The 57,671-nt window shown below is 47.8% G+C and carries 49 protein-coding genes, 2 tRNA genes and 3 rRNA genes (2 of these 54 running past the window's edge); 33 read left to right on the top strand and 21 right to left on the bottom strand.

Going from position 1 to position 57,671, the window contains the following annotated elements; translation table 11 throughout:
• Window positions 1-22, bottom strand: the start of a protein-coding gene (locus AB8S08_RS12185) for a hydrogen peroxide-inducible genes activator (protein ID WP_110076806.1). 893 nt of this gene lie to the left of the window's left edge; 22 of the gene's 915 nt are visible here — the first part of the coding sequence; it begins with the start codon at window positions 20-22; its stop codon lies off the left edge, out of view.
• A gap of 267 nt (window positions 23-289) precedes the next feature.
• Window positions 290-1,377, bottom strand: a protein-coding gene (locus AB8S08_RS12180; protein ID WP_369742905.1) for an IS3 family transposase whose coding sequence is annotated in 2 segments (ribosomal slippage) — window positions 290-1,116 and window positions 1,116-1,377 — 1,089 coding nt in all. Because the reading frame shifts where the segments join, the coding sequence is not laid out codon by codon here.
• Between the two features lie 95 nt (window positions 1,378-1,472).
• Between AB8S08_RS12180 and AB8S08_RS12175 the strand changes: the two genes are divergently transcribed.
• The 5 genes from AB8S08_RS12175 to AB8S08_RS12155 all read left to right on the top strand — a co-directional run bounded on the left by AB8S08_RS12175 (window position 1,473) and on the right by AB8S08_RS12155 (window position 5,961).
• Window positions 1,473-1,961, top strand: a complete 489-nt coding sequence (locus AB8S08_RS12175; RefSeq protein ID WP_369742904.1) for a peroxiredoxin — start codon at window positions 1,473-1,475, stop codon at window positions 1,959-1,961.
• Between the two features lie 79 nt (window positions 1,962-2,040).
• Window positions 2,041-2,568, top strand: coding sequence for a carboxymuconolactone decarboxylase family protein (locus AB8S08_RS12170; RefSeq protein ID WP_110076804.1), 528 nt, complete (start codon window positions 2,041-2,043; stop codon window positions 2,566-2,568).
• A gap of 317 nt (window positions 2,569-2,885) precedes the next feature.
• On the top strand, window positions 2,886-4,319 hold the full coding sequence (ccoG, locus tag AB8S08_RS12165) for a cytochrome c oxidase accessory protein CcoG (protein WP_110076803.1): 1,434 nt from the start codon (window positions 2,886-2,888) through the stop codon (window positions 4,317-4,319).
• Window positions 4,279-5,319: a serine/threonine protein kinase gene (locus AB8S08_RS12160; RefSeq protein WP_369742903.1), complete on the top strand. Its 1,041-nt coding sequence runs from the start codon at window positions 4,279-4,281 to the stop codon at window positions 5,317-5,319. Before ccoG ends, AB8S08_RS12160 begins: the two co-directional genes overlap by 41 nt.
• Before the next feature lie 33 nt (window positions 5,320-5,352).
• On the top strand, window positions 5,353-5,961 hold the full coding sequence (locus AB8S08_RS12155; protein WP_110076801.1) for a thiol:disulfide interchange protein DsbA/DsbL: 609 nt from the start codon (window positions 5,353-5,355) through the stop codon (window positions 5,959-5,961).
• Between the two features lie 5 nt (window positions 5,962-5,966).
• Here the strand turns inward: AB8S08_RS12155 and AB8S08_RS12150 are convergent, their stop codons facing one another.
• Window positions 5,967-6,878 (bottom strand): acyltransferase, encoded by a 912-nt coding sequence (locus tag AB8S08_RS12150; protein WP_110076800.1) that lies wholly within the window; start codon window positions 6,876-6,878, stop codon window positions 5,967-5,969.
• A gap of 117 nt (window positions 6,879-6,995) precedes the next feature.
• On the opposite strand from AB8S08_RS12150, the gene AB8S08_RS12145 reads away from it, so the two are divergent.
• From AB8S08_RS12145 to AB8S08_RS12135, 3 genes are read left to right on the top strand one after another with little or no spacing between them, the layout of a single operon-like run.
• Window positions 6,996-7,724: a hypothetical protein gene (locus AB8S08_RS12145; protein WP_369742902.1), complete on the top strand. Its 729-nt coding sequence runs from the start codon at window positions 6,996-6,998 to the stop codon at window positions 7,722-7,724.
• Between the two features lie 7 nt (window positions 7,725-7,731).
• Window positions 7,732-9,168, top strand: coding sequence for a DNA polymerase Y family protein (locus AB8S08_RS12140; protein WP_369742901.1), 1,437 nt, complete (start codon window positions 7,732-7,734; stop codon window positions 9,166-9,168).
• Window positions 9,152-12,259 (top strand): error-prone DNA polymerase, encoded by a 3,108-nt coding sequence (locus tag AB8S08_RS12135; RefSeq protein WP_369742900.1) that lies wholly within the window; start codon window positions 9,152-9,154, stop codon window positions 12,257-12,259. Before AB8S08_RS12140 ends, AB8S08_RS12135 begins: the two co-directional genes overlap by 17 nt.
• Here the strand turns inward: AB8S08_RS12135 and AB8S08_RS12130 are convergent.
• Complete coding sequence (locus AB8S08_RS12130; RefSeq protein ID WP_110076796.1) at window positions 12,256-12,807, bottom strand: gamma carbonic anhydrase family protein; 552 nt, start codon at window positions 12,805-12,807, stop codon at window positions 12,256-12,258. The genes AB8S08_RS12135 and AB8S08_RS12130 overlap by 4 nt on opposite strands.
• A 74-nt stretch (window positions 12,808-12,881) precedes the next feature.
• Here AB8S08_RS12130 and AB8S08_RS12125 point away from each other — a divergent pair, with 74 nt between their 5' ends.
• From AB8S08_RS12125 to AB8S08_RS12090, 8 genes are all read left to right on the top strand, one after another.
• Window positions 12,882-13,259, top strand: a complete 378-nt coding sequence (locus AB8S08_RS12125; protein ID WP_369742899.1) for a hypothetical protein — start codon at window positions 12,882-12,884, stop codon at window positions 13,257-13,259.
• A gap of 89 nt (window positions 13,260-13,348) precedes the next feature.
• Window positions 13,349-14,892 (top strand): 16S ribosomal RNA (locus AB8S08_RS12120).
• A 70-nt stretch (window positions 14,893-14,962) separates the two neighbouring features.
• Window positions 14,963-15,039: transfer RNA gene (locus tag AB8S08_RS12115), tRNA-Ile, on the top strand.
• 172 nt (window positions 15,040-15,211) lie between these two features.
• Window positions 15,212-15,287, top strand: a tRNA-Ala gene (locus AB8S08_RS12110).
• Window positions 15,288-15,557: 270 nt separating this feature from the next.
• A 23S ribosomal RNA gene (locus tag AB8S08_RS12105) occupies window positions 15,558-18,439 on the top strand.
• A gap of 118 nt (window positions 18,440-18,557) precedes the next feature.
• Window positions 18,558-18,672 (top strand): 5S ribosomal RNA (gene rrf, locus AB8S08_RS12100).
• Together the 16S, 23S and 5S rRNA genes with 2 tRNA genes alongside form the textbook arrangement of a ribosomal RNA operon.
• Window positions 18,673-18,860: 188 nt before the next feature.
• Complete coding sequence (locus AB8S08_RS12095) at window positions 18,861-19,406, top strand: cytochrome b (RefSeq protein WP_369742898.1); 546 nt, start codon at window positions 18,861-18,863, stop codon at window positions 19,404-19,406.
• A gap of 19 nt (window positions 19,407-19,425) precedes the next feature.
• Window positions 19,426-20,001: a YceI family protein gene (locus AB8S08_RS12090; protein WP_369742897.1), complete on the top strand. Its 576-nt coding sequence runs from the start codon at window positions 19,426-19,428 to the stop codon at window positions 19,999-20,001.
• 55 nt (window positions 20,002-20,056) lie between these two features.
• Here the strand turns inward: AB8S08_RS12090 and AB8S08_RS12085 are convergent, their stop codons facing one another.
• From AB8S08_RS12085 to cyaY, 5 genes are read right to left on the bottom strand one after another with little or no spacing between them, the layout of a single operon-like run.
• Window positions 20,057-21,217 carry a heme biosynthesis HemY N-terminal domain-containing protein gene (locus tag AB8S08_RS12085; RefSeq protein ID WP_369742896.1) on the bottom strand — a complete coding sequence of 387 codons (1,161 nt, stop codon included), beginning with the start codon at window positions 21,215-21,217 and terminating at the stop codon, window positions 20,057-20,059.
• On the bottom strand, window positions 21,214-22,365 hold the full coding sequence (locus AB8S08_RS12080) for a uroporphyrinogen-III C-methyltransferase (protein WP_369742895.1): 1,152 nt from the start codon (window positions 22,363-22,365) through the stop codon (window positions 21,214-21,216). The genes AB8S08_RS12085 and AB8S08_RS12080 overlap by 4 nt, the downstream gene beginning before the upstream one ends.
• Window positions 22,362-23,153 (bottom strand): uroporphyrinogen-III synthase, encoded by a 792-nt coding sequence (locus tag AB8S08_RS12075; RefSeq protein WP_369742894.1) that lies wholly within the window; start codon window positions 23,151-23,153, stop codon window positions 22,362-22,364. Before AB8S08_RS12075 ends, AB8S08_RS12080 begins: the two co-directional genes overlap by 4 nt.
• On the bottom strand, window positions 23,150-24,091 hold the full coding sequence (gene hemC, locus AB8S08_RS12070) for a hydroxymethylbilane synthase (protein WP_369742893.1): 942 nt from the start codon (window positions 24,089-24,091) through the stop codon (window positions 23,150-23,152). The genes AB8S08_RS12075 and hemC overlap by 4 nt, the downstream gene beginning before the upstream one ends.
• A gap of 20 nt (window positions 24,092-24,111) precedes the next feature.
• Window positions 24,112-24,435 (bottom strand): iron donor protein CyaY, encoded by a 324-nt coding sequence (cyaY, locus tag AB8S08_RS12065; protein ID WP_110076479.1) that lies wholly within the window; start codon window positions 24,433-24,435, stop codon window positions 24,112-24,114.
• 90 nt (window positions 24,436-24,525) lie between these two features.
• Here cyaY and AB8S08_RS12060 point away from each other — a divergent pair, with 90 nt between their 5' ends.
• The 7 genes from AB8S08_RS12060 to uvrD all read left to right on the top strand — a co-directional run bounded on the left by AB8S08_RS12060 (window position 24,526) and on the right by uvrD (window position 31,385).
• Window positions 24,526-24,678, top strand: coding sequence for a lipoprotein (locus AB8S08_RS12060; protein WP_202912510.1), 153 nt, complete (start codon window positions 24,526-24,528; stop codon window positions 24,676-24,678).
• Entirely contained in the window at window positions 24,675-25,925 is a 1,251-nt protein-coding gene (lysA, locus tag AB8S08_RS12055; protein ID WP_369742892.1) for a diaminopimelate decarboxylase, read from the top strand. Before AB8S08_RS12060 ends, lysA begins: the two co-directional genes overlap by 4 nt.
• Window positions 25,922-26,743, top strand: a complete 822-nt coding sequence (dapF, locus tag AB8S08_RS12050) for a diaminopimelate epimerase (protein ID WP_110076477.1) — start codon at window positions 25,922-25,924, stop codon at window positions 26,741-26,743. The genes lysA and dapF overlap by 4 nt, the downstream gene beginning before the upstream one ends.
• Window positions 26,740-27,444, top strand: coding sequence for a DUF484 family protein (locus AB8S08_RS12045; protein ID WP_110076476.1), 705 nt, complete (start codon window positions 26,740-26,742; stop codon window positions 27,442-27,444). The genes dapF and AB8S08_RS12045 overlap by 4 nt, the downstream gene beginning before the upstream one ends.
• Entirely contained in the window at window positions 27,444-28,343 is a 900-nt protein-coding gene (locus AB8S08_RS12040) for a tyrosine recombinase XerC (protein ID WP_110076475.1), read from the top strand. The genes AB8S08_RS12045 and AB8S08_RS12040 overlap by 1 nt, the downstream gene beginning before the upstream one ends.
• Window positions 28,344-28,365: 22 nt before the next feature.
• Window positions 28,366-29,082, top strand: a complete 717-nt coding sequence (locus AB8S08_RS12035; RefSeq protein WP_313932913.1) for an HAD-IA family hydrolase — start codon at window positions 28,366-28,368, stop codon at window positions 29,080-29,082.
• Window positions 29,083-29,186: 104 nt separating this feature from the next.
• Complete coding sequence (uvrD, locus tag AB8S08_RS12030) at window positions 29,187-31,385, top strand: DNA helicase II (protein WP_369742891.1); 2,199 nt, start codon at window positions 29,187-29,189, stop codon at window positions 31,383-31,385.
• On the opposite strand, the gene rarD is transcribed toward uvrD, so the two are convergent.
• Complete coding sequence (gene rarD / locus AB8S08_RS12025) at window positions 31,361-32,260, bottom strand: EamA family transporter RarD (RefSeq protein WP_110076472.1); 900 nt, start codon at window positions 32,258-32,260, stop codon at window positions 31,361-31,363. The two genes, uvrD and rarD, sit on opposite strands and share 25 nt — an antisense overlap.
• Window positions 32,261-32,401: 141 nt before the next feature.
• Between rarD and recQ the strand changes: the two genes are divergently transcribed.
• Complete coding sequence (gene recQ / locus AB8S08_RS12020) at window positions 32,402-34,219, top strand: DNA helicase RecQ (protein ID WP_228759483.1); 1,818 nt, start codon at window positions 32,402-32,404, stop codon at window positions 34,217-34,219.
• Here recQ and AB8S08_RS12015 read toward each other — a convergent pair whose 3' ends face one another.
• Window positions 34,220-34,846 (bottom strand): LysE family translocator, encoded by a 627-nt coding sequence (locus AB8S08_RS12015; RefSeq protein WP_369742890.1) that lies wholly within the window; start codon window positions 34,844-34,846, stop codon window positions 34,220-34,222. It abuts the gene before it with no gap.
• 184 nt (window positions 34,847-35,030) lie between these two features.
• On the opposite strand from AB8S08_RS12015, the gene AB8S08_RS12010 reads away from it, so the two are divergent.
• On the top strand, window positions 35,031-36,014 hold the full coding sequence (locus AB8S08_RS12010) for a hypothetical protein (protein WP_369742889.1): 984 nt from the start codon (window positions 35,031-35,033) through the stop codon (window positions 36,012-36,014).
• Window positions 36,015-36,059: 45 nt separating this feature from the next.
• A complete protein-coding gene (locus tag AB8S08_RS12005; RefSeq protein WP_369742888.1) occupies window positions 36,060-36,875 on the top strand; it encodes a mechanosensitive ion channel family protein in 816 nt (271 codons plus the stop codon).
• Here AB8S08_RS12005 and AB8S08_RS12000 read toward each other — a convergent pair.
• Genes AB8S08_RS12000 through AB8S08_RS11990 form a run of 3 tightly spaced genes read right to left on the bottom strand, consistent with a single transcriptional unit; the run spans window position 36,835 to window position 41,306 of the window.
• The gene (locus AB8S08_RS12000) at window positions 36,835-37,872 is read right to left on the bottom strand and encodes a malonyl CoA-ACP transacylase (protein WP_369742887.1); all 1,038 of its coding nucleotides are present in this window, start codon (window positions 37,870-37,872) and stop codon (window positions 36,835-36,837) included. The two genes, AB8S08_RS12005 and AB8S08_RS12000, sit on opposite strands and share 41 nt — an antisense overlap.
• Window positions 37,865-40,087 (bottom strand): thiamine pyrophosphate-dependent enzyme, encoded by a 2,223-nt coding sequence (locus tag AB8S08_RS11995; RefSeq protein WP_369742886.1) that lies wholly within the window; start codon window positions 40,085-40,087, stop codon window positions 37,865-37,867. The genes AB8S08_RS12000 and AB8S08_RS11995 overlap by 8 nt, the downstream gene beginning before the upstream one ends.
• Window positions 40,088-40,130: 43 nt before the next feature.
• Window positions 40,131-41,306, bottom strand: a complete 1,176-nt coding sequence (locus tag AB8S08_RS11990) for an acyl-CoA dehydrogenase (protein WP_110076466.1) — start codon at window positions 41,304-41,306, stop codon at window positions 40,131-40,133.
• 183 nt (window positions 41,307-41,489) lie between these two features.
• On the opposite strand from AB8S08_RS11990, the gene AB8S08_RS11985 reads away from it, so the two are divergent.
• Window positions 41,490-42,338 (top strand): LysR family transcriptional regulator, encoded by an 849-nt coding sequence (locus tag AB8S08_RS11985; RefSeq protein ID WP_110076465.1) that lies wholly within the window; start codon window positions 41,490-41,492, stop codon window positions 42,336-42,338.
• Between the two features lie 61 nt (window positions 42,339-42,399).
• Here the strand turns inward: AB8S08_RS11985 and AB8S08_RS11980 are convergent, their stop codons facing one another.
• The 3 genes from AB8S08_RS11980 to narL form a co-directional block, all read right to left on the bottom strand.
• Window positions 42,400-42,594 (bottom strand): YfhL family 4Fe-4S dicluster ferredoxin, encoded by a 195-nt coding sequence (locus AB8S08_RS11980; protein ID WP_110076464.1) that lies wholly within the window; start codon window positions 42,592-42,594, stop codon window positions 42,400-42,402.
• On the bottom strand, window positions 42,578-43,921 hold the full coding sequence (gene yegQ / locus AB8S08_RS11975; protein ID WP_110076463.1) for a tRNA 5-hydroxyuridine modification protein YegQ: 1,344 nt from the start codon (window positions 43,919-43,921) through the stop codon (window positions 42,578-42,580). The genes AB8S08_RS11980 and yegQ overlap by 17 nt, the downstream gene beginning before the upstream one ends.
• A 161-nt stretch (window positions 43,922-44,082) precedes the next feature.
• The gene (narL, locus tag AB8S08_RS11970; RefSeq protein ID WP_110076462.1) at window positions 44,083-44,727 is read right to left on the bottom strand and encodes a two-component system response regulator NarL; all 645 of its coding nucleotides are present in this window, start codon (window positions 44,725-44,727) and stop codon (window positions 44,083-44,085) included.
• Window positions 44,728-44,940: 213 nt separating this feature from the next.
• Here narL and AB8S08_RS11965 point away from each other — a divergent pair, with 213 nt between their 5' ends.
• On the top strand, window positions 44,941-46,299 hold the full coding sequence (locus AB8S08_RS11965; RefSeq protein ID WP_110076461.1) for an MFS transporter: 1,359 nt from the start codon (window positions 44,941-44,943) through the stop codon (window positions 46,297-46,299).
• Here AB8S08_RS11965 and AB8S08_RS11960 read toward each other — a convergent pair.
• The gene (locus tag AB8S08_RS11960; RefSeq protein ID WP_369742885.1) at window positions 46,296-48,095 is read right to left on the bottom strand and encodes an ATP-binding protein; all 1,800 of its coding nucleotides are present in this window, start codon (window positions 48,093-48,095) and stop codon (window positions 46,296-46,298) included. The genes AB8S08_RS11965 and AB8S08_RS11960 overlap by 4 nt on opposite strands.
• 146 nt (window positions 48,096-48,241) lie before the next feature.
• Window positions 48,242-50,506, bottom strand: coding sequence for a nitric-oxide reductase large subunit (locus AB8S08_RS11955; RefSeq protein ID WP_110076459.1), 2,265 nt, complete (start codon window positions 50,504-50,506; stop codon window positions 48,242-48,244).
• Window positions 50,507-50,867: 361 nt separating this feature from the next.
• Here AB8S08_RS11955 and nrdG point away from each other — a divergent pair, with 361 nt between their 5' ends.
• Entirely contained in the window at window positions 50,868-51,320 is a 453-nt protein-coding gene (gene nrdG / locus AB8S08_RS11950; RefSeq protein ID WP_153826295.1) for an anaerobic ribonucleoside-triphosphate reductase activating protein, read from the top strand.
• A 16-nt stretch (window positions 51,321-51,336) separates the two neighbouring features.
• Entirely contained in the window at window positions 51,337-53,154 is a 1,818-nt protein-coding gene (gene nrdD, locus AB8S08_RS11945) for an anaerobic ribonucleoside-triphosphate reductase (protein WP_369742884.1), read from the top strand.
• Between the two features lie 77 nt (window positions 53,155-53,231).
• Here nrdD and hemN read toward each other — a convergent pair whose 3' ends face one another.
• Window positions 53,232-54,611 (bottom strand): oxygen-independent coproporphyrinogen III oxidase, encoded by a 1,380-nt coding sequence (gene hemN, locus AB8S08_RS11940; RefSeq protein ID WP_369742883.1) that lies wholly within the window; start codon window positions 54,609-54,611, stop codon window positions 53,232-53,234.
• Between the two features lie 58 nt (window positions 54,612-54,669).
• Window positions 54,670-55,200 (bottom strand): SCP2 domain-containing protein, encoded by a 531-nt coding sequence (locus AB8S08_RS11935; RefSeq protein WP_369742881.1) that lies wholly within the window; start codon window positions 55,198-55,200, stop codon window positions 54,670-54,672.
• Between the two features lie 87 nt (window positions 55,201-55,287).
• On the opposite strand from AB8S08_RS11935, the gene AB8S08_RS11930 reads away from it, so the two are divergent.
• The 3 genes in view from AB8S08_RS11930 to AB8S08_RS11920 are tightly spaced (at most 33 nt apart) and all read left to right on the top strand, a layout consistent with a single transcriptional unit that may run on beyond the window.
• Window positions 55,288-56,283, top strand: coding sequence for a peptidase U32 family protein (locus tag AB8S08_RS11930; protein ID WP_369742880.1), 996 nt, complete (start codon window positions 55,288-55,290; stop codon window positions 56,281-56,283).
• A 2-nt stretch (window positions 56,284-56,285) separates the two neighbouring features.
• Entirely contained in the window at window positions 56,286-57,161 is an 876-nt protein-coding gene (locus tag AB8S08_RS11925; RefSeq protein ID WP_369742879.1) for a U32 family peptidase, read from the top strand.
• A gap of 33 nt (window positions 57,162-57,194) precedes the next feature.
• Window positions 57,195-57,671: the 5' portion of an NnrS family protein gene (locus AB8S08_RS11920; protein WP_153826290.1), read on the top strand. It continues 729 nt past the right edge of the window; the window shows 477 of its 1,206 coding nt (coding positions 1-477); the start codon lies at window positions 57,195-57,197; the stop codon falls past the right edge of the window.

Raw genomic sequence — 57,671 nt, 5'->3', positions numbered from 1 at the left:
TTAAGCTGGGCAACTTACTCATATCACTCTTACCTTTTCTGACTAGAAAGTATTGCGGAATAGTTCAATTAGTATTTTCGATTATGATAATCCGTTTTATTCGTTTTAACAAATTTAGTTAACCGCCTATTATAGTCTCCGAGCTGAGGCAAGCAGCCTCGTAAATGGTTAATAACTTTATTTAACTTAGTCTGACAAGGAGACATGTATGTTAACAGTAGGCGATAAATTACCAGAATTTGAAGTGGTTGTGTAATCCCCCCATTTTAAGCAGCAGTTATTCGTAGAATTAATGAACCGCTTGCGTTAATTGTTTGGGCGGAATGCCTCCGATGGCCGTGTTAGGCCGTTCGTTGTTATAAAGCCAAAGCCACTGAGTGGCAAGTTCTTGTGCATGTTCGACGCTGTCAAACAGGTGTAAATCGAGCCATTCATGTCGTACTGTTCGATTAAATCGTTCAACATAGGCATTCTGAGTTGGTTTACCTGGTTGGATATAGAGCATCGTAATTTGATGCTTTTCAGCCCAACTGATGAGCTCACCCGAAAGGTATTCAGGGCCATTGTCGCAGCGAATAGCCGCAGGTTTTCCTCGCCATTCAATCACTTGCTCTAAGGCGCGAATGACTCGAGCACTTGGCAGCGACAGATCGACTTCAATGGTTAACCCTTCGCGGTTGTAATCGTCAATAACATTAAATGTTCGCAGTGAACGGCCGTCGGCTAAGCTGTCGGACATAAAGTCCATCGACCAGACTTGATTCATTGCGGTTGGCACGCTTAAAGCGTCCGGTTTATCGCGTCGCAGACGACGTTTGGGTTTAATTCGTAAGTTCAGCTCTAGCTCTCGATAAATGCGGTAAACGCGCTTGTGGTTCCATGGAAACCCTTTCACGTTACGCAAGTGCAAGAAACACAAACCAAAACCCCATCGCTTCTGCGTAGTGGTTAAGCGTAGCAACCAATCAGCAATCACAGCGTTTTCATCGCTGAGTTTGCTTTGATAGTGGTAACAGCTCATGCTAATGCCCATGCAAATACAGGCAAAACGAACACTAATACCATGACGTTGAATGGCAGCTTGCGCCATCTCTTTGCGCTGAGATGGCTTTACAGCTTTCCCTCAAGGGCTTCCTTGCGGATCTCAGCTTTGAGTCGCTCTTCGGCATACATTTTCTTGAGGCGCTTATTTTCGTCCTCAAGCTCTTTAAGACGCTTCATCATCGATGCGTCCATGCCGCCAAATTTGGCGCGCCATTTATAAAATTGAGCAGAGCTCATGCCGTGTTCACGGCAAAGCTCTGGAACAGGTACACCGTTCTCGTTTTGTTTCAGAATCGCTAAGATCTGACTGTCTGTGTATCGTGATTTGCGCATAGAAAACTCCTTCGTTTTAGTTTAACGGAATTTTCTACTTATAACTGCTCCGATTTTTCGGGGGGATTACAGTTGGTGTTAAACCTGGTTTCAACATGCCAGAAGAAAATGGTGTTAGCGCATTCGAAACCATTAATAACAGCAGCTTTGAAGGTAAATGGAAAATCATTTTCTTCTATCCAAAAGATTTCACTTTTGTGTGCCCAACTGAAATCGTTGAGTTCGCAAAATTAAATGAAGAGTTTGCTGACCGCGATGCAGTAGTTTTAGGTGGTAGCACTGACAACGAATTCGTGAAATTAGCATGGCGCCGTGAACACCCAGATCTTAAGAGCTTGAACCAATGGTCATTTGCAGACAACGGCGTTAAGTCTTTAGTAGATGGTTTAGGCGTTCGTGACCAAGTAGAAAACGTAGCTTTACGTGCAACTTTCGTAGTTGACCCACACGGTGTCATTCAGCACGTATCAGTGAACAACTTGAACGTTGGTCGTAACCCAGCAGAAGTATTACGTATTCTAGACGGTTTGCAAACCGACGAATTGTGTCCATGTAACCGTGCTGTTGGCGGTGACACCCTGTAAGACAACGTTACTTCCCCACATTGAGTGACGTTCTAGGTGCCGCTTTAAGCGGCACCGTTTTTAAGCGGAGGAATTTTTTATGAGCATTGCAGATTACAAACAAGGCTTGGGCGAGCACGGTAAAGATACCAAACTGAACTTGTCGAATATTTTCGGCAATGTGGATACTTCGGGTATGACCGCGACCCAGTTTTACGGAACTGCTTTATCTTTAGTTTATGCTATCGGTGATGAAGAGCTTATCGCTGCGGTTAAAACTGAAGCAGAAGGCAAAGTTGAAGATAACGTGGATGGCGCAGCGAAACTTGCGGCAACCCTGATGGCGATGAATAACATCTATTATCGCTTTGTACATTTATGCAGCGATAAGCAATTCGCCAAAATGCCGGCTGGCTTGCGCATGAATGGTATGGCTAACCCTGGCGTCGATAAAGCTGACTTTGAGTTGTACTCATTAGCTGTATCAGCCTTAAACGGTTGTGGAATGTGTATTGACTCGCACGTTGGCGTATTGTTAAAGCACAATATTTCAGCGCAAGCGATTCAGAACTCGATCAAAATGGCGGCGGTTCTGAACGCGGCAGCAACGGCTAAACGCATTGCCTAAGTTTGTTCGTCTGATGTCATATTCTCGTCACATGCACTCTTTATAGTGCCTGCAACTTCCCTGAGATCTGGTTGTTCTCTTTATACCCGGCCCCCAAGCCGGGTTTTTTTTGTCCGTAATTCAAGGATTATTGGTGGTTTATTGCGCTGGCCGCTAGACTGTATTTGGCATTATTGATCCAGATCAATGATTAATAGAACTAATCATTCGGGTTATTTTTTTATCTAGCTAAAGTATGGGCTGAAGCCGTGCAAAATGAGTCAATAGGCGTATAATCGCTGAGGAATTAGGCCACTAGCTGAGGGCGTCGTACGGTTATGGAACAAAAAGTTAAAGTGTTGGCTGCAAATCAAGTGAAAATTGAGCGGCCCGATCCAAATAAGCGCAGTAATGATTATTCTCCGCGTAATCGCATTTATGTGCGTGACGTGAAAGGCACCCTAGAGTGGTTTCGCCGTGGCTTTGGCTTTATCTTATTAGCTATGTTTGCCCTAATCCCTTGGCTGCAATGGAACGGTGAGCAAGCCGTGTTACTTGATATCGCTGAACAGCGCTTTCGTATTTTTGGCTTAACCTTGTGGCCGCAAGATCTAACCATTTTGGCTTGGATAGCGATTGTGTCAGCTTTCGCACTCTTCTTTGTAACAACGCTTTATGGTCGTGTGTGGTGTGGCTTTATGTGTCCACAAACCACCTGGACCTTTATCTTTATGTGGTTTGAAAAGAAATTTGAGGGCTCACGCAATCAGCGAATGAGTTTAGATAAGCGGCCTTGGGATTTTGACAAGCTATGGCGCAAAACAGCAAAGCACGTATCTTGGGTGATAGTCGCCTTGCTGACGGCGATGATTTTTGTCGGATACTTTACCGATATTCGCTCGTTATTTACTAGTTTTTGGACTTTTGACGCGGGTTTTTGGGCCACCTTCAGCGTGATCTTTTTCGCTTTTTGTACCTACGGTAACGCAGGCTGGATGCGCGAGATCATGTGCACACACATGTGTCCATACGCACGTTTTCAGTCAGCCATGTTTGATAAAGATACGGTTACTGTGTCTTACGATACCAATCGCGGCGAACCACGTGGTGGCCGGTCACGTAAAAAAGACCCTAAAGAGCTGGGGTTAGGTGACTGTATTGATTGCTATATGTGCGTTCAGGTTTGTCCAACCGGAATTGATATTCGTAATGGCTTACAGTACGAATGCATAAACTGCGGCGCCTGTGTCGACGCCTGTAACGATGTCATGGATAAAATGAATTATCCGCGCGGCTTAATTCGGTTTACCACCGAGCGCAATCTGCAAGGCGGTAGAACGCACAAACTACGTTTCAAAAGCGTCGGTTACTTTTTAGTGATGCTGGTGATGTCTGGCTTGTTGGTCTGGGATATTGCGACCCGAGTACCGCTAGAAGTTAACGTGATTCGCGATCGTAATCAGCTCTACACCTATAACATGGATGGTTGGGTACAAAACGTATTTACGCTGAAAGTTCTGAACAAATCCCAGTTAGCTGATGACTTTGTGATTACCGTAGAGGGTTACGATAATGCCAAACTCATGGGGCAAACGGAGCTATCTATTGGTGGCGGTGATGTAGCTACGGTGCCGTTAACCTTAGCCATAGATCCTGCTGACTTACCGCCTCGCGGTAATGCACCACAAGCTAGAGTTGAAATAAACTTTGTGGTGCAGAACAAACAAGGAGATGTGGTACAACGCCACGTTGCAACCTTCTTATATGATTGATGATGGTCAGCAAGACTTTAGCTTTACAGGGCTTAACCCAGATGTAATTGCAAACGGATTAGCGCAAGTTGGCGTTAATCCGCAATCTGGTTTATTGGCACTTAATAGTTATGAAAATCGAGTCTATCAATACCTTGCTGATGATAATCAGCGTTATGTAGCCAAGTTTTATCGTCCAGCCCGTTGGAGCGATGCACAAATTTTAGAAGAGCATGCATTTTGTGCTGAACTAGCCTCAGCTGAAGTGCCAGCAGTGGCGCCGCTGGTTCTCGCAGGGCAAACCTTGCATACCTATCAAGGTTATCGATTTGCAGTGTTTCCCAGTGTTGGCGGCCGAGCTGTAGAGCCAGGAGATCTGGGCCAGCTAGAGCGTATCGGCCGGCAAATAGGGCGCCTGCATGCGGTGGCGCAGCAAGGTCAATTTCAGCATCGCCCTACGCTTAGTTTTCAAGAGTTTGTCACCGACTCTATGACTACACTGCAAGCCACAGAATTACTCCCTAGTAATTTACAACCCGCATTTTGGGCTATTATCGAACCCCTCGTGGACTATTTACGTACAGTTAAATGGGACTCTTTTACCACGCAACGATTGCATGGTGATTGTCATTTAGGCAATATGTTGCTGCGTGACGAGCAGTTAACCTTTGTTGATTTTGATGATGCGCGCTCAGGTGTGGCCGTGCAAGATTTGTGGATGATGTTAGCGGGCGACGATCGCTACGAGCGAACTATGCAACTGCAAGCCTTAGTGGATGGTTACGAAGAGTTCTGTGAGTTTGACAAAAATCAAACGCAATTGATTGAACCCTTACGCAGTTTTCGCATCATACATTACATGGCGTGGTTAGCTCGACGCTGGAATGACGAAGCATTTCGACGAGCGTTTCCGTGGTTTGCTGAACAGCGATATTGGGAGCAGCAAATTCTGACCTTAAAAGAACAATTTGCTGCAGTGCAAGAAGAGCCGATTGATTTAGAACCAAACTTTAATCGATAATTTAATCTTTAGAACAAGTTAGGATGTTTACCCATGAAAAAGTTGATGTTTGCCGTATTGGCATTGTTCATGTTACCAGCTGCTGCACAGCAGTTTGAACAAGATGTACATTATGAAGTGATTGCTGAGCAGGCAACAGATACCCCACAGGTTCATGAGTTCTTCTCTTTCTACTGTGTGCATTGTTATCGTTTTGAAGGTGTGGCAGAGGCTTTAGCCGAAGCTTACCCAGAGCAATTTAAAAAATCTCATGTATCTTTTATTAACTATCAAGGCATGGGCTTAGATATGTCGCGTGCCTACATTGTTGCGCGTCAGTTCAATAAAGAGAAAGAAATTAGCAAAGCGATTTTCTCGCGTAACTTTGCCCAGCGTAAAATGATTGGTTCAAAAGAAGATTTGCATGCTATATTTGAAGCCAATGGCATTTCTGCAAGCGATTTAGATAAAGCGATGAACAGCTTTTCTGTACGTGGTATGGCGAATAAAATGGACCGCGATGCGCAAAACCTTCAGGTAAACGCTACTCCAACTTTTATCGTGAATGGTAAGTATCGTTTAAAAACTGAAGGTTTCAGAGACAGCAACGACTTTGTTGGTGATTTTGTTAAAGCCGTTGGTTACTTATTAGAGCAGCGTTAAATCAATCACTTTGACGGCTTCGCCAGGCGCTGGCGAATGCCGTCAATAATTTTATCTTTGTGTTGCCAGCGCTGATTTAACCATTCTTGAAAATGCGTTTTATACGCCTCGTCCTGAAAATAATCCCCAATTAAATCATCAGTTACCGGTAGTGTCTCAACGTGTACATAAACATCACGTAATTGCCCGGTAAGCAGCTCCCATACTGCCGGGCGCTTGTCGTTTGGATAAACGATGGTGATATCTAAAATCGCATCAAACTGCTGCCCCATAATTTGTAGTGTAAAGGCAGTACCACCAGCTTTGGGTGGTAATAAGTGCTGATAAGGGCTGTGCTTGTGTGCATGCTTATCAGCAGTGAAACGAGTGCCTTCACAAAAGTTAATCACGGTAGTAGGAATATGCCGAAATTTTTCACACTTACGCTGTGTGGTTTCAATGTCTTTGCCTTTTAATTTAGGATTTTTAGCAACTTGCTCTCGAGAGTAGCGTTTCATAAAAGGCATATCTAGCGTCCAGCAGCCTAATCCGACGACGGGTACCCAAAAGAGTTGCTGTTTTAGAAAAAACCGTGGCATGGGCATATTGCGACAGGCTAAATGCATCAACACCAGAATATCAACCCAGCTGCGATGATTGGCGATAATCATGTACCACCTATCACGGTGTAGTAGGCTATCGCCTTCGATATGCCAACGCATGGGTTGGGTGAGCCGAAACAGTGCGGACATGGCATAACCCCAGACCCTAAATAATGCATTAGCTGCTACTGAGATACTGCGCTGAACTACGGGAATAGGTAGCAATAACTTGGGTAAGCCAATAATGATAATAGCTAGACCAATTAAGGCTGTTGTAATAAGTGCGAAGGTGAAGTTAAGAATGAGCCGAAAAGGCAGCAGCAAAACAGTCAGCATAAGGTATCCCAATTATTATTTTTAATGCGTCTATGATACGCAAAAGTAAAGCGCTTGCCAGAAGAACAAATATAGCCTAAATTATACTGTATATATGTACAGTATTTGAGGTGGTTTATGGCAACATCTGCAGCCGTTGAAGAATTGCTTCGCAGAGGCTTGCTTTGGCAAGGCCAGGCAATGCCCGAGCAGCAACAGCAACAAGTCGTTGCGAGTGGCTGGCGCGAGCTAAATCAGTATTTAGCAGGAGGCTGGCCGGTCGGGAGTGTAAACGAATTGCAGCTCAGTCAGAGGTTTTCCGGCGAGTTAGCCTTGCTCTTACCCCTGATCAAACAACAAGAGCGTACGACGGTGTGGCTTAATCCGCCAGCATTACCTTATGCGGCAGGACTAGACTATCAGCAGTTAGATTTACGCAAACAGTTGGTTATTCAAGAGGCTGACGCAAAATTAGCGGTTTGGGCGTTAGAGCAAGCGGTTAAGCATCCAGCGGTGGGGCTTGTTTTGGCTTGGTGTGATGAATTAACGGCGGTACAAGTAAGGCGGCTACAAGCCGCAGCTGAAGCGGCGCAAAACCTAGTGTTTATTCTTACCACCAGCAGCACTACAGAAGCACGCTCTTATGTTACTAGGGTGCAGTTACATGGGGTTAAGGTTAAATCGGTGGCAGCGCCAACCCACCTTCACGCCAGTAACGAGCGTTCTACCTCAGTAAGTTATGTCCCCATATTGCAGTTTGCTTTACGCAAGCGCCGCTCCGGTTGGCCGCTAGCCGATTTAGAATGTGCTATCCCCGATTATCTACCTAGGTGGCGTCAACGCTCAGGCCGAAGACTAACAGCTTAGGTGATGTATGAATAAGTGGGTGTATGTGCACTTTCCGCACCTATTATTAGATTATCAATTAGCGCTGCAACCACCTGAGTTGACAGACGCACCACAGATTTTGGTGACTAGTCAGCAGGGGCAACGGCTTGTTCATCAAGCCACAGCGGCGGCTTTAGAGCAAGGCGTTCGGTTACAGATGACTGAAGTGCTAGCCAGCAGTTTAGTCACCCATTTACAGATACGGGATTATCACGAACAACAAGAACAACGCGTGTTACAACAATTAGCGCAATTAGTTTATCAAGACGTTGCTCAGTTGGTGTTAGTACCACCCCAAGGGTTGTTGTGTGAGGTAGCTAGTTTGGTACGCCTGCATGGGGGGTATCCAAACCTGATTAGCTATTTACAGCAGCGTCTACAACAATGGGCACTACGCTATCAGTTAAGTTGTGGTTATAGTCCGCTAAGTGCTCGTCTATTAGCGCAGGCGCAGCAAGGAGTGATAAATGAAAACCCTGCGGTTATTCAGCAGACTTTAGCGGAGTTACCTATTACTGCCTGTGGCTTCACACCAAGTCAGCAGCAGCGCTTGCAAGAAGTAGGAATGCAGAGGCTTGGCCAGCTCATGCAGGTACCTAGAGCTGAGTTAGGTCGCCGGTTCGGCAAGGCGCTCGTGTTATATATGGCGGAGTTACAAGGTGAATTGCCATCACCACAACACTACTATCAGCCACCGCTATCGTTTCAGCAGTACCTAGATTTACTAGCAGAAATTCCTAGTTGGCCGCAGTTGTTATTCCCATTAAAACGGCTGTTGCAACAAGCGGAAGCTTTTTTACAGGGGCATCAACAAAGTACTCGGATGCTGCTAGTCAAGGCTCATCATCGTCATGGCCAACCAACTCAGGTCCGAGTGTCGTTTGCGCATCCGGTCTGGCAACAACAAGATCTACTTCAGCTAAGCCAGCTTCATTTAGAACGCCAGCAATTGGTTCAGCCGGTATTGGGGCTAACAGTCGTGATCCAGCAAACCGAGCCCAGAGTTGCTAGCAACCAAGCACTCTTAACCGAAACTAAGCAATCCGAAACAAACATAGATAGCCTGGTGAGTTTATTGCAGGCTCGTTTAGGTACCGACAAAGTGCATCGGATAACCTTGCATCAGCACTGGCTACCAGAGCAACGAGGGCAATTACAAGCTTGGCAACGAGCGCAAGCAGTGCAAGCCGCTGGTCAGCACAGTTCGTTGCGAGTTAAGCGACCGTTGTGGTTACTGCCTGAGCCACAGCCGATTCAAGTACAAGATTGGGATCTGCATTGGGGACCTGAGCATTTAGCTACGGGCTGGTGGCTATCCGAGCCGGTACAGCGTGATTACTTTATTGGGGTGGATAAAAACCAGCGCCAAGCATGGTTGTTCAAAGATCAGCAAGGGTGGTATTTACATGGTTGGTTCAGTTAAGCCCGTCGCGCTGCATTGTTTAAGTAATTACAGCTTCTTACGTGGAGCCTCGCATCCACATGAATTAATTGAGCAAGCTTACCAACTCGGTTATCAAGCCATCGCCATCACGGACGAATGTTCATTAGCGGGTATTGTGCGCGCTTATGTGGCGGCTCGTGAGTACCCTATTCAGTTATTGGTAGGAAGTGAGTTTCGGCTTGATGACGTGGGTACTTTGGTTGTTTTGGTACGAAATAAGCAGGGTTACGCGCAGTTGTGTGAGCTCATCACGCTAGCCCGTAGCCGTTGTAAAAAAGGTTCTTATTTATTGCAGTTAGATGACTTTGATCAGCGTCTGAGTGACTGCGAGATACTGTGGCGGCCGCTTACATCATTAGGGCTGACCTCTGCACTTTTAGCGCTAGCCCAGCGTTTACGTGGTTTGTTTGGCCAGCGGTTGTGGTTAGCCTACGGGCGCCATTACCAAGCGGATGATGCAGAACAATATAGTCTGTATCAGTCGTTACAACAAAACACCGGGATCAAGGTCGCAGCCGCATGTCAGGTTACTTATCACCAGGCTAGCCGCCAACCCTTGGCCGATGTTTTAGTTGCGATACATGAACAGCAGCCGTTAGATTGTTGTTTAGCACAAATAAAATCGAATCAAGATTATGGACTACGAACCGCCGCAGAGTTGCAGCAATGCTATCCAGCCGAATGGTTAGCAACAGCAGCAGAGGTGGCAAAACAATGTCACTTTTGTTTAAGTGAATTGCAGTACCAATATCCGGCTGAACTGGTGCCCGCAGGAATGAACGCAACAGAATACTTGCGCCAGTTAACCTATGCCGGGGCAGCACAGCGTTTTCCTCAAGGATTAAAAGCAGACGTTAAGGCAAAATTAGAGAAAGAATTGCAGCTTATTGCTCAGCTTAAGTATGAGTATTTCTTTTTAACCATTCACGACATTGTGCAATTTGCTCAACAGCAAGATATTTTGTATCAAGGCCGTGGCTCTGCGGCAAACTCTGTTGTTTGTTATTGCCTGCAGATCACTGCGGTGAACCCGGATCAAATAGATGTGCTCTTTGAGCGCTTTATTTCGGCAGAACGAGACGAGCCACCAGATATTGATGTTGATTTTGAACACCAGCGCCGTGAAGAAGTGATTCAATACATTTATCGTAAGTACGGGCGGCATCGGGCTGCGTTAGCAGCTACCGTGATTCGCTATCGCTTGCGCAGTGCGCTGCGAGATGTCGGTAAAGCGTTAGGCTATCCGGAGCAAGAATTACGCCACTATCTACAACAAATAGATAAGCGTGATACCGAATGTGATTGGCAGCAACAATTATCGGCCAAGGTGCCTGGGCTCTTAGAAACCCAACGAGGCCGTTGGCTATTAACCCTTACGGAAACTATTAAAGGTTTTCCAAGGCATTTATCCCAGCATGTCGGTGGCTTTGTTATTGCTGCGACTAACCTCAATCAATTGGTCCCCGTTGAAAATGCGAGCATGCCAGAGCGTACGGTTATTCAATGGGACAAAGACGATATCGAAGCGCTACGGCTCATAAAAGTAGATATCTTGGCATTAGGTATGCTCAGTGCTCTGCAAAAAATGTTTAAGTTAGTACGCGAGCATTATCAACAAGATTACCATCTTGCGAATATTCCCCCTGCCGACCAGCAGGTCTTCAAGATGTTGCAACAGGCCGATTCTGTAGGAGTGTTTCAAATAGAGTCACGCGCACAAATGAATATGTTGCCGCGTTTAAAGCCCCATTGTTTTTATGATTTAGTGGTGCAGATTGCGATTGTGCGGCCCGGGCCTATTCAGGGGGATATGGTCCATCCTTATTTACGACGTCGAGCCGGGCAAGAGGCAGTAACTTATCCCAGCGCTGCAGTTAAGCAGGTTTTAGCTCGTACGCTAGGGGTGCCTATTTTTCAGGAGCAGGTGATTAAACTCGCCATGGTTGCCGCTGGCTTTAGTGGCGGTGAGGCCGATCAGCTACGTCGCGCTATGGCGAACTGGAAAAGTAACGGCGAATTGCAGCAGTTCGAACATAAGCTTATTCGTGGCATGCTGGCGCGCGGTTATAGTGAAGAGTTTGCTCAACGTATTTTTGCCCAGATTTGTGGGTTTGGTGAATATGGCTTTCCAGAATCTCACTCAGCCAGTTTTGCTAACCTAGCTTATGCGTCGGCTTGGTTAAAGTATCATTATCCCCTAGCCTTTTATTGTGCGCTTTTAAATAGTCTGCCTATGGGATTCTATTCGGCCGATCAACTAATTCAAGATGCTCGTCGCCATCAGTTGGTAGTACTGCCTGCTAATATTCAACAGAGCCACTGGCATCACCATCTAGTTCCTTTACAGCAAGGTTATGGCTTACAACTGGGATTACGATTAGTGAAAGGGTTAGCTGCTGACGAAATCAAGCAACTGATTGAGCAGCGTCCGCGCAGTGGTTTTCGTGATTTACAACAGTTGCGAGACCTAGGCTTATCTGCGGCCGCTTTACAACGTCTCGCTGCTGCAGATGTGCTGGGCAGCCTAGCCGGTAATCGTTACCAAAGCCAATGGCAGAGTTTGGCCCACCAAGCCGAGCAACTGCCCTTGTTTGCGCACCAGCAGACTGCCGAAGCAACCCCTGATTATTTACCCAAACCAAGCGAATTTGCGGATATTGCGGGTGATTACCAAACAACAGGGGTGTCTTTACGGCGTCATCCACTAGCTCTACTTCGTGAGCAGGGGTGGCTGCGCCATAGTAAGTCGGCGCAATCGTTGCAGCTTTGTCGCCATAAGCAACTGGTTACTGTCACGGGGTTAGTGACTTGTCGACAGCGTCCAGGTAGTGCCGGCGGGGTTACTTTTATTACGTTGGAAGATGAAACCGGTATGGCGAACGTGGTTATCTGGGCGCGAGTTGCGAAAGCCTATCGCAAAGCATTTCTTACCAGTCAGCTATTAACAGTAAAAGGCATCTTAGAGCGAGAAGGAGAAGTCATACATATCATAGCGGGTGAACTTATTGATAGTTCTGAGCAATTAGCCCGTCTTGGAATGCAGGCTAATCGCTCACGAGACTTCCATTAACTTATTTGTTGCACATGAAGCAGATAATCTTCTTTTAATTGCACATAGTTATTTGCAGACTGCGGTAAAAAGTTTCGTTCTGCCTGAGATAGAGGACGGGCCTCTTTTACCGGGCTGCCTACATATAAGTATCCACTCTTGAGCGTTTTACCTGGTGGAACCAAACTGCCGGCCCCAATAATCACGTCATCTTCTACTACCGCACCATCCATGATCACCGCCGACATCCCAATTAAGACGCGATTACCTATGCTACAGCCATGCAACATCACATGATGTCCTACTGTAACGTCATCTCCGATTAATAACGGATGCCCATCCGGGTTGCCTTCACTAATTCTACTAACATGAAGCACCGAGTTGTCCTGAACATTGGTACGCGCACCAATTCGGACGAAGTTCACATCACCACGAATAGCAACTAAGGGCCATACACTACTATGTTCACCTAGCTGTACGTCGCCCACAATAACGGCGCTTTGATCGACATAAACATGTTCACCTAATTGTGGCTCAATACCACGATAACTACGAATATCTCCGCTCATGAGTCTCTACTCCCTAATTTGTTATATTTTTGATCTTGCTAAAGTCGTACCTAAAAAGATAGCAGAAAGCGCTAATGCTGGCGAATCGAACAGTTTTTGCTGATTTAAAACGCGCTTCGCTTACAAAACCAGCAGTCAGTAAAAAAACACTTAAAAAGTTGAAAAAGGCGCTTGACGTTGCCAGTAAAATCTCTAAAATGCGCCCCACGCTTGAGGCAGACAACGAAGTCGCCAAAAGCACAAGTTTTGAGTCAGAAAAAAGTTTGCCGAAAGGCTTGACACAAAACTCCAAGGCTGTAGAATACGCCGCCTTGCTTGCTGAAACGCAAGCCGCTTCGAAAGCGAAGCGAACGCTCTTTAACAATATACCAAGCCAAGCAAACTGTGTGGGCACTTACCGGATTCAGGCAGAGAAGCATCTTCGGATGCAACAAAGGTCATGCTCTCTTTAACAAGAGACGGACCACCTGACTGATTGGAAAAGTGCTTAACAAATTAGATTTTATTAAGTCATTGATTCAATGGGTCGATTAAACACTTTAAATTGAAGAGTTTGATCATGGCTCAGATTGAACGCTGGCGGCAGGCCTAACACATGCAAGTCGAGCGGCAGCGGGGAGTAGCTTGCTACTCTGCCGGCGAGCGGCGGACGGGTGAGTAATGCTTGGGAACTTGCCTTTAGGAGGGGGATAACCACGGGAAACTGTGGCTAATACCGCATAATGTCTACGGACCAAAGCAGGGGATCTTCGGACCTTGCACCTAGAGATAGGCCCAAGTGAGATTAGCTAGTTGGTGGGGTAAAGGCCCACCAAGGCGACGATCTCTAGCTGTTCTGAGAGGATGATCAGCCACACTGGGACTGAGACACGGCCCAGACTCCTACGGGAGGCAGCAGTGGGGAATATTGCACAATGGGGGAAACCCTGATGCAGCCATGCCGCGTGTGTGAAGAAGGCCTTCGGGTTGTAAAGCACTTTCAGTGGTGAGGAAGGCTTGTAGATTAATACTCTACAAGATTGACGTTAGCCACAGAAGAAGCACCGGCTAACTCCGTGCCAGCAGCCGCGGTAATACGGAGGGTGCAAGCGTTAATCGGAATTACTGGGCGTAAAGCGTACGTAGGCGGCTTGTTAAGCAAGATGTGAAATCCCCGGGCTCAACCTGGGAATGGCATTTTGAACTGGCAGGCTCGAGTTCTGAAGAGGGTGGTAGAATTTCCAGTGTAGCGGTGAAATGCGTAGATATTGGAAGGAATACCGGTGGCGAAGGCGGCCACCTGGTCAGAAACTGACGCTGAGGTACGAAAGCGTGGGGAGCAAACAGGATTAGATACCCTGGTAGTCCACGCCGTAAACGATGTCAACTAGTTGTTCGTGTCATAAACGATGTGAGTAACGCAGCTAACGCACTAAGTTGACCGCCTGGGGAGTACGGCCGCAAGGTTAAAACTCAAATGAATTGACGGGGGCCCGCACAAGCGGTGGAGCATGTGGTTTAATTCGATGCAACGCGAAGAACCTTACCATCCCTTGACATCCAGTGAATCATCTAGAGATAGAAGAGTGCCTTCGGGAACACTGAGACAGGTGCTGCATGGCTGTCGTCAGCTCGTGTTGTGAGATGTTGGGTTAAGTCCCGCAACGAGCGCAACCCTTATCCTCAGTTGCCAGCACGTAATGGTGGGAACTCTGTGGAGACTGCCGGTGATAAACCGGAGGAAGGTGGGGACGACGTCAAGTCATCATGGCCCTTACGGGATGGGCTACACACGTGCTACAATGGCGCGTACAATGGGAAGCAAGCTAGCGATAGTAAGCGGATCTCAAAAAGCGCGTCGTAGTCCGGATCGGAGTCTGCAACTCGACTCCGTGAAGTCGGAATCGCTAGTAATCGTGGATCAGAATGCCACGGTGAATACGTTCCCGGGCCTTGTACACACCGCCCGTCACACCATGGGAGTGGGCTGCACCAGAAGTAGATAGCTTAACCTTCGGGAGGGCGTTTACCACGGTGTGGTTCATGACTGGGGTGAAGTCGTAACAAGGTAGCCGTAGGGGAACCTGCGGCTGGATCACCTCCTTATGAAAAAGCCTTGAAGAAGTTAAGTGCTCACACAGATTGCCTGGTTTGGTAGATGTAACGGATAGAAACTGGGTCTGTAGCTCAGCTGGTTAGAGCGCACCCCTGATAAGGGTGAGGTCGGTAGTTCAAGTCTACTCAGACCCACCACTTCTGCGGTTATGCTGCGTTGGAAAGCCACTCACATACTGATGTATGCTTCGTGCCTTCCCGCCTTGCCTAACCTTGAAGTTAGTCTTATCGGTTTGTTGGTTTGGTTGGTTATTTTCACGAATAACGAACAGCGCCGCGTACGAATAGCGTAGCGCACGAACAACGACACGGGGCCATAGCTCAGCTGGGAGAGCGCCTGCCTTGCACGCAGGAGGTCAGCGGTTCGATCCCGCTTGGCTCCACCACTTCTTAGTTATCGAACAGCGAAGCGTACGAACAGCGCAGCGCACGAATAACGAACAACGGTTTTTATCCAAAGTTAGCGATAAACATTCTTACGAGAATCTTTATCAGTAACTTGATGTTACACCGCTCTTTAACAATATGAACAAGCTGATTGTAATAAAGTAATGAAATGCCACTCTACTTGAATCCAAAAATGGTAGAGGCGTATCGAACTTGTGTACAGCAAAGAAACAGCCCATAGAGCTCGAATAAACATTTTCGGGTTGTATGGTTAAGTGACTAAGCGTAGACGGTGGATGCCTAGGCAGTTGGAGGCGATGAAGGACGTACTAACTTGCGATAAGCCATGATGAGGCAGTAAGAGCCGCTTGAGTCATGGATTTCCGAATGGGGAAACCCAGTGTGCATGCACACTATCTTGCACTGAATCCATAGGTGTAAGAAGCGAACCCGGAGAACTGAAACATCTAAGTACCCGGAGGAAAAGAAATCAACCGAGATTTCCCTAGTAGCGGCGAGCGAACGGGAATTAGCCCTTAAGCAATCATGGTTCTAGTGGAATGAGTTGGAAAGCTCAACGATACAGGGTGATAGTCCCGTACACGAAGGAAACATGAAGGTGAAAACGAGTAGGTCGGGACACGTGTTATCTTGACTGAATATGGGGGGACCATCCTCCAAGGCTAAATACTCCCAACTGACCGATAGTGAACCAGTACCGTGAGGGAAAGGCGAAAAGAACCCCGGCGAGGGGAGTGAAATAGAACCTGAAACCGTCTACGTACAAGCAGTAGGAGCACCTTCGTGGTGTGACTGCGTACCTTTTGTATAATGGGTCAGCGACTTATATTTTGTAGCAAGGTTAACCGAATAGGGGAGCCGTAGGGAAACCGAGTCTTAACTGGGCGTCTAGTTGCAAGGTATAGACCCGAAACCGGGCGATCTAGCCATGGGCAGGTTGAAGATTGAGTAACATCAATTGGAGGACCGAACTCACTAATGTTGAAAAATTAGGAGATGACCTGTGGCTCGGAGTGAAAGGCTAATCAAGCCCGGAGATAGCTGGTTCTCCCCGAAAGCTATTTAGGTAGCGCCTCGGACGAATACCACTGGGGGTAGAGCACTGTTTGGGCTAGGGGGTCATCCCGACTTACCAACCCCATGCAAACTCCGAATACCAGTGAGTACTATCCGGGAGACACACGGCGGGTGCTAACGTCCGTCGTGAAGAGGGAAACAACCCAGACCGCCAGCTAAGGTCCCCAAGTCATGGCTAAGTGGGAAACGATGTGGGAAGGCTTAGACAGCTAGGAGGTTGGCTTAGAAGCAGCCATCCTTTAAAGAAAGCGTAATAGCTCACTAGTCGAGTCGGCCTGCGCGGAAGATGTAACGGGGCTAAGCCATGCACCGAAGCTGCGGCAGCAAACTTGTTTGCTGGGTAGGGGAGCGTTCTGTAAGCCGTTGAAGGTGTGTTGAGAAGCATGCTGGAGGTATCAGAAGTGCGAATGCTGACATGAGTAACGATAATGGGGGTGAAAAACCCCCACGCCGGAAGACCAAGGTTTCCTATCCCATGTTAATCAGGGTAGGGTAAGTCGGCCCCTAAGGCGAGGCCGAAAGGCGTAGTCGATGGGAAACGGGTTAATATTCCCGTACCGACATGAACTGCGATGGGGGGACGGAGAAGGCTAGGCAAGCCGGGTGTTGGTTATCCCGGTGAAAGTATGTAGGTTGGTGGTTTAGGAAAATCCGGACCGCTTAGACTGAGATACGAGACGAGCATCTACGGATGCGAAGTTGTTGATGCCATGCTTCCAGGAAAAGCCTCTAAGCTTCAGGTTCATGTTGACCGTACCCCAAACCGACACAGGTGGTCAGGTAGAGAATACTAAGGCGCTTGAGAGAACTCGGGTGAAGGAACTAGGCAAAATAGTACCGTAACTTCGGGAGAAGGTACGCCAGAGCTGGTGAAGTCCACACGGACGGAGCCGGAGCTGGCCGCAGTGACCAGGTGGCTGGGACTGTTTATTAAAAACACAGCACTCTGCAAAATCGAAAGATGACGTATAGGGTGTGACACCTGCCCGGTGCCGGAAGGTTAATTGATGGGGTTAGCGTAAGCGAAGCTCTTGATCGAAGCCCCGGTAAACGGCGGCCGTAACTATAACGGTCCTAAGGTAGCGAAATTCCTTGTCGGGTAAGTTCCGACCTGCACGAATGGTGTAACCATGGCCACGCTGTCTCCACCCGAGACTCAGTGAAATTGAAATCGCCGTGAAGATGCGGTGTACCCGCGGCTAGACGGAAAGACCCCGTGAACCTTTACTACAGCTTGGCACTGAACATTGAACCTCCATGTGTAGGATAGGTGGGAGGCTATGAAGCGTTGGCGCTAGTTGACGTGGAGCCATCCTTGAAATACCACCCTTGTATGTTTGATGTTCTAACTTAGCCCCATTATCTGGGGTGAGGACAGTGCCTGGTGGGTAGTTTGACTGGGGCGGTCTCCTCCCAAAGAGTAACGGAGGAGCACGAAGGTTGGCTAAGTACGGTCGGACATCGTACGGTTAGTGTAATGGCACAAGCCAGCTTAACTGCGAGACAGACACGTCGAGCAGGTGCGAAAGCAGGTCATAGTGATCCGGTGGTTCTGAATGGAAGGGCCATCGCTCAACGGATAAAAGGTACTCCGGGGATAACAGGCTGATACCGCCCAAGAGTTCATATCGACGGCGGTGTTTGGCACCTCGATGTCGGCTCATCACATCCTGGGGCTGTAGTCGGTCCCAAGGGTATGGCTGTTCGCCATTTAAAGTGGTACGCGAGCTGGGTTTAGAACGTCGTGAGACAGTTCGGTCCCTATCTGCCGTGGGCGTTTGAGAGTTGAGAGGGGTTGCTCCTAGTACGAGAGGACCGGAGTGAACGAACCGCTGGTGTTCGGGTTGTCATGCCAATGGCACTGCCCGGTAGCTACGTTCGGAATCGATAACCGCTGAAAGCATCTAAGCGGGAAGCGAGCCTCAAGATAAGCTCTCACTGACATGTAATTGTCCTAAAGGGTCGTTGGAGACTACAACGTTGATAGGCGGGGTGTGGAAGCGTAGTAATGCGTTGAGCTAACCCGTACTAATTGCCCGTGAGGCTTAACCATACAACACCGAAGGTGTTTAGGGCTGTAGCCAAGACATAAGTTCGAGCTTCTACTAGGCTCAACTAGAGTGGTGCATTACGGCACGACAATCAGCGAATTCATATTGTACAAGTTTACGCCTGGCGGCAATAGCGAAGTGGAACCACCTGATCCATTCCGAACTCAGAAGTGAAACGCTTCCGCGCCGATGGTAGTGTAGGGTCTCCCTATGCGAGAGTAGGTCACCGCCAGGCACCAAATACGAACAACCCCTAGCAGCTATGCTAGGGGTTTTTTCGTTGTGCGCTCGAAAAGATCGCTAACGGTTGGCGGCTCCCCATCACACAAACCTTTCTAAAAAATAGAACAAAATTGTCTATAATTGCCGATATTAATTTCAATAAATGAGACTAAAATAACAGATGTAACTTGGAGACTGACTATGCTCAAGAACTCAAAACGTAGCTACGGCTGGGTGGCAATTATCATGCATTGGTTAACAGCTATGATGGTTTTTGCCTTATTCGGCTTAGGCTATTGGATGTTAACACTGGGCTACTACGATGCCTGGTATCGATTAGGCCCATGGTGGCATAAATCATTTGGCATGACGTTGTTATTGCTCACCATCTTTAGGCTGACCTGGAAACTTACGCAACCAAGACCCACAGCTATTGGCAAGACGTTTGAGCAAGTAGGTGCCAAGTTAGGACACGCACTGATTTATGCATTGTTGTTTATTACCATGATCAGTGGTTACCTCATTTCAACGGCGGATGGGCGTGGAATCTCGGTGTTTGATTGGTTTGAAGTACCAGCCTTGATCACCTCCATACCGCAGCAAGAAGACATCGCTGGACAGGTGCATTGGTATGCCGCACTGAGTCTTGTGATTATAGCGATTGGACATGGTATTGCAGGCTTAAGGCATCACTTTATAAACAAAGATGAAACCCTAAAGCGCATGCTACGACCATTAAAAGATTAATTAATAACGGAGATTTATCATGAAAAAACTTTTATTAGCCACGATTATGTCAGCTAGTTTTTTAGCAGCAGCTCCGGTGCAAGCCGAAGATTATGTGATTGATACGGACGGTGCTCATGCATTCGTACAATTTAAGGTTAGCCACTTAGGCTACAGCTGGTTGCTCGGTCGGTTCAACGATTTTGAAGGAACCTTCAGTTACGACGAGGCCAACCCTAGTGCAGCCAAAGTTAATGTAACTATTGACGTGGCAAGCTTAGACAGTAATCACGCCGAGCGTGACAAGCATTTACGCAGCGCTGACTTCTTTAACGTTGGTAAATACCCGCAAGCTAAGTTTGAATCAACGAGCTACACTGCTAACGGCGACGGTACTGGTGTTTTGAAGGGTAACTTTACTTTGCACGGTACTACTAAACCCATTTCAATTGATGTGACAGAAATTGGCGCTGGGCAAGACCCTTGGGGAGGATTCCGTCGCGGGTTTGAAGGGGCGGTGACAATTACTCCAGCGGATTTTGGTATGGATTATGATTTGGGTCCAGCATCTGAAACCGTAGAAATCTATTTGTCGATTGAAGGTATTCGTAAGTAATAGCAATGATAAAAAAGGGCAGTAATAACTGCCCTTTCATTCAATGATGCAGTGCTTAAGATGAGTGCTGTAGCCCTTCACGATAGGCACGTAAAGCAGCGTTGGTATCGCCTAAGGCATCATAGGTTTGAGCCAGATCGAACCATGCTCGCTGCGATGGTGCTAATTCAGTAGCTTTACGCAATGCCCGTTGTGCTAACGAGTAGTCTTTGCTGAGGTAGGCCATCTGACCTAAAGCTTGCAACAACAGCGCATCATCGGGATGTTGCTTTAATTGCTGTTGTAACCATTCCCGTAATTCTGTGCCGGCAACCAATAACTGACGCTGCAGTAATTCCGCTAATTCTAACTGTCCACGTTTTAACCCACGAGCAGCTATCTTGTCGGCAGCAGTGCTTTGTTCGAGCTTAATCAGTGTCTGTAAGTAAGCCGTCCTGATCGCTGTGGTGGCACGTTGTTCTTTGCTTAAGCTTTGCCAATATTGGCGTAATGAAGGTAAGCTTAACTTCGCTGCGGCTAGCATCAAGGCTAAGAATGTTTGCTCAGTAAGCTCCGCTAATTCGGTAGCGCTGAACAAATTTAATTGTGCTGCAGTTGGCAATAAATCAGAAATTTCACGGTACTTATGTAAGTTGCGGTAACTCAAAATCGCTAACTTAACGAGCTGCGGGTGATGAGGATACTGCTTCAATAAACCGGCTAGCTCGGTTATTCGACTACTTGCATTAGCAGGATCTGCCCGTAAAGAAAATAACATCTCCGCTAAGCGAAAATCATCGGTACGGCCAGTCTTATTGAGCCAGTCTTGGGCTTGTTTTAAATCACCTAATTGGGCTGCGATGTATGCTGCTAATAAGGCATCTTGCTGATCTTTGCCAAGCTGATAACAACGATTGATGTTGCGTGAAGCTAGCACATAGTCGCCTTGTAGCAGTGCTTCAAGGGCGTCAGTATAGGCGTCACCAGCTTTGGCTTCACGGCGTCTACCAAACCAACTCATACCCCAGCTGGTACCGCGAATGATCCGGCGAATGCCAGTTAAAAGTAGCCGTAGCACTAAAATCAATAAGGTTAGGATAATAATGGCCGCAACGATACTGGTCTCTATAGTCCATTGACCCAAGCTGATCAGAATGTAACCGGTGTTGCCTGACCACAGAGGGCCTATCAATAACCCTGCAATCAATAAAATAATCAGCGTTAGCGCAAACCTCATAAGTCCTCCTCAGCGGTTTGCCCTACGGCATATTGATCAGCTAATCGGGAAAGGAGAGCAACAGCAGGTAACTGAGCTGGTAACTCAGGCTGCAATTTGGCCGCTTGTAAGGTCATCAATTGCTCGAGGATAGGCTCAATATCCGCGTTATCGCTGATCTCGGTGATAGTTGTTAGTTGCTCGATTGCAGTGGCTAGGGCCTGCTCAAAAACTTGCTGCGAGCCGCTCAGAGCTGCCTGCTGGGCTAGTTGCAACTGCAGTAACACGCGCTCTTTGCTGGCGGTAAAATAGGTATCGGCAATTAAAGGCTGCACCGGGGTATCACGACGTTGCACCCGAATTAACTTATCCATAAGTGCCGTGAAACTTTGTTTAAAGCGTTGCCAGCCACTCGCAGCGGCCTCGTTTACCGAATTGCTAACACCTGGTGTAGGCTGCTGATACCAGTGACTATGCTGTAGTTGATTGCGTAAACTTCCTAGCGTGAGCGTGATGCTTTCGCGTTGTTGTGCTGGCAATGAGCTTAAGCGCAAAATGTCATCTGCTAGCGCCTGACGAACTGCTTGATGAGCGGGATTACTCAATGCTCGCAGGTGCGAATCGGCGAGTTTTAATAACTCAACTGCAGCAGCAATATCTTGTTCTATCCACAACTTACTTGCGGCGCGTTCCGCTAGTGCCCGCGCTTCAAAAATTCGCCAGCTTGATTGCTGAGTGATATCCAGTTGCGCTAGTTCGGCTTGTACAGAACGAACCGCTATTTGGTTACTCTCTAAGAGGTCGGCTTGTTCGTTAAGAGCTCGCTGTAGCCCGCGATTGGATTGTTGGATCTGCTCGTCAACAGTGGCTTTAAAGGTATCATTTTGGGATTTTAGATCTTGCTGTAACTGGCTAAACTGTTGCTCTAGTGTGGAATATTGGCGAGTTAACTCATGCAATTGCTGTGCTTGTTTAAGCACGACCACCTGATAGCCATACCAGAGTGCAGCTCCTGCGGCTGCAAGCACGAGCACTGCGACCAACCAGCCCATACCACCGCGCCGCGATTTACTCATTGGTGTGGTGGTCTCGGTAGCGCTATCGATATCGGTAGGGCTATCAATTTCAGCTGCCGCATCGTTATCCTTAGTTGATTTGGTTGGCGTCATAGAATGGTATCCTGTTGGTTCTTAATGGCTTTTACCCAAGCCTGAGTGAGAGCAAAGGGAGTAGCGCTATCAGCAACTACACATGCTCGTTGGTAGCTAGCAGGTAGCATGCGTGCTAACCGCTCACTAGCGACAACCCAATAACATTGGGCTAACCAAGTTGATGCAGAGCTGGGCATCGCAGTAAGAAAATAATCGAGCTGCTCGGCACTGGTGACCATAATGCCCTGTACCTGAGTTTGCCACTGGGTAATAAGCTGCGGTTTAATAGCTACGGGAGTGCGTTGATAAACTTCCAAATAGTGTACGTCGGCACCTCGTGCGCGTAAGGTCTCCGCAAAGACCTCGCGGCCACCATGTCCGCGTACTAGCAACCAGCGTTGGCCAGCTACCTGCTGTAGCTCCGGCAACTCTAGTAAAGCATCACTATTGTGTTGCCGCCATGGACAAGTAACAGGTCGGCCAACGGTTGCTGCAATAGCTGCGGCACTAGTAGGGCCAACGGCAAACCAGCGTGCCATCGGTACCGGGACATCGGCAGCCCATGCTTGTTTTTGTTCTGCAAAATAGCGGGCAGCATTTACGCTAACCATCAACCCTGCATCCCAAGGTTCAGCCAAGAGTTGCACGTAACTACTGTTGGGGTCGTCATAGCTACTAATTTTCACCATGCTAAAGCATTCGGTCTGTAAGTCGCCTAGCTCGAGCTGTTTAGCTTGTTGCTGTAAGCGCATTTGCACAGGTTTAGACTGTTCGTCAGGGCGTAAAATAAGTAGCTTATGATTCATGAATGTAGCTCGTTCTCAGCGTAGACATCTTTCAGGATGACATCAGCACCGCGGGATAACAAATATTCCGCTAATTCAATGCCTAATTGCTCGGCATCATCACGCAGACCGCGAATGTCGCCTTCAATGATCTCGCTACCATCAGGACGCCCCACCAAACCACGTAAATGCAGTTCGTCGCCATGCAACTCAGCATAGGCACCGATAGGTACTTGGCAACCACCTTGTAGGCGTCGATTCATCGCCCGTTCAGCTAATACGCAACTACGTGTGTCCGGGCAGGTTAAGGGCGCTAAGAGTTCTTTGGTACGAGCATCATCACTACGGCATTCAATGCCTAACACGCCTTGGCCATTAGCGGGTAAACAGGTTTCTGCCGGAATTCGCTGGCTAATACGATGTTGTAGCTCCAGCCGGATAAGCCCTGATGCGGCTAAAATAATGGCATCAAATTGGCCTTCATCAAGTTTGTTCAAGCGGGTCTGCACATTGCCACGTAAGTCTTTGACAACCAAGTGAGGAAACTGTGCCAATACTTGGCATTTGCGGCGCAAGCTGCAGGTGCCGACCACGGCTCCTTCAGGAAGCTGATCAAGGCTTGCATAGGTATTTGAGACAAAGGCATCTCGCGGATCTTCGCGCCCACAAATACCAAAGAGCTCAAGCCCTGGTGGAAACTCCACCGGTAAATCCTTCATAGAATGCACAGCTAAATCGGCATGGCCCTCTAACATCGCCACTTCAAGTTCTTTGACGAAGAGGCCTTTACCACCAATTTTGGCCAGCGGTGTATCTAAAATCACATCTCCGCGGGTGCTCATAGGTAGTAACTCAACCGTGAGCCCTTCGTGCAGGGCCTCTAAACGTGCTTTAATGTGTTCTGCTTGCCACATCGCCAGCATGCTTTTACGTGTAGCAATACGTAGTGTCTCACTCATCCTTTATCCCCACATCCTGATTAGCTTAATGGAGCTAGTGTCACGTCAGTTTCAGCTTGCTTGCTGGCTGCTTCACTCAATAATTGCCACAATTCAGCACCCGTCCGGTTATCAATCCAGACACCATCACGATACTCAAAATGATGACCATTAAATTTGGTTGCAACCCACAACTGCTGTAGGGGTGGCTGCTTATTAATCACCATTTTCGTGTTATTAGGAAACGTCAGCTCCAGAATATCTCCGCCCGATTCAGTATCTATGTCTACGTGGCAGGCTTCAACAGCCTCTTCAATAGCTAAAATAGTAGCTTCTGCTAATTCATGATAGTCGTGCTCTTGCATGTCCACTCCTAATAATGACATTTGTGCGTCTCAATGCGATGATAGACACCATACGATTTATGACCCAAATAAAGTAGGTACAGTTTACCGATGTTTAATCTGAAAGTAATGCGTCTGATCATTGTAGCAGGATCGCTGACGTTGGTCGCCTGCGGACAAAAAGGTCCGCTTGAACTACCGCCACCGGCTGAGCCTAATCAAACACCAGTAACCACAGCTTTGCTACAGGATAAAAGCCAATGAGTTTTGATTACCTGCAGCAGCAATTACATGCGGAACAGTGTCCGCTCAATGAGCTGGCTGAACGCTTTGGTACGCCATTGTTTGTTTATTCCAAAGCTCAGTTGCTGGCTAATTGGCAGCAATTCGCTAAGGTTTGGCCGGCACCTCACCGACTCTGTTATGCGGTTAAGGCTAACAGCAACTTGGCTATTCTTAATCAACTGGCCAAACTGGGCGCAGGCTTTGACATAGTCTCAGGTGGAGAACTCGCGCGTGTACTGGCTGCAGGTGGACGCGCTGATAGCGTCGTTTTTTCTGGCGTCGCAAAAACGCGGGCAGAAATGCGCTATGCTCTAGAGCAAGGCATCTACTGTTTTAACGTGGAATCGGCGGCAGAATTAGAACGTTTGAATGATGTCGCCGCGGCGCTGGATAAGGTGGCTCCGGTCAGTCTGAGGATTAATCCGGACGTGGATGCGCAAACCCATCCTTATATATCAACGGGGCTAAAAACCAATAAGTTTGGTATTGCCATGACGGATGCGGTCGCTTTGGCACGGCATGCGGCAAGCCTAAAGAATCTTGATTTAAAAGGCTTGGATTGTCACATCGGCTCGCAAATTTTAAAAGCCAGTCCGTTTCTTGATGCCGCTGACATCATGCTCGATTTAATTCGCCAGTTACGCAGCGAAGGCATTCATATTCGGCACTTAGATATGGGCGGTGGTATGGGCATATCCTACAACCATGAACAGCCGATAGATGTAAGTGATTACTTACTTAAGTTGCAGCAAAAAGCTCAAGATGTGACCGATTTGACACTGATGTTAGAGCCAGGTCGAGCGATTGTTGGTAACGCTGGCGTTATGCTAACTCGGGTTGAATTTAATAAACCAGGTTTGGATAAGAATTTCTTATTGGTTGATGCAGGGATGAATGATTTACTCCGCCCCGCGCTGTACCAGGCCTATCATGACATCATCCCGGTTCGCCAAAGTGATGCTGAACCCAGTATCGTGGATGTGGTTGGGCCGGTTTGTGAGACCGGTGATTTTCTTGGCCACGCTCGTCATATTGCAGCAGTTGAGGGGGATGTCTTAGCTGTCTTAAATGCCGGTGCTTATGGCTTTACTATGAGCTCCAATTACAACTCTCGTCCGCGTGCAGCTGAAGTGCTGGTGGATGGTGATCGTGCCCATTTAATTCGTGCGCGCGAGCCTTTAGAGCAACTATGGCAGGGCGAACAGCTGGTGGAGGAGTCACGATGAATTTCTCCAAAATGCATGGTTTGGGTAATGATTTTATGGTGATTGATAATGTCACCCAGAATATTTATATCAACCCAGAAAATATCAGACATTGGGCCGATAGACACCGCGGTGTGGGTTTTGACCAAATGCTCTTAGTTGAGCCACCGTACGATCCGGATTTAGATTTTCATTACCGAATTTTTAATGCCGATGGAACTGAAGTATCCCAGTGCGGTAATGGCGCTCGTTGTTTTGCGCTGTTTGTAAAAATGAAAGGATTGAGCCACAAAAACCATCTGAAAGTAAGCACCAAAGCCGGCCGCATGGTCTTGCATCATGAGCGTGATGGGCGTATCACCGTAGAGATGGGCTTACCACAATTTGCGCCAGCTGAGGTTCCCTTTAAAGCGAATAAAGAAGAGCTAACCTACATTTTACGCGAGCAAGACCAAACGATTTTGTGTGGGGTGATGGGTATAGGTAACCCGCACGCAGTTATTGAGGTGGATAACGTACAAACCGCCCCGGTAGCAACGCTTGGTCAGGCGCTGGCAACCCACGAGCGCTTTCCAGAAGGTGTGAATGTGGGCTTTATGCAGATAATCGCTCGTGATCGTGTGCGTTTGCGCGTGTTTGAGCGCGGCGTTGGCGAAACTCAAGCTTGTGGCAGTGGTGCTTGTGCCGCCGCCGTGATTGGTATGCGTCAAGGCAAATTAGATGAACAGGTTACAGTTGAGTTACCAGGTGGTAGCCTCTCAATTCGCTGGCAGTCAGGTCAAACCGTACGCATGACGGGCCCCGCGGAACATATTTATGATGGATATTTAAAGCTATGACAGGTGAGTTAATCAAGGATCCGAAAACATTAGTGGATGATACGCTGATCGCTGAATATTTGGCTGAAAATCCAGATTTTTTTGAGCGTCATCCGCAGTTGCTGCAGCACATGCGGCTACGCCATGAGCAACAAGGTACCGTAAGCCTGGTTGAGCGTCAGCAACAAGTATTGCGGCAGCGAGTTGGTCAGCTGGAAGATGATATTACCGAATTGATGATCACGGCTAAACGCAATGAGCAACTCTTTAATATCTACAGCGAGCTGTATATTGCTTTACTCGATTGTCACAGCTTGGCCGATATCATGAATTGTTTACAGGCTACCTTTGCCGAGCAGCTCAACATGCCGGCAGTGAGCTTGAAATTCTTCGCCAGCCCACTGCCCCTACCAGAGCAATTCACTTTTATTGCTGACACTCACAAACAGTTACTAAGTAAGCGTTTTAATGACACTAACTTGTACTTAGGTCGCCTCACTGAAAGTGAGCAACGGTTGCTGTTTCCTGAGCAAGCCATTGCTTCAGTGGCGCTACTGCTCTTGGGTGAACAAGGCGAATTAGGCATGCTGGCTATAGGCAATCAAGATGCCAGCCATTTTCAGCCAACCATGGATGCGGTGTTGATTAATCAATTACGCCATTTATTGAGTAAATTGCTGCCGCCTTTACTACAGCACCAAACGCAACCGGGCCAGGAATAATGCAACTCAGTGCGCTCAAACATCGGTTTATTCATCACTTAGCCGGCGAGCGCGGATTAGCTCAACATACGCTCAATAGTTACGACCGAATTTTGGTGGAAGACCTCAATAGTTTGGCTGAGCAACGGATTGAGCAAGCACAACAACTGCAATTACCAGTATTAGAGCGGTTATTCATTAGCTGGCGTCGCCGAGGGCTTGGTGACGCATCGCTAGCTTTACGGTTAGCCGCGTGGCGTACTTTTTGTGATTATTTGCTTCGCGAAGGTGAACTACAGGATAACCCGGCCAAACAACTGAAAGCTCCTCGTGCGGCCAAGCGACTGCCAAAGAACCTTGATATAGACAGCATTAGTCAGTTATTGCAACTACCACAAAATGAGCCTTTGGCGCTGCGTGATGCTGCCATTATGGAACTGCTGTACTCCAGTGGCATTCGTTTAGCTGAGTTGGTGGCACTAGATGTTGATGCCATTAATCCGCGCCATCGTGAGCTGCGGGTCTTTGGTAAAGGGAGTAAAACTCGGATTGTGCCTTACGGACGCTGCGCCGCAGCTGCACTTGAGCGCTGGTTGCCGGTACGGACACAGTGGCTGCAAGGCAATTTAACCGAGCTTGCTCTGTTTGTTACCCAGCGGCAAACACGAATGAGTCCGCGGACAGTGCAGCAGCGCTTGAACTACTGGGGCGAACAGCAAGGACTAAAAGGCTCATTGCATCCGCATAAGCTGCGTCATTCGTTTGCGTCGCATATGTTAGAATCAAGTGGTGACTTACGTGCTGTGCAAGAATTATTAGGGCACGCAAACTTAAGTACAACTCAGGTTTATACCCATTTGGATTTTCAGCATTTAGCCAAGGTCTATGACGGAGCCCACCCGCGCGCCCGCAAAAAGTAGTCATTCAAGTAAGGAATAAATAATGCAGTTTTATCGACGACTGTTACCTGTCGCAGCAGTTAGTTTTGATCTGGATGATACCCTCTATAACAACGTGCCAGTGATGCAACGCGCCGAGCAAGCCGTTCGAGATTATGTGGTACGTGAATTCCCTCAAACAGCTACCTGGCAGCCGCACGACTGGGCTCAATTACGCCAACAAATCATGCAACGCGATGTTCGTTTAGCCAGCGATATGACCCAACTTAGACTAACTGCTCTAGCCGCGGGGCTGGCGCACTTTGGCGTGCCAAGTGCAGAAGCAGAAGCGGGTGCTACTGCAGCGATGGCCGAGTTTATGCGGTATCGTAATTTGGTTGAAATTGATCCCCAAGTACATCAGTTACTGGCACAACTGAGTGCCAAGTTACCCGTAATTGCGATAAGCAATGGTAACGTGAACGTGACTGAGATTGGCCTAGCTCCTTATTTTCAATTGATACTGCAGCCCAATGCAGAGCTACGTGGAAAACCATTTACCGACATGTTTGAGGCCGCCGCTAGACAGTTTCCAGAACTACATCCGCAGCAGTGGTTGCACGTTGGTGATAGCCCCTACGCCGATGTTTTAGGGGCGCACCGAGCGGGTTGGCAAAGTGCCTGGTTTACCGGTGGGCTTGGTCAAGCTGAGCATTTGCGAGTGCTGCCAACGCTTGCTTATCAGCGCCTTGAAGACCTAACGCAGCATTTATTAAAGTAAGTTGCTTCGCTAAATAACTGGTTGCATATACAGTATTAGAAAACTAAACTGCCGCAAGCGCCAGTAATTTTCATTTTAATAGATACCTAAGCTCGGATAACTTTATGACTCAGCACCCTTTACTCGCCCAACTTAATGACAAGCAACAACAAGCAGTAGCTGCGCATGAGCGGCACATGCTAGTTCTTGCTGGCGCGGGGAGCGGTAAAACCCGGGTGCTGGTACACCGAATCGCTTGGTTGCTGCAAGAGCAGCGGGTATCGCCCCATAGCATCATGGCCGTTACTTTCACCAATAAAGCAGCCGCAGAAATGCGTGGACGGATTGAGCAGATTTTAGGTAATTCTGTACGCGCTATGTGGATCGGAACCTTCCACGGGCTAGCTCATCGTCTTTTACGCGCTCACTTTATGGACGCTAAGCTGCCGCAAAATTTCCAAATCCTTGATAGCGATGACCAGCAACGATTACTTAAACGTATCATTAAAAATAAAAACTTAGATGAAAAACGTTGGCCAGCTAAACAAGCCCAGTGGTTTATTAATGCCAAGAAGGACGAAGGATTACGTCCGCACCATTTGGATGGCTTTGATTTTAATGAGCGCACCTTTAAAGAGATCTATGAAGAATATCAAATAGCTTGTGACCGTGCGGGGCTGGTGGATTTTGCCGAGCTATTACTGCGAGCACATGAACTGCTGCGCGACAACGCTATTGTCCGGGAGCACTATCAGCGCCGCTTTCGGCATATTTTAGTGGACGAGTTTCAAGACACTAACTCGATTCAATACGCATGGATAAAGTTACTCTCAGGCGTTAGTAACAGCGCTGAAGCTACCAATTATGTCACCATTGTCGGCGATGATGATCAGTCTATTTATGGCTGGCGCGGTGCCAAAGTAGAAAACATTCAGCAGTTTTTACGAGACTATCCAAATGTACTAACCATCCGCTTAGAACAAAACTACCGTTCGTCCAATAATATTCTCCAGGCTGCCAACCAAGTGATTGCCAACAATAACGATCGCTTAGGTAAAGAATTATGGACCGAAGACGGAAGTGGTGATGCGATAGATCTTTATGCCGCTTTTAATGAGATGGACGAAGCACGCTATGTTGCCGGACAAATCGAGCAGTGGCATGAACAAGGCCATGCCCTGCAAGATGTCGCGATTTTGTATCGTAGTAATGCGCAATCACGGGTAATTGAAGAAGCTTTATTGCATGCGCGTATTCCCTACCGAATTTATGGCGGCTTGCGATTCTTTGATAGACAAGAAGTCAAAGATGCGCTGGCTTATTTGCGGCTGTTAGCCAGTCGCAACGATGATGCGGCACTAGAGCGTGTGATCAACACTCCCACGCGAGGTATCGGCGATAGAACCCTGGCTATTATCCGTGATGGGGCCCGAGCTCGTGGAACCACCATGTGGGATGCGGCCAAGCAATTGGTGCAGGAGAAGATTCTCAATGGTCGCGCCGGTAATGCCGTACAAGCGTTTTTAGATTTAATCGACCGATTGGAAGACGATGTCAGTGACTTTCCGTTAGGACGACAGGTCGATACTATTATCAAAAGCTCCGGTTTGATGGCGATGTATCAAGCTGAAAAAGGTGAGAAAGCTGAAACCCGGGTAGAAAACTTAAAAGAGTTAGTGAATGCCTGCGATAATTTCCATGCTTTTGATGAGCAAAACAACGATGAGAATATGACGCCGTTGAACAGCTTTTTGGCTCATGCAGCCCTTGAGTCAGGCGATGAGCAAGCGGAAGAACATCAGGATGCAGTGCAGTTAATGACTCTGCATAGTGCTAAGGGCTTAGAGTTTCCGTTAGTGTTTATGGTAGGGGTAGAAGAAGGCCTGTTTCCATCGCAACAGTCTTTGGATGAAAGCGGACGATTAGCTGAAGAGCGCCGGCTTATGTACGTTGGCATGACCCGCGCGATGCAAAAATTAGTGATTAGCTATGCTGAACAGCGACGTATTTATGGGCAAGAGTTCTTTCATAAAGTAAGCCGTTTTGTGGGTGAGATGCCTCCCGAAACCCTCCACCATGTTCGCTTACAAAGCCGAACTCAGCATCACAGCCCTGCGCTTGGCCGCTTTCATAGTGGAGCCAGCCACGAGACCTTTGAGCAAACGGGCTATGAGCTGGGGCAGCGCGTACGACATCCTAAATTTGGTGAGGGTACCGTGCTTAATTACGAAGGCGTAGGAGCCCAAAGCCGCATTCAAATTAACTTTGACGGTGTAGGCTCCAAATGGTTAATGACTGCCTATGCTCGTTTAGAGCGGTGTTGATGTACCAGTGAGTCAAAACTATACAGCGCCAGTGCAGCCCAAATAATGCCAAAGGTGACCAGTTTATCTGACGCTAACGGCTCGTGATAAACCCAGACAGCGAGAATAAACATCAGGCTTGGCCCTATGTATTGAAAAAAGCCTAAAGTGGAATAGCGGATCCGCTGTGCTGCTGCCGTAAAACAGAGCAGCGGCGCGGTAGTTACCACTCCTGCCGCTACCAGTAGACTGTTGATTTGCCAGCTATTGTCGAGCATGTTCACGTTATCTGATTGAGCGAAAAAGAGCATATAAACCAGTACGATAGGTAACAAGATCACAGTCTCTAGCCACAGCCCAGTAATAGAATCTATCGGAAGGCGCTTACGAATAGCACCGTAAATTGCAAAACTACTCGCTAAGATAAGAGCCACCCAAGGTACCGAACCAAACGATACCACTTGAATAAACACTCCAGTAAAAGCTAACCCTATTGCTACCAGCTGTAAGCGCCGCATCCGTTCGGCAAAAAACGCCATCCCGATAGCCACATTAAGCAATGGGTTAATGTAATAACCTAAGCTGGCATCTAAAATGTGGTCGTTGTTGATCGCCCAGATAAAAAGAAACCAATTACCGCCCAGTAAAAAGGTCGCAACAGTAAGACGCAACATGTGCTTGCGATTCTGTAACACGGGTTTGAGCCGGCCACCACGACGCAAGAGCAGAATAAGCGCTAACACCAGAACAAATGACCAAATAATACGATGGCTAACAATTTCTATCGCCGGCACACTCTCGAGGGCTTTGAAGTAAACCGGTGCAATGCCCCACATGGTATAAGCAGCAATAGCAAATAGCACGCCCTGGCGGCTACGTTGGGTGGTCTCAGTCATTATGGTCGGATCTCACGTTCGTGCGATTTTTAATCAGATGGTGGCGGAATATCACGGAAAAAGGCCTGTGCCGGTAGTGTTCAGCGACAGGGATGCATACAATAGAGCTATCGTTCATTGCCGTCAATTGGGGCCTTTATTTTGTCATCTTCTACGCTGTCACAACTTCTTGCCGAAGTGTTTGGTTACACCAAATTTCGCGAGGGCCAAGCGCAAGTGATGCAGGCGGTGCAAGAGGGGCATGATGCCTTAGTGCTGATGCCCACTGGGGGCGGTAAATCGCTGTGCTATCAATTGCCAGCGCTGGCTGCGGAAGGGTTGACGGTTGTTATTTCGCCGTTAATTTCACTGATGCAAGACCAAGTTGAGGCCCTTCACGCAATGGGGGTGGCCGCAGCCGCGTTGAATAACAGCCTCACCCCTGAGCAAAATGCAGAGATTTATCAACAGCTACAGCAGCAACGGATCAAGCTTTTATATGTAAGCCCTGAGCGCGTGATGCAGCCCTTTTTTATTAAACGGTTGCAAGAATGGCAGGTCGCCTTTGTAGCCATCGACGAGGCTCATTGTATCTCCCAGTGGGGTCATGATTTCCGTCCCGAGTATGGTCAGTTGGGGCAATTAAGAGAAGCTCTACCACAAGTGCCATTTATGGCACTTACAGCCACCGCCGATGCCGCCACCGAGGCAGACATTATTTCGCGGCTTCGGTTAAACCAGCCGGAAGTGTACAAAGGCTCGTTTGACCGCCCTAACATTCGTTACTTAGTGGAAGAAAAATTCAAGCCGTTCAAGCAGGTACGCGACTATATTGCACAGCAAAAAGGCGCTTCAGGCATTGTTTACTGTGGCAGCCGCAAAAAAGTAGAAGAGCTAGCTGAGATGTTGCAGCGAGACGGTTTGCGTGCAGCAGGCTATCACGCTCGCATGGACCATGATGAACGCGAACGGGTGCTACGTGGGTTTGTGCGTGACGATATTGATGTGGTTGTGGCAACCGTAGCTTTCGGTATGGGGATCAATAAACCCAACGTGCGGTTTGTGGTGCACTTTGACATACCGCGCAGTGTCGAGGGTTATTATCAAGAAACCGGACGAGCCGGACGTGATGGCTTACCCGCTGAAGCGATGCTGTTGTATGCACCAAGTGATGCGGGCTGGATTCGCTCAGTGATTAATGATCATCCGGATGAAGATCGCAAGCGGGTAGAGACTCATAAATTCCTCGCCATGCAAGCTATGGCTGAAGCACAAACTTGTCGGCGCTTGGTGCTGCTAAATTACTTTAACGAATACCGTGATAAGCCCTGCAATAACTGTGATATTTGTTTAGATCCACCACGTCAATACGATGGGACAGTGGACGCACAAAAGGTACTTTCGTGTGTTTATCGAGTGCAGCAAAGCTTTGGTTCTACTCATGTCATCGACGTACTGCGCGGAAGCAAGTCACAGCGGTTGATGGATCTTGGGCATGACAAGCTCTCTACCTACGGCATAGGTGCCGAGCATAGCCAAGAGTACTGGCAAGCTATTATTCGACAACTGGTGCATCGAGGTTTATTAGTCCAGAACGTGCAACAGTATGGCGTGCTGCAACTTACTGAAGCTGCACGTCCCGTTTTACGTGGTGAAATTGCCCTACAATTAGCTGAACCAAGAATCAACTTGGCCACGAGTAAGCCACGAGTGGCTGATAGAGGCGATTATGACAAAGTCTTGTTCCGACGCTTACGCGCACTTCGTAAAACAATTGCTGATACCGAAGGGTTGGCACCTTATATGGTCTTTAATGATAATAGCTTGGTCGAAATGGCGATAGAATACCCCACCACGGCTGGCGCTATGCTCAACATAAGTGGGGTGGGTCATAAGAAGCTAGAGCGCTATGGCGATGAGTTTATTGCTGCCATTACCGCCTATCTAGATGCTGATGATGAACCTATCAGTCGCTTTTAGTTAGACGGCTGGCGCCATATAAAAATGCCACAACTCTATCATCACAGGCACCACAGAAAGCACTAAGATAAGCGCCATAGTGATATTGAACAGACGTTGCATCAGCGGGTTGGTCAGCACTTTACGTAAGAGCGAACCAAAGACCAGCCAAATACCCACGCAGGGAAATGCCATCAATAAAAACGCCAAAGTAATAGCCAATACTTCCATGAACGGAGAGCCTTGCACCGTAGTAAAGGCTGCAACGGCACCGGTGGCCATCACCCAAGCTTTCGCATTAACCCATTGAAACAACACTGCCTGCCAAAAACTGAAAGGTTTTTTCTCACCACGTTTGATAGCTTGTGGCTCGGCACTAGCAATATGCCAAGCTAACCAAATGAGATAAAGCACGCCTAGCACTTTAATCAATTGGTGCAGATTAGGGAACTTATCAAAAATCACCCCAAAGCCAAGCCCAACTAAGAGCACCATCAATGGGAAGCCAAAACAAATGCCAAGAAAGTGCGGCATACTAGCTTTAATGCCATAGTTCATGCCCGAAGACATGATCATCACATTATTTGGGCCGGGAGTGATGGTTGTAGAAAAGGCAAAAAATAAGACGGCGATGAAAATTTCAAACATAGTCCGTGTGCAATCTAGTCATGGATGATGCTGTCATTTAATAGTAGTTTGCCAATAAAGCCAAGATCCCAAGCATGAATTTAGACTATTCTTGCTCCACGAGCGTCATCCTCTCGCATGAGCTTGACGACAACCGCATGCGAGGTACTATAAAGTTGAGCCCTCATGATGAACAAGGACCCAAATGAGCCAGGACAATCATTGGCAGATTATTAAGCTTGCTGAATTTGAGCGACCAAGTGCTCCAGCAAGCACACGGATTGAGCAATTGGTGCAGCACTTGCGCAATCTTTTTCCTAGCTCAGAGCAAGGTACAGAAGAATCTGAGGCAAAAGACTTTCCCGGCTACCGTGATTTTGACCTAGCGCCGGCCGCTGATGCGCTAGATGAGGCGTGGCAAGAATGGCTGGCTAGCGACGGCACTGGGGTGAAGTTTTTGGTGAGCCCACCTTTTAGTGGCACCGCGGCAATTACTCGAGCGTGGGCAGAGCGTCACCAGTTACCCGTTTTACAAGCTCCGGAGGCTGAACTCTTTGCCGGTGTTGATATCAAGGCCTGGTGGCAACCGCAAGCAGCACCCGTGTGGGTGATTGATCATTTGGCTGATTATTGGCAGCGACAAACCAATGGCTTAGCTTTTATCCGTGCCCTGCTACCTAAGTTAATGCGCGGCGAGTTAGGCAAGGGAATCGTTGTGTGTGATAGCTGGAGCTTTGCCTTTCTACAGCGTGCTTGGCCAGTACATTTGCCACAGGTGTATTGCTTTTCAGCCGCAACAGAAGCGTTGCTGCAGCAAGTAGGTATTCAGGCACCGAGTAAACAACTGCGCGCATTGGCAGCACGAGCCATGGGAAACGTTGGGTTAGCACTAGCCTTATGGGCCGTGACACAAGATGATGCTAAAGATTTACCAGCGATGCCAGCTGATTGCGGTGATGCCAGTGCTTTTGTTCTATATGCACTGCTTCTTCACAACGGTTTGAGTGGAGAAGCCTTGCAAAGCGTCCTTCCTACGTTGGCGGCAGACCAGCTGGATGTGCAGCTACTGCAATTACAGCAAGCTGATCTGGTCGAGTGCAATCAAGGTAAGTGGGAAGTTACTGTTTATGGTTATTTAGCCGCGCGTGACTTTCTTAATAGTCGTGGTTATTTCATGGATGCGTTTTAACTGCAAACGAGCATCCGCAATGGGTCGAACAGGATAATCTAACTCATGGAAACCGATAAAATACTGGGGCTCTTTAAGACAGTAACGAGTGCCGCTGTGATAGAAATTGCGATAGTGATTGCTGTCGCAGTGGCTATTATTTGGCTGAGCCAGCGTCTCTTACCTTGGTTAGCAAACCATTTACATGGTAAGCAGCGGCTGTTTGTTTTAGCTATGATCCCAACCCTTCGGGTGGTGGTTTTCATCTTAGCGGCCTTGTGGATAGTGCCCATGGTAATTGAAACCACCGTACAAAACATGGTGGCGATATTAGGCGCAGCTGGGCTCGCCATAGGGTTTGCACTTAAAGATTACGTGAGTAGCTTAATTGCCGGTATTGTCGCAGTTTACGAATTACCTTATCGTCCGGGCGACTGGATTGAGGTTGATGGTACTTACGGTGAAGTAAAACACATTGGTATGCGAGCTGTAGAAATGGTGACGCCTGATGATACCGTGGTGTTTGTGCCTCATTTAAAATTATGGAATAGCCTGATCCATAACGCGAACAATGGCGGCCCCAGCCTGATGGTGGTTACCGACTTCTATTTAGCCGCTAATCATGATGCGCATCAGGTTAAACAGCTGCTTGAAGATGTTGCTCTTACCAGTCCTTATGTGCAACTGAAGCAACCGATTGTGGTGATCATTCTTGAGAAGCCGTGGGGCACTCACTACCGTTTAAAAGCTTATCCGATAGATCCGCGGCAACAATTCCAGTTTATGACAGATTTAACGGCGCGTGGCAAAGCTTGCCTACGCGCGTTAAATATTGAGTTTGCTAACCTGTCACCAGAGCACGCTGTTCAGGTAACCCCATAGATAACACGTAGGGTAATGACACCTGTTGGCGTGCGCTAAACTCGGCTTTGCTGTCCAAGCCTTGCCAGTTAATTTCGATGAGCGCTTGCGCCACAGCACCACCAAGCCCTGCGCCTGGGCCTAACAGGATAAAGTGGTCAGGGGCAAACTCTTTCGCGGCTGTTTGTATCGCTTTGCTAAAATCGTAGGTTTCGGTGACTTGGTGCCCCAGTGTGTATTGCTGTAATGCTGCTTGATGAGTTACATGGGCAGGCCAGATCTGGCCGCGACCATCAATCAAGGGCGTTTGTGGAGCATGAAAAGCCGCTGCTGGCCATTCAGCTAAAGCCTGTTGCGATGCCTGTTGCATAAAATGAGTATGAAATGCGGCGTGGCCTGGTAAGAGCATAGGGAAGCGTTCATCTAATCGAGGTAAAGCCGCCATAGCAGCACTGCAAGCAGCCTCGGAACCAGCTAACACGGCATAGCCACCGTACTTTATCGACATCTTTAAATCACCGGCAAAACGCTCTAACTGCTGCGCTACTGCTGCTTGCTTGGCGGCACAAGGTCGCCACTGCTCATCGACGACAGGATAAATAAATTGCGCCCCAGCACCGCCAGCAGTTAACTGCGCCATGCGCGTTACTAAGCGTGTGCTGGTATTTATGTTCCAGCTTTCGGCGCAGGCCATGGCGGTATACCAGCCCATTGAATTACCGGTGATAGCCACAACCTCAAACTTATCGGTATTAAGCGCTTGATAGTCTAAATAGCCACCGGCATAAATCAGTGCCGCCGCATGCTCCGGGCGCTGATGAAGCGAGCTTTTAAACAACGGCGCTTGGTCTAATTCGCTGACAGTTGCTAGATTGAGTTCGGTGCGGGTGTGATCGATTTGCGCCAAGGTAGATTGTAAAGCTGCAGGTAAGGCGTTGCTAATAGAGCCAAGCTCTGGCTTGTTGTAGGTACCACGGCCCGGACAAACAACGACGGCCGTTTTGCGTGAACTAGTCATGATGTTGCTCCAGCATAGCTAAGGCTTGAGTCACGATATCGGTGCACGAAGGCAATACGGTGTAGGCCGCTGCCCCTAATGGGATAAAGCTGTCAGCAGCGTTAAGACGCTTGATATGAAAACTTCCTGGCTGATGTTCGTGCAGGGCTGTGAATAACTCTTCGCTTAATGACCCGCGACTACGACATTCATCCACAATCAGCACCTTTTTGCAGCCGTCTAGTGCAGCTATGATTTTATCTACGTGCAGAGGTACCAAGCACCTTAGATCAAGAACCCGAACCGAGTGCCCTGCTGCTGCAAGCTTGGCTTCAGCTTGACGGCTTAGATAGTAGCCGTTGCCGTAAGAAATAATAGCCAACTCGAGACCGTCTCCAAACACGGCTGGCTCGCCTAACTCTGGCACAGGATGCTGCGGATCAGGGTAATCACTTAGCCAGCCATTATCACCCACTTGATGTAGATCGCGAGTCATATACAGAGCAATGGGTTCTAGCATGATCACCACTCGCTGTTCACGAGCTGCAAGTTGCACCGCTTGTCGCATTAATAATGCGCCATCACGGCCATGACTAGGGCACAACAAGATGATCCCTGGAATATCCCGAAACACCGCAAACGAATTATCGTTATGAAAATGACCACCAAAACCGCGTTGATAAGCTAAGCCAGCAATTCGGATCACCATGGGGTTGGTATACTGACCACTGGAGAAGAAAGATAAGGTGGCGGCCTCGCCCCTAATTTGGTCTTCAGCATTATGCACATAAGCCAAAAATTGAATTTCTGGCATCGCAATAAAGCCTTGTTGCGCCATACCTATGGCCAACCCGAGAATACTTTGTTCATCAAGCACGGTGTTAAGGACGCGATTGGGGCCAAAAGCTTCCATCAGATGCTGAGTGACGTGGTAAACACCGCCTTTTTTAGCGATATCTTCGCCGCACATCACGATATTAGAGTATTGCGCCATTAAATCATGTAACGCCCAATTGATTTGTTTAGCTAAATGCTGGGGTTTGCCGACATTATGTTTGTCCCACTGAAATAGCGCTTGGCGCTGTTCGGCCGACGCTGGTTTTGGCAGCGCTTGCGACCGTGCTGGAGGCACAATGCTGGCCATCACTTCAGCGGCAGAATTGAGTTTAGGTCGTTGGCTTGCTTGCACCGCAATACGCGCAATACGTTGTTGCTGCGTTTGAATAAATGCACCGAGTTGATGCGGATCGAGTAATCCTCGACTAAGTATCGCGGCACAGCTATGCAGTAACGGGTCTCGCTCTTGGTCTAGCGCAATTTCTTGCTTGCTGCGATAAGCAACTTCGGCATCGGCGCCCGCATGCCCAAACAAGCGTACTGTGCGTAAATGCAAGATGGCAGGTTTGCGCTTGTTGCGTACGTAATCGGCCGCGGCCTGAGCCACCAAATAGGTTTCGGCAAGGTTGCTGCCATCAGCACTGAAATATTTAAGGGCTGGGCGCTGACTTAACTGCTGTTGAATCCATCCTCTGGGAGTGTGGGTGGAAATTCCCAAGCCATTGTCCTCACAGACCAGTAGCAGAGGCATCGGAATTTGCTGATAAGCGGCCCAGCTGGCCGAATTGATCGCCCCTAAAGCGGTAGAATGATTCGCCGAGGCATCCCCAAAACTACAAACCGCGATAGCATCATGAGGCCATGTGCCTTGGTGCGCTAAGCGTTTACTCAAGCCCAATGCAAAAGCGGTACCCATCGCCTTCGGTACATGCGATGCGATGGTACTTGTTTGCGGTGGTACGTTGAGATGCAAACTGCCAAGCACTTTATGACGACCGCCAGCAATAGGTTCATCAGCGGCTGCGGCAAAGCTGAGTAGCATGTCGTACAACGGAGTGGAGCCCGGTGCTTGCTTGGCGCGCTGAATAAAAAACGCACCGCTGCGATAATGTAAAAAGGCCGGGTCGGTAACCCGCAAAGCTTTCGCAACGGCAGCATTGCCTTCGTGGCCGGCGCTACCAATGGTATAGAAGCTCTGGCCCGCAGCTTGCATTAAGCGAGACTGTAAATCTAATAAACGACTACTAAGCTGCGAATCAAATAAATCATACAGCTCGGCGTCACTCAACACACCACCAGCGGCGTGCGCCTGTGGCAGGTGGCCCTGCTCAATGCGCTGCAACAGTTCCGAGAGCCAGGGGTGCATAGCAGCCCGTGGCATGGTCTCTGAGGTCGACATGCAATTCTCCTACGCGTTACTATGGCTAGCTTGAATGAGTTGGTTAAGCGAACGCTTGTAACCCAGTTTGGGCGCGGCCAAGAATTAACGCATGCACATCGTGCGTACCTTCGTAGGTATTAACAGCTTCTAAGTTCATCACGTGACGAATCACATGGTATTCATCAGCAATACCATTGCCGCCATGCATATCACGAGCAACCCGGGCAATATCTAATGCCTTGCCACAAGAGTTACGCTTGATGAGCGAGATAGTTTCTGGTGGAAGCTGATCTAAATCCATCAAACGGCCAGCTTGCAGGCAGGACAACAGACCAATACTAATTTCAGTTTGCATATCTGCCAGCTTCTTCTGAATCAGTTGGGTAGCTGCAAGTGGACGATTAAACTGATGCCGGTCTAGGGTGTATTGGCGTGCGGCGTGCCAACAAAATTCAGCGGCACCTAAACTCCCCCATGCAATCCCATAGCGAGCTTTGTTGAGACACCCGAAAGGCCCTTTGAGACCGCTTACATTTGGTAGTAAGGCATCTTCGCCAACCTCCACATTATCCATCACAATTTCACCAGTGATGGAGGCGCGCAGTGAGAATTTACCTTCTATTTTGGGTGCAGAAAGGCCTTTCATACCTTTTTCTAAAACAAAGCCGCGAATCTCACCATCTAACTTGGCCCATACCACAAAGACATCTGCGATAGGGGAGTTCGTGATCCACATCTTGCTGCCTTTAAGCACATAACCGCCATCAATTTTCTTGGCAGTAGTGCGCATGCTAGCCGGATCTGAACCCGCGTCTGGCTCAGTTAAACCAAAACAACCGACCCACTCACCACTGGCGAGCTTGGGTAAGTACTTCATTCGTTGTTGTTCGGTTCCGTAAGCATAAATCGGGTGCATGACCAAACTCGATTGTACGCTCATCGCGCTACGATAGCCGCTATCGACGCGTTCTACTTCGCGGGCAATAAGACCATAACAAACGTAGTTAACTTCAGCGCAACCGTACTTTTCTGGCAAAGTAGCACCAAGCAAACCTAACTCGCCTAGTTCGTTCATAATCTCGCGGTCAAACCGTTCTTCGCGATTAGCAGTCAGTACCCGCGGCATAAGGCGCTCTTGACAATATTGGTGAGCAGTATCGCGAATCATGCGTTCTTCTTCAGTCAGCATGCTAGAAAATTGAAACGGGTCTTGCCAGTCAAAAGGAAAACGTGCCATGGAGAATCCTCTGTATTAATGCAAATTGGATAATAGCTATTAGATATTCGAGCTGCGCTATCAACCAATAGCCAATGTCTAATAGCTAATATCGCTCTTGTTCTTATTTCATAGGCTTCACTTTACTCCGGTTTGCTGTAAAGTTAAATCATATAAAATCTACATCAGGTATAGTTAATAACTATGGATTTGCGCCAACTCAATTATTTTGTGGCTGTCTATGAAAATGGCAGTATTAGCGCCGCTGCGCGGGTTTGTAATGTGGCTCAGCCGAGTCTCTCAAAAGCCTTACAACAACTAGAGGATGAACTAGGCGTTGCATTATTTGCGCGGCAATCACGAGGTGTCACCCCCACCGAGGATGGTGAGCGGTTATATGGTCATGCCGGGCGTATGCTTAGTCAGATGCAATCTTTGCGCGCGTCTTTTCGGCAAAGTGTGAAGCGCGTTCAGTTTCGTTTAGGCTTAATTCGCGCGCTTGGGGTAGAACGAATGAGCCAGCTATTAAGAGAGTTCAGTGCCGGGGTTGAGGGTTTAGAGTTGCATCTTGTTGAACCAGAAGATGAAGGGGATGCTCGTATTATCACACCCAAAATGCTGAAAGCGGGCGAGCAATTTCTACCCATTTGGACTGATAACTTTTTGGTGGCGTTACCTGCCGGACACCCGTTGGGGTTAAAAAGCTCCTTAGATTTGGCTGATTTTGATCAACTGGCACTCATTAAGCGCACCCCATGTGATGCGTGGTCACAGTTGTATCCAGAGTTGATAAGAAATGGCATCCAACCGGATATTCGAGCAGATATTCACACCATTGAATATGCATTAGGATTGGTTTCTGCAGGTGTTGGAGTCGCACTAGTGCCAGATTTTGAGGCGTTACGTGAACGTCAGGATGTGATCTTACGACCGCTGCAAGGTTTAACATTACAGCGCACTATTGGTTTAGCTTATCCACGCTCTAAATCAGGACAACCGGCTTTAGAATGGCTGCGCACTTTATGCCAGCAACGCAGTCACGACCTACAATAAGCACCAACCAAGAAAAAATGGCAACCGAGAGGTTGCCATTTTGACCAGTGCTAGAGCCAGGCTAATTAGGCACCAGCACCATGCATTCTATGGGGCAGACTGGAATGCAGGCTGGCTCATCATAAAAGCCTTCGCATTCAGTACATTTTTCAACATCAACCAGATAATGTTCTGGGCCCATAGCGATGGCTTCGTTAGGGCACTCGGGTACACACATGTCACAGTTAATGCAGTCACTTTCAATGAGCACCGGCATTTTTAACCTCCACATTGAGATCAACAACAGGAATCGTCTGCTGGGGTTTAACCGCAGCAACTTTGATAAGCATCGCAAATGGAGCATCTGCTTCGCTTAACGCGCATGGCAAGCCAATAGTAACTTGACGACTGGCACCCGCGGCGCGAACCAAATCAATGCCCTGATTATCTTGCATGCTGGACAAGGTAAATTGGATATTGCCAGAAGGCTTCATCAAGATGATAGTGTCGCCTATAGCAAATGCATTTTTCACCTCGACATAAGCTTGGGTGCCACTACTACGGATAATCTCACCCACTAATAGCTGCTCACCTAAGCTATGACTGGTGTCGTAATTTTGGGTATCACTGGGTACATGGCGGCGTAAAAAGCCTTCGGTAAAGCCGCGGTTGGCCATGCCATCTAGCTCGTTAAGTAACGCCCGGTTAAAAGGCTTACCAGCAACAGCATCATCGATAGCTTGGCGATAAATTTGTGCAGTACGAGCTACATAATAAGGCGACTTGGTACGGCCTTCGATTTTCAACGAATGCACTCCCATGTGGGTGAGTGCCTCGACATGCTCGATACCCCGTAAATCTTTTGAATTCATAATGTAGGTGCCGTGAATATCCTCATCCATCAGCATGTATTCGCCCGGGCGCTGGGGCTCAGTTAATAATACCGGCTTATCAATCGGATTAAACTGGCCGACGGCATCTTCTTCAGCATCATGCACTTGGTAGGGCCAGCGACACGAGTTGGTGCAAGCACCTTGATTAGGGTCTCGTTTATTGAAATAGCCCGACAGCAAGCAACGGCCGGAATAGGCCATACACAATGCGCCGTGCACAAAAACTTCAATTTCCATCTCGGGGCAGCGCTGCCTAATTTCGGCAATTTCTCGTACTTCGAGTTCACGAGACAGAATGACCCGTTCAATGCCTTGTTGTTGCCAGAACTTAACTGCCGCCCAGTTGACGGTATTGGCTTGTACACTTAGGTGTAATGCTTGGTGCGGGTAATGCTCTCTTAGCAGCATCACGATGCCAGGGTCTGAAACGATCAAAGCATCCGGCTGTAACGCCACCACTGGCGCCATGTCTTCTACAAATCGGGTAAGCTTAGCGTTATGAGGAGCAATGTTGACTACCACATAGAACTTCTTGTTTAAGGCATGTGCTTCAGCAATACCGAGCGCAAGATTAGCGAGATCGAACTCGTTATTACGCACGCGTAAACTATATCTTGGTTGGCCGGCATAAACGGCATCGGCGCCATAGGCAAAGGCCAGACGCATGGCTTTTAGGCTGCCAGCGGGCGAAAGAAGTTCAGGGCTTGTCATGATGGTCATTGCTCTTACTACAAGGTACATGGCATCTAAGCGAGAGCTTAGATGGATTATTAAGAGGCTGCGGTGCGCAGCCGCTCATGTTACAAATAAAACCCCAGACAAAACTTGATCGGCATCAATCTTTGCTGGAGTTTGCTCAGGTTCTAACTAGCTTAAGCGTCGTGGTTTACCATCCACACTGCCGCTTCTACCCGCGACCGTAAACCTAGCTTTTTCAGCAAGTGCTTCACGTGTACTTTAACGGTACCGTCAGAAATATCTAACTCACGAGCAATCACCTTGTTGCTCATGCCTTTAGCGATGAGTTTTAAAATTTCTTGTTCGCGATTGGTGAGGCTATCGTACTTGCTCGCAGAAGGTGCTGAGGGACGTCGCAAGGCGGTTGCTAAAACTTCGGTAATAGCCTCACTAAGCACCATTTTGCCTTCAATAGCGCGTTGAATTTGTTCTAATAATAACTCCGGGTCCATATCTTTTAATAAGTAGCCATCGGCCCCGTTAGTTATCGCCGTAACTACATCTTCATCGGCATCAGATACAGTGAGCATGACGATCCGCGAGGTCACTCCGTTATCGCGCATCCGCTTGAGGGTTTCTAATCCATCCATACCTTGCATGTTCAAATCAAGGATAATCAAATCCGGATCAATTTCTTCGGCTAACTCTAGTGCTTCTGCACCGCTGCTACATTCAGCTACAACCTCTAAGCCGTCTTCAAGCGAAATCAGTTGTTTGAGCCCTTTACGCAAAAGTGGGTGATCGTCCACAAGCATAATGCTAGCTGGAGTATCAGACATGAGTTGCTCCTTTAATGTCTTATGATGATAAGCGTCAATATTTTATAGGGGGTATTTTTGCACAATGTAGCCCCGTTAGCCAAAGCTTAGCACCTTATTAACCCTTTGGGGGTAGTTTTAACTGCCTCTTTTGCATTGCTATTTATCCCCCTCGCTAAATTGTTTATTTGGCGGTGCTCACGCATAGTTACTAGCATAGCTGAGGAGTAACATGTGAACACCATTCGACTTTCGCCAACCATCGACAAACTCACCGCAATCAATCTAATTGTGGGGATGACCTTGTGGCTAAGTTGGAGTGTCTTGGTGGTGCAGCTCCATGCAGTAACGGTTCATTTGAGCTATGCACAGCTATACAGTTTGCTGGCAGCAGCCGGGAGCGGTGCTTGTGTGTTTCAGTTTGTTTTTTTATGGCTGGGTGAGCGCAGTATGCATAAGCGCTTTATTCAAGTAGGTTCAGTACTGTTATTGATACCGGCAATTGGACTTACGTGGCAGCTAAGTGTGGCGGAGATTGCGATTGAGCAACTGTATGTGTTGGCCTTTCTTTCTGGCTTAGGTGGCGCCCAATTTATTGCCTTACAACCTGCTGCAGGTGCACGGATTGAGAAGAGCTCACTTGGCTGGGTGCTAGCGGTTAACGCAGGGATCGGTGGGGTCGGGATTGTGTTGGCACAAACCCTACTACCGTTGCTTAGCGGTATCAACTGGCTAGGTGATTGGGCGGCTTCTCCTTGGTTCACTCATCAAACAAGTGGTGATATTGTCGGGGTGTTACCGCCGAGTACGCCCCTATGGCTTGCCAACACGGGCTGGTTATTGGTGGTGGCAGTGATTGCAACAAGCCTGTATTCGTTAGGGCAGCGCCGTGCTCGAGGAGCTCAGGCTATGCCTAGCCCCTCAGGGCATCCCCCCAGCGCTGAGCCTGTTGTTACCAACACCCAACCGCCGATGCTAGGGCGCATTCTAAAGAACCGTCACACTTGGTTGATGACTTTATTCTACGTGATGGCCTTTGGTTCCTTTATTGGCTTTGCGATGACACTACCCTTAAGCCTTGAAACCTTTAGTGCTAACTACACACCAAGTGCCCTAACGTATGCTTGGATTGGGCCACTCTTAGGAGTGCTGGCGCGACCTTTTGGTGGCTGGTTGGCTGACCAGTACGGTGGCGCCAAAGTCTTGGTGGTGTGTGCTTTAGTGATGGCTATGGCTTGCTTGAGTGCCGCTTACATGACCGCAGCAGCCCTGCAAAGTAGGGTTCCTGAAGAGTGGTTCTTACCCTACCTGCTGGTCTTTTTGGTGATTTTTATTGCAGCCGGAGCGGCTAGCAGTGCGGTCTTTAAAACCGCCAGCGTGGTGCTGCCATTAGAGCAGTTACCATTAGCATTGCGTTGGCTTACTGCCGTGGCAACCGCTGGCGCTATCTACATACCGGCTCTGTGGTACATCAATTTGAGCCAAGCCCATGGCGCCAATACGCTGGTGGCCTTTGCACTTTTTTACGTGCTGTGTGCGGCACTGGTTAGTTGGATGTATCTGCGCCGGCGTAGCGAGTTCTATAATCCTTAAACAGTTGCTTCACGCTCTAACAGGTATTGCGGCACAAAACTAAAATAGACTCCAGTACCACCCTCAGAACGGCGTTTTATTTCAATGGTGCCACCTAGATGACGGCTACGCTCTTGCATGATAGCAAGCCCGTAATGATTCATTTTCTCGGCCTGATCGGGAATACCTACACCATTATCTTCAATGCATAATTCAATTCGCTGATCCTGCTGGCTTAGCTGTACCACCACATCTGTGCCTTGACTGTGGTGAATGGCGTTCTGACAGGCTTCACGAATAATTTGCAGCAAATGAATTTCTTCATGCGGTACCAAGGGCGTATTCTCTAACTGATAGTTCAGCCTGAAGGACAGATCAGACTGCTCACTAAATTGATTGATAGTTGTTTGCAGGGCGTGCAACAGCCCCGCACCATCTACTTTGAGGCGGAAAGTGGTTAGCAATTCGCGTAACTGCCGATAAGCCGCATTAAGCCCTTGTTTAAGCTCTTCTGCAACATCATCAATCACTTCTTTATTATCTTTCTCAATGGCTTTGTTGAGTCGTGTTACCTGAATTTTCAAATAAGATAAAGCTTGCGCAAGAGAGTCGTGCAGCTCACGCGCAATCACCGTACGCTCCTGGATAAGGGCGAGGCGCCGTACTTGCTCTTCTTCTTGTTTCAGGCTTAGGGCAATGGCCAGTTGGTCGGCAACTGACTGTAGCAACTGTTGTTGCCAATCGTTAAGTTGCTCGCTAAGGCTACAACGAGCTACCAAGACCCCGTAATTTTGTTGTTCGCGCTCAATGCTAAAGCGATAAATGCGCTGGTTGTTCTGGATACTCACTCCGGCCCCAGCATTCACACACTGGCTACAATCAACCCCTTCGCAAGGATCTTCTGGGGCGCCAGTAGGCTGCACCTGTAAATAGGGTTTATTGCCTGCCTCGGTAATTAAGCAAAGCTCGAGGTCTTCAACCTCAGAGGCGCGCTTTAACCCTTCAACAATGGTGGTAAAGTCGTGATAACCAGGTGAATGCTCGATGATCATTCGCGCGGTGTCGTACAAAAACTGCAAGCGCACATTGCTTTGAGAAATGGCCCGAGTTTGTTCATCGACACGTTTCTCGAGGTTACCATACATGTAACCCACAGCTTCGTTCATTTTATTCAAGGTGCCCGAGAGCACGCCTAGCTCATCACGCATGGGATGATTCACGCGGGCGGTAAAATCGCCCTGACCAATTCTTTTGGCGGCGAGAGTTAAAACCTCTAATGGATACTTAACGCGGGTGCGTAACCAATAGAAAATAACCAGCGCTAAACCAATGCTAGAAAACAACGAGAGCACCTGAATTAATCGAATAGAACGTATGCGCTGCTCGGCATCTTGTTGAATGGCGGTAACAAAGCGATTAATTTGGTCTATTTGCGGCAAGATCTGTTGTTGTAAATTAGCACTGGTGACCACGCCATCGGCTATTTGCTGCTGAAATTGCTGCCAACTGGTTCGAGTTTGCGTATATAAGGTTGCTAAATCAGACTCACTATGGCTAAAACGGTTAAAGACTTGATGATGCCAACTTTGTTCAAATTCGGCTTGCATGGCCGCTGCTGCAGCACTATCAGCATCATGCAATTGATGCCAGCTGTATTGATACGCTTGGTAGCGCAATGAGCCTGCAATATTTATGGCTAAGGCATCTTGATCTGCTTTTTCTGAGAGCCAATACGAAGCCAACAGAGTAACTACGGTAAGCGCCACCATAAAACTCAAAGCAAAACCAATGCGTGTCACAATAGATGAATTAGGCATAGACAATTAGGAGTCAAACTCTTAGGTTGATTTAAACAGATGCGTTAGTGTACCTCGGATAGCAACTGAACAACAATCAACCATAAAAAAAGCGGCAACACCTAAGTGCCACCGCTTTTAACGTCACCTTTAATTTCAGGCTGTGATTAAGCTATATGCTGTTGTTCACGTGAGCTTTTATCAAACCACAAGCCATACACAACTTGCCAGCTGATAGCAAAAGCACCAATAATGAAGACCACGTCGCCAACAGTGCGCACCCAACGCAGACCCTCTAGCAACGGCTGTTGCATAAAGGCTTCGCTACGTGCATACCATAAACCTTCAGACGCTGATGCATAGAACTGGATGAAGCCAACTGGCAGTAAGCTAGTAAATAGCATCATGCCAAGGCCAATGTTCATCCACCAGAACGCAGTAGTCATCAGTTTATCGTTAAATTGCAGGTTTGGACGAATGTAGCGCAAGATAAGTAAAACAAAACCTAGCGCTAAGAAGCCATACACCCCAAACAAGGCCGCGTGAGCGTGAGTTGGTGTGGTGTTCAAACCTTGAATATAGTACAGCGAGATAGGTGGGTTAATCATGAAACCTAACACGCCAGCACCTAACATGTTCCAGAAGGCTACCGCAACAAAGCACATGAGTGGCCATTTAATGCGTTGCATCCACTCGGCTTTGCGTTGCAAGCTCCAGTTTTCCCAGGCTTCGTAGCCCAAGACAATCAAGGGAACGACTTCTAGCGCAGAGAAAGTTGCACCAACGGCCATCACGGGAGTGGTGGTACCGGAAAAGTACAAGTGGTGGAAAGTACCAGGTACACCACCAAGCATAAATAACGAGGCTGACGCTAAGGTGGCCGTAGTAGCCATTTTTCTAGAAACCAAGCCCATGCTATGGAAAATAAAGGCTAGGGCCGCGGTGGCGAATACTTCAAAGAAGCCTTCTACCCACAAGTGCACGATCCACCAGCGCCAGTATTCCATCACTGATAAGTGAGTACGTTCGCCATAGAAGAAGCCAGCGCCGTAGAACAGGCCAATAGCAACAACAGATGCGGTGAGTAGTGCTAATAAGTTCTTGTCGCCTGGTTGACGAAGAGCGTGGAAGACACCGCGCATCATCAACACTAACCAGAACACGATACCTAAGAATTTACCAATCTGCCATGCACGACCGAGGTCGACGTATTCATAACCTTGGTGACCCCACCAGAAGCTTAAGTGCTCAGGCATAATTTGAGCAATAGAGAGGAAGTTACCAATAAAGGTACCAGCAACCACTACAACTAACGCCCAAAATAGTAGGTCGACTCCTAGTTTTTGATACTTAGGATCTTTACCACCATTAATGATAGGTGCTAAGAATAAGCCAGCAGCTAAGAAGCCAGTAGCAATCCAGAACATGGCCGCTTGTAAGTGCCAAGTACGCACTAGCGAGTAGGGCAACCACTCAGACACGTTAATACCATAGAATTCTTGACCTTCTACAGTGTAGTGAGCAGTAAAGCCACCTAACAAAACTTGTAAAGCAAACAACGCCACGACGATAAAGCAATATTTACCTAGTGCTTTTTGTGATGGTGTAAGTTTGAAGGTAGTGATTGGATCTTGCTTAGGAATCTCAATTTCTTCTTCATCGTGGTCGCGCAAGAAAGCCCAACCCCAAATCAAAGCACCGATACCAGCAATCAGTAAAATCACACTAATAATAGACCAAATGATATTCTCAGCACTTGGCTTATTATCAATAAGCGGCTCATGCGGCCAGTTATTGGTGTAGGTGACATTGCTATCAGGGCGTTCAGTAGCGGCTGACCAAGCAGTCCAGAAAAAGAACTCAGTCATGCGCTCGCGTCGCTCAAGGCTCGGCAAGGTGTTCTCTTTCATTGCATAGCTTTCGCGCGTGCTTTGTAGCTCAGGAGCATCGCTGAATAAGCGAATATAATAATCCGCTACGTCATTGATGGCTGCTACTCGAGTCTCACTTAGTAGCACCGTATCAGTTGCAGCATCGTAGGTGTTGGTACGATATTCCTGTTTTAACGCAAATTGCAGAGCATTTTGCTCAGCTGGGCTCAAGCTGTCGTAGCTCATGCCGTAATCACGTTGCGCTACAATTTCTAACCAAGCTACGAGCTCACGGTGTAACCAGTCTGCAGTCCAATCGGGTGCTTGATAAGCACCATGGCCCCAGATCGAGCCTAATTGCATACCACCGATGGATTGCCAAGCGGTTTGACCATCGAGAATACTCTCTTCAGTCATTAACACTTGTCCCGATTCCGTCACGTACTGCGCTGGAATAGGCGGTGCTTCGCGGTATACCTCTTTACCAAAATAACCCAAGATACCAAAGGTAATCGCTAGGATGCCGATGAGTATCCACCAAAGTTTTTTATAACCGGCCATATGGCACCTCCGGTTGTTGTTGTTGATTCATGCGAGAGTCTCCCTTTATTGCATTTCGCACGCATTCATAGATGAGTACCCTTTCCTTATAGCAAGTCTCGTGCCAACTTTTATCCATCTGATTTTATTGGTTTTTATTTGTTTTTGGGGTAGATATAACCGCACTTTTTGAGGGTGCTAGTAACCCGTAGGGTTATTTTTACCCATCAGCATGTTTTGGCTAGCTTGCCGAAACCGCGGACTGAGTTTTTCAGGCTGCTTATTTATTGATCCGGATCAACACAATATCTAGGTGATCGTCTAGGCTTTAGCACAATATATAGATGCAAATAACCAATTCAGCACAATATGTGGGGTTTTAATGCGCTACTGTTCAGAGCAAATAGCCTTTCAGGAGGTGCCCGGCGAAGTCTCGTTGGCTTATACCATCACCGGCTGCCCTGTGGGTTGTAAAGGCTGTCATAGCGTTGATAGCTGGCCCGCTCATAGCGGAGTGGAATTAACCCCAGAGTATTTTACGAAGCGGCTGCAGCAATATCGGGGTTTAATCACCTGCGTGTTGTTTTTAGGGGGTGAATGGTACCCAGAGCAGTTACTGCACTTACTTAAATTAGCTCGTGAGCAGGGGCTAGAAACCTGTCTGTATACCGGTTATGAGCAGGTGCTACCTGCACTCCGCGAACAGCTCACCTATTTAAAAACGGGCCCTTGGATAGCTGAGCTTGGTGGCCTAGATAGTCCAAACACAAATCAGAAGTTTATTGATTTACGCAATCAACAATTACTAAACGTGCGCTTTTTAAGCACTGATTAAAACAAGGAGCATACCTATGTTGCGCTTACACCCCGATCAAGTAGACGCCAAAGTTGACTTTATTCAGCAATATCTCCATGCCGAAAATGCCGCTGATGGTTCAAAAATGGATGCTAATGCGAATGTGACGCAAAAGAATATTGCGACGCTAGAGTCAGAAATCATGAAGGATTTTTTTGTTCAAGTGAACCGCAAGCAAGTCAGCAATAAAATTGCAGAGTTGTTTGGGCAGCCGTTGGCGCAGGAGTATATTCGTCAAATAGAAGATCATGAGATTTATGTGCATGATGAAACTAGCTTAAAGCCTTACTGTGTGTCGGTTACCATGTATCCGTTTTTACGTGATGGGCTCACTAAGTTGGGCGGCGAATCAAGAGCACCAAAACACCTAGAAAGCTTTTGTGGCACTTTCGTGAACTTCGTCTTTGCGGTGAGCTCACAGTTTGCCGGGGCCGTCGCCACCGTCGAATTTTTGGCTTACTTTGATTATTTTGCTCGTAAAGATTACGGTGATAACTACCTAGAAACACATCGCCATCAGATTGAAAACCATTTACAGCACGTCGTGTATGCCCTTAATCAGCCCGCGGCAGCGCGCGGTTATCAAAGTGTCTTCTGGAATATCTCAGTCTATGACCAGCATTATTTTGAAAGTATGTTTGGTGACTTTGTCTTTCCCGCCGATTTCAGCAAATCATCATGGCAATCGGTGAGCCAGCTTCAGGACTTTTTCTTACATTGGTTTAATGAAGAACGGAAGAAAACCATACTCACTTTCCCGGTCGTTACCGTGGCTATGCTGACCGAAAATGGTCAGTGCAAAGATCAGCAATTTGCTCAGCATATTGCCCATGAATTATCTGCCGGTAACTCATTCTTCGTGTATCTATCACCCAATGCCGATTCGCTAGCTTCTTGCTGTCGTTTACGCTCTGAAATTAGTGATAATACCTTTTCTTACACCCTTGGTGCTGGTGGCGTCGCGACCGGATCCATTAATGTGATCACCATTAATATGAATCGGTTAGTGCAAGATGGACGCGACTTGGGTGAGGAAATTGAGAAAATTCAAAAATACCAAGTGGCCTATCGGAGGCTCATGGAAGATTACCAAGCAGCCGGTTTACTCACGGTTTACGATGCTGGTTTTATTACCCTGGATAAGCAGTTCTTAACTATTGGTATCAATGGCATGGTAGAGGCGGCGGAATCGCAAGGTTTAACGGCCAGTAATAATCCTGAGTACATTGAATTTGTGCAGCGCCACTTAAAGGTTATTTACGATGCTAATAAAAAAGCCAAACAAGAATATGGCTATATGTTTAATACCGAGTTTGTGCCGGCAGAAAACCTTGGTGTCAAAAATGCGAAGTGGGACCGCGCCGATGGCTATGTTGTGCCGCGTGATTGCTACAACTCCTACTTTTACGTGGTAGAGGATGAACAAACCAATGCAATTGATAAGTTCACCTTACATGGTCATGAATTAATAGAGTTTTTAGATGGTGGCTCGGCTCTACATCTTAACCTAGATGAAAAACTTAACGAGGATGGCTATTTATCACTGTTAAATATTGCTGCTAAAACAGGCTGCAATTATTTCTGTATCAATGTGAAGATTACCATTTGTAATGACTGTGAACATATCGATAAGCGCACCCTGCATAACTGCTCAAGTTGCGGTTCTGAAGATATTGATTATGGTACGCGGGTGATTGGCTATTTAAAACGAGTGTCGGCATTTAGTGCTGGGCGTCGGCAAGAACATGCCGCCCGCCATTATCATCGCCAGCCGCAGCGGGCGGTAGAGGCGGCAACATCCCAAGCTGGCTAGCTTGGGATGGTCAGGCCAGCACAAATGATGCTGCCATAGCTAGACTATGGCAGCACCTATCGAGAGCCTCTTCTTAGTTAAACGACTTTAGAGTAGCGTGGAGCCGTAGCTGCATCGTCTAAGTAGGCGTCAAAGCAGGCACAAATACTCCGTACCCATAAGCGACCCAATTCAGTAACACGTAATTGCGAGTCATCAATGGTCACCAGCCCATCCTCAATAAAGGGGGCTAATTTTTGTTTAGCATTGGCAAAGTAAGTCCAAAAATCAGTCAACTGCCAAGCCTGTGTAAACGCAGCAATATCCAATTCAAAGTGGCAGATAACTTGCGAAATAAGTGCGGCGCGCAAGCGGTCATCTGCGTTCAGTTCAAATCCTTTAATAACCGGCAGGCGTTGTGCCTTCAGGTGCTTGTAATAGTCAGGTAGTTCTTTGCTGTTTTGCCAAAGCACCCCATCAATTTGGCTAATGGAAGAAGCTCCAATTCCCAACAAAGCATCCTGGCCGCTGGTGGTGTAGCCTTGGAAGTTACGCTGTAAGCGCCCTTGTTGCTGAGCAATAGCAAGTTCATCAGATGTTTTAGCAAAGTGGTCCATACCAATAAACTGATAACCGGCAGCGTTAAAACGAGTGATCCCAAGCTGCAACAGTTCTAACTTAATCGATGGCTTAGGTAAGCTCTCAGTTGGGATTTTTGCTTGACCAGCAAAACGTGCCGGCAAATGAGCGTAGCTAAATAACGATACCCGGTCGGGAGCCAAGGCAATCACTTGATCAATTGAGGCTTTAAAGGTTTCTGGACGCTGGTAAGGCAAACCGTAGATTAGGTCTAGGTTGATCGACTTAAAACCCAATTCTTTGGACAGCTCTACTTGATGTCGGATGAGATCGGTATCTTGGACACGGTTAATCGCAATCTGTACTTTTTCGTCAAAGTCTTGCACCCCATAGCTTACACGATTAAAACCGAGCGCTCGTAAATGCCGTAATTTTTCATCACTACAGCTGCGCGGATCGATTTCGATACTCCACTCAGCATCGTCAGTGAAACTGAAGTGTTGATGTAGCAAATCATCTAAGCGTGACAATTGTTGCTCGGTTAAAAAGGTTGGGGTACCACCGCCCATATGCACAGACTCAAACTTACGAGTCCCTAACAGCTTGGCGTACATCGCCATTTCTTCGGCTAAGTAATCAAGATAGATATCGGCTTTGTGCTGATGCCGAGTAATCACCTTATTGCAGCCGCAGTAGTAACAAAGCTTGTGACAGAAAGGTAAATGAATATAGAGGCTTAACTTTTCTGGCGCATCAGCCAGGGTGCGCTCTAAAGTACCGATCGGAAACTTATCATGCAGCGCCAAGGCGGTCGGATACGAGGTATAACGCGGACCGTTAATGTTGTATTTATCAATGAGCTCTTGGCTCCAGGTGATATTTGCTACTGATGCGTTCATGCGTTACCCCTTGGTGACACCTTGGTTAAATTCTGTCGCTCATAATACTTGATGCAGATCAGAATTTTGATACGCCTGAAGGGGTATAAGCTTGCTGCTGCAAAATACGCTCTGCTAAGGCCTGATTAAACCTAAAAACAGGTTTGGGTAGGCGTTGATTCAACTCAATGGTGTCCAATAAGTTCTTCACTTCAAGCCCTAATTCAGTGTCACCTTTGATCAATAATTTGCGTCGGAAGAACAAGGTATCCGGGTCTACTTTGCCACTTAGCATCAGCAATAAATACTCACTATTACCGCGCATGGTAACGTCTGCTTGCGGGCCGTCAAAAGTTACTTGTAGGCGTGGTCGTAGGCCTTGGTTGGCGAGGGATACGCTGAACTTTAAGGCTAAGTCTGGCACCTCAATAAGAACCCATCGCTGGCGCAAGAAAGCAAATTTATCGGCCACCAGTTCATCGTTAAGAACATGGTTTAGAGCTTGCGCAAATAGGTGTTGAGTTACCCCACGCGGGGCTACTTGTAGTAAGGACTTAGAAAGGTGTGGGCCCCACTGATAGGCCAGATCTACTACTTTAGGGATAACCATTTATTACCTCGATTAATCAGCCCAGAAAAATTTAACCCGATTATAATACTCATTACCAATGCATGTTTATGGACGGGATCAATAATTATGGAATTACTCTGCCCCGCCGGCAGTATGCCAGCCTTGAAAGCAGCCATTGAAAATGGTGCAGATGCGGTATATGTAGGTTTAAAAGATGAAACTAACGCACGTCATTTTGCTGGTTTAAATCTTGACCAAGCAGGTTTAACTGAAGCCGTTCGGTTTGCGCATAGCCATGGCAAGAAGTTGCATGTTGCCATTAATACCTTTGCGCATGCAGATAGCTGGGAAAACTGGCGGAAAGCGGTTGATATGGCGGTGAAGTGTGGCGCTGATGTGCTCATTTTGGCAGATATTGCGGTGCTAGCTTACGCAGCTGAGCGCTATCCTAAGGTTGAATTACACCTTTCGGTACAAGCCTCAGCCACCAATGCGGCAGCGATTGAGTTTTATCAACAATTTAATGTGAAGCGCGTGGTGCTGCCGCGTGTGCTCTCGATGAACCAAGTGCGTACCCTAGCGCGCACCACCGATGTTGACCTCGAAGTTTTTGCCTTTGGTAGCCTGTGCATTATGGCCGAAGGGCGCTGTTATTTAAGCTCGTACATGACAGGTGAATCACCGAACACGGCAGGAGCTTGTTCACCGGCAAAATACGTACGCTGGGATGAACACGAAGATGGCTCGTTAGAGTCACGGCTGAACAATATTCTGATTGATACCTTTGCCCCCAATGAAACTGCAGGTTATCCAACGTTATGTAAAGGACGTTTCACCGTCGGTGAAGACACCTATCACGCCTTAGAAGAACCAACGAGCTTGAATACTTTAAGCTTGTTACCGGAGCTGCATAAAGAGGGCATTGTGAGTTTAAAAATCGAAGGTCGGCAACGCAGCCCGGCTTACGTCGCCCAATTAACGCGGGTGTGGCGTCAGGCTATAGACAAAGTGCTAGCAGATCCTGCTAATTTTGCCGTGCAGCCCGACTGGGATGCGACTCTCGCAGGTTTATCTGAAGGCAGCCAAACCACGTTGGGTGCCTACCACCGGAAATGGAAGTAATCATGAAATTTTCTCTAGGAGCAATTCAATACTATTGGCCGCAGCAAGTGGTAAAAAACTTCTATCGGCAAGCCGCAGAATCTGCCGTTGATATTGTTTATTTAGGCGAGACGGTCTGTAGTAAAAGGCGTGAACTGAAGTTTGCTGATTGGCTGCAAGTCGCTCATGAATTACGCGAGGCGGGCAAACAGGTGGTGTTGTCTACCATGACCCTGTTAGAAGCACCATCCGAGCTACGAGAGCTACGCAAGTATTGCGATAATGGTGAGTTTTTAGTGGAAGCCAACGACGTGGGCGCCATTCGACTTCTGCAAGATAACCAACTACCCTTTGTCGCTGGAGCCGCCATCAATTGCTACAACCAGCACACGCTGCGGCAATTAATGACCATGGGGATGAGCCGTTGGGTGATGCCGGTTGAATTATCTCGTGACTGGTTGCAGAAATTACTGCAACAGCCGATGGTAAAAGATGTGCGCGATTGCTTAGAAGTTGAAGTGTTTAGCTTTGGGCACATGCCTTTGGCTTGGTCCGGTCGCTGTTTTACGGCGCGCTCAGAAAACCGTGCCAAAGACCAATGCGAACTCTGTTGCATTAAATACCCAGAGGGGCGTCGTGTGGATAGCCAAGAAGGTCAGCAAGTATTTGTTCTAAATGGTATTCAAACGCAATCCGGAACTCGTTATAACTTGGTAAATCAGTTACCTAGCATGCAAGGCTTAGTTGACATAGTGCGTTTAAGTCCGCAGTTAGAAGGCACCTTTTCTTGGTTAGAAAAATTTCGGCAGAACCAGCATGGCGAACAGCCCCAAGCCCTCGAGCCGAACGATAGTAACGGCTATTGGATGGCATTAGCAGGGTTAGTGCAAACAGCATAATTAGGGTTGCTAGCAACCATATAGGAAGACAGCATGATTCAAATTACTGACTTACAAATTGAGCAAAAAATGTGGCCGTTATTGCGGCAAGCTTTTCGACCGATGTTTTTATTGGGGGCGAGCTTTAGTGCCTTGGCCATCACCTTGTGGCTGCTGGTATTAGCTCAGGTCATCGAGCTGCCCGTGTATGGGCAAACCTTATTCTGGCACAGTCATGAAATGATCTTTGGTTTTGTGGCGGCCATCATCGTGGGCTTTTTGCTGACCGCCGTACAGAATTGGACTGGCTTACGCGCTACCCACGGACGGGCCCTTGGCATCCTCACTGCGGTATGGGTGTTGGGTCGGTTAGGGCTTTTAGTTGGGGCTTGGCTACCTTGGTGGCTGGTAGCTGCGGTTGATCTATTATTTTTACCGTTAGCGGCGATTTTATTGGCTGTGCCCTTAATTGCGGTGAAGCAGCAGCGAAACCTATTCTTCGTGCCCGTGCTTTTCTTGTTAACCTTGTGC

Source organism: Pseudidiomarina sp. PP-1MA (assembly GCF_041200125.1).
GTDB lineage: Bacteria > Pseudomonadota > Gammaproteobacteria > Enterobacterales > Alteromonadaceae > Pseudidiomarina > Pseudidiomarina fusca.
The sequence above is the reverse complement of the archived record's forward strand: the minus strand, read 5'-3'. Positions and strand labels throughout refer to the sequence as shown.

What these genes read in the sequence shown, in the direction of transcription:
- AB8S08_RS12045 (WP_110076476.1), top strand. Translation starts at nt 26,740, where the DNA reads ATGACAGGTGAGTTAATCAAGGATCCGAAAACATTAGTGGATGATACG.
- AB8S08_RS11995 (WP_369742886.1), bottom strand. Translation starts at nt 40,087, where the DNA reads ATGTCGACCTCAGAGACCATGCCACGGGCTGCTATGCACCCCTGGCTC.
- AB8S08_RS11980 (WP_110076464.1), bottom strand. Translation starts at nt 42,594, where the DNA reads ATGCCGGTGCTCATTGAAAGTGACTGCATTAACTGTGACATGTGTGTA.
- AB8S08_RS12005 (WP_369742888.1), top strand. Translation starts at nt 36,060, where the DNA reads ATGGAAACCGATAAAATACTGGGGCTCTTTAAGACAGTAACGAGTGCC.
- AB8S08_RS12010 (WP_369742889.1), top strand. Translation starts at nt 35,031, where the DNA reads ATGAGCCAGGACAATCATTGGCAGATTATTAAGCTTGCTGAATTTGAG.
- AB8S08_RS12075 (WP_369742894.1), bottom strand. Translation starts at nt 23,153, where the DNA reads ATGAATCATAAGCTACTTATTTTACGCCCTGACGAACAGTCTAAACCT.
- yegQ (WP_110076463.1), bottom strand. Translation starts at nt 43,921, where the DNA reads ATGACAAGCCCTGAACTTCTTTCGCCCGCTGGCAGCCTAAAAGCCATG.
- AB8S08_RS12000 (WP_369742887.1), bottom strand. Translation starts at nt 37,872, where the DNA reads ATGACTAGTTCACGCAAAACGGCCGTCGTTGTTTGTCCGGGCCGTGGT.
- hemC (WP_369742893.1), bottom strand. Translation starts at nt 24,091, where the DNA reads ATGAGTGAGACACTACGTATTGCTACACGTAAAAGCATGCTGGCGATG.
- AB8S08_RS12145 (WP_369742902.1), top strand. Translation starts at nt 6,996, where the DNA reads ATGGCAACATCTGCAGCCGTTGAAGAATTGCTTCGCAGAGGCTTGCTT.
- AB8S08_RS12175 (WP_369742904.1), top strand. Translation starts at nt 1,473, where the DNA reads ATGCCAGAAGAAAATGGTGTTAGCGCATTCGAAACCATTAATAACAGC.
- dapF (WP_110076477.1), top strand. Translation starts at nt 25,922, where the DNA reads ATGAATTTCTCCAAAATGCATGGTTTGGGTAATGATTTTATGGTGATT.
- AB8S08_RS12040 (WP_110076475.1), top strand. Translation starts at nt 27,444, where the DNA reads ATGCAACTCAGTGCGCTCAAACATCGGTTTATTCATCACTTAGCCGGC.
- uvrD (WP_369742891.1), top strand. Translation starts at nt 29,187, where the DNA reads ATGACTCAGCACCCTTTACTCGCCCAACTTAATGACAAGCAACAACAA.
- AB8S08_RS12155 (WP_110076801.1), top strand. Translation starts at nt 5,353, where the DNA reads ATGAAAAAGTTGATGTTTGCCGTATTGGCATTGTTCATGTTACCAGCT.
- AB8S08_RS11930 (WP_369742880.1), top strand. Translation starts at nt 55,288, where the DNA reads ATGGAATTACTCTGCCCCGCCGGCAGTATGCCAGCCTTGAAAGCAGCC.
- AB8S08_RS12085 (WP_369742896.1), bottom strand. Translation starts at nt 21,217, where the DNA reads ATGAGGTTTGCGCTAACGCTGATTATTTTATTGATTGCAGGGTTATTG.
- AB8S08_RS12060 (WP_202912510.1), top strand. Translation starts at nt 24,526, where the DNA reads ATGTTTAATCTGAAAGTAATGCGTCTGATCATTGTAGCAGGATCGCTG.
- AB8S08_RS12035 (WP_313932913.1), top strand. Translation starts at nt 28,366, where the DNA reads ATGCAGTTTTATCGACGACTGTTACCTGTCGCAGCAGTTAGTTTTGAT.
- AB8S08_RS12140 (WP_369742901.1), top strand. Translation starts at nt 7,732, where the DNA reads ATGAATAAGTGGGTGTATGTGCACTTTCCGCACCTATTATTAGATTAT.
- nrdD (WP_369742884.1), top strand. Translation starts at nt 51,337, where the DNA reads ATGTTGCGCTTACACCCCGATCAAGTAGACGCCAAAGTTGACTTTATT.
- AB8S08_RS11985 (WP_110076465.1), top strand. Translation starts at nt 41,490, where the DNA reads ATGGATTTGCGCCAACTCAATTATTTTGTGGCTGTCTATGAAAATGGC.
- AB8S08_RS12170 (WP_110076804.1), top strand. Translation starts at nt 2,041, where the DNA reads ATGAGCATTGCAGATTACAAACAAGGCTTGGGCGAGCACGGTAAAGAT.
- hemN (WP_369742883.1), bottom strand. Translation starts at nt 54,611, where the DNA reads ATGAACGCATCAGTAGCAAATATCACCTGGAGCCAAGAGCTCATTGAT.
- AB8S08_RS12015 (WP_369742890.1), bottom strand. Translation starts at nt 34,846, where the DNA reads ATGTTTGAAATTTTCATCGCCGTCTTATTTTTTGCCTTTTCTACAACC.
- AB8S08_RS12135 (WP_369742900.1), top strand. Translation starts at nt 9,152, where the DNA reads ATGGTTGGTTCAGTTAAGCCCGTCGCGCTGCATTGTTTAAGTAATTAC.
- AB8S08_RS12130 (WP_110076796.1), bottom strand. Translation starts at nt 12,807, where the DNA reads ATGAGCGGAGATATTCGTAGTTATCGTGGTATTGAGCCACAATTAGGT.
- AB8S08_RS12125 (WP_369742899.1), top strand. Translation starts at nt 12,882, where the DNA reads ATGCTGGCGAATCGAACAGTTTTTGCTGATTTAAAACGCGCTTCGCTT.
- narL (WP_110076462.1), bottom strand. Translation starts at nt 44,727, where the DNA reads ATGTCTGATACTCCAGCTAGCATTATGCTTGTGGACGATCACCCACTT.
- lysA (WP_369742892.1), top strand. Translation starts at nt 24,675, where the DNA reads ATGAGTTTTGATTACCTGCAGCAGCAATTACATGCGGAACAGTGTCCG.
- AB8S08_RS12090 (WP_369742897.1), top strand. Translation starts at nt 19,426, where the DNA reads ATGAAAAAACTTTTATTAGCCACGATTATGTCAGCTAGTTTTTTAGCA.
- AB8S08_RS12080 (WP_369742895.1), bottom strand. Translation starts at nt 22,365, where the DNA reads ATGACGCCAACCAAATCAACTAAGGATAACGATGCGGCAGCTGAAATT.
- ccoG (WP_110076803.1), top strand. Translation starts at nt 2,886, where the DNA reads ATGGAACAAAAAGTTAAAGTGTTGGCTGCAAATCAAGTGAAAATTGAG.
- AB8S08_RS12150 (WP_110076800.1), bottom strand. Translation starts at nt 6,878, where the DNA reads ATGCTGACTGTTTTGCTGCTGCCTTTTCGGCTCATTCTTAACTTCACC.
- AB8S08_RS11955 (WP_110076459.1), bottom strand. Translation starts at nt 50,506, where the DNA reads ATGGCCGGTTATAAAAAACTTTGGTGGATACTCATCGGCATCCTAGCG.
- cyaY (WP_110076479.1), bottom strand. Translation starts at nt 24,435, where the DNA reads ATGCAAGAGCACGACTATCATGAATTAGCAGAAGCTACTATTTTAGCT.
- AB8S08_RS11935 (WP_369742881.1), bottom strand. Translation starts at nt 55,200, where the DNA reads ATGGTTATCCCTAAAGTAGTAGATCTGGCCTATCAGTGGGGCCCACAC.
- AB8S08_RS11925 (WP_369742879.1), top strand. Translation starts at nt 56,286, where the DNA reads ATGAAATTTTCTCTAGGAGCAATTCAATACTATTGGCCGCAGCAAGTG.
- AB8S08_RS11990 (WP_110076466.1), bottom strand. Translation starts at nt 41,306, where the DNA reads ATGGCACGTTTTCCTTTTGACTGGCAAGACCCGTTTCAATTTTCTAGC.
- nrdG (WP_153826295.1), top strand. Translation starts at nt 50,868, where the DNA reads ATGCGCTACTGTTCAGAGCAAATAGCCTTTCAGGAGGTGCCCGGCGAA.
- AB8S08_RS11960 (WP_369742885.1), bottom strand. Translation starts at nt 48,095, where the DNA reads ATGCCTAATTCATCTATTGTGACACGCATTGGTTTTGCTTTGAGTTTT.
- AB8S08_RS12160 (WP_369742903.1), top strand. Translation starts at nt 4,279, where the DNA reads ATGTGGTACAACGCCACGTTGCAACCTTCTTATATGATTGATGATGGT.
- rarD (WP_110076472.1), bottom strand. Translation starts at nt 32,260, where the DNA reads ATGACTGAGACCACCCAACGTAGCCGCCAGGGCGTGCTATTTGCTATT.
- AB8S08_RS12095 (WP_369742898.1), top strand. Translation starts at nt 18,861, where the DNA reads ATGCTCAAGAACTCAAAACGTAGCTACGGCTGGGTGGCAATTATCATG.